Consider the following 54,855-nt stretch of genomic DNA (forward strand, 5'->3'; position numbering starts at 1 on the left):
TCGCCGGAGGAGGCGCCGGCCAGGCCGTCGCTGCGGGAGACGTGGACGGCCAGCAGCTCGCCGCCGGCGGCGACGGCGATCCGGGCGGCCCGTCTGATCAGGGTCTCGCCCTCGGGGCCGCCGGTGAGGGCGACGACGACGCGCTCGCGGGTCTCCCAGACCCGGTCGATCTTGTGGCTGGCCCGGTAGTCGCGCAGGCCCTCGTCCACCCGCCCGGCCACCCAGAGCAGGGCGAGTTCGCGCAGGGCGGTGAGGTTGCCGACCCGGAAGTAGTTGGAGAGCGCGGCGTCCACCTTCTCCGCCTTGTAGACGTTGCCATGGGCCATGCGCCGGCGCAGCGCCTGCGGCGCCATGTCGACGAGTTCGAGCTGGTCGGCCCGACGGACCACCTCGTCCGGGACGGTCTCGCGCTGGGGGATGCCGGTGATCTTCTGGACGACGTCGTTCAGCGATTCCAGGTGCTGGATGTTGACGGTGGTGATGACGTCGATCCCGGCGGCGAGCAGCTCCTCGACGTCCTGCCAGCGCTTGGCGTTGCGGCCGCCGGGGATGTTGGTGTGCGCCAGCTCGTCCACCAGGACGACGGCCGGGCGGCGGGCGAGCACCCCGTCGAGGTCCATCTCCTCGAACTCGGCGTCGCGGTAGGAGCGGTGGACGCGGGGCAGGACCTCCAGGCCGTCGGTCATGGCCTCGGTGTGGCGGCGGCCGTGGCACTCGATGTACCCGACCACGACATCGGCCCCGCGCTCCTGTCTGCGCCGGGCCTCGTCCAGCATCCGGTAGGTCTTGCCGACCCCCGGGGCGGAGCCGAGGTACACCCTCAGCCGGCCACTGCGGATGCCGGAGCCGGGGGTGAGGTCGCGGGCCATGGGCACTGCTCTTTCCATCATCGGGAGGTGACAGTCGGGTGGTGCGTGCGCGTGCGGATACGGGGGCGGCCGACCCGGGCGCGGGAGGCATCCTCCCTCGCCCGGGTCGGCCCGGTCATCCGCAGATCTGACGTGGCGTCACTTCTGGGTCACTTCTGCTCACTGATCGCCTTGTTGAGGAGGACGACGTTGACGCCCTCCTGGCCGAGGAAGCCGGCGGACCGGCCCTCGGTGTACGTGTCGACCAGCTTGGCCACCGTCTCGACCGGCAGGTTGCGCTCCTTGGCGACCCGGTTGACCTGCTCCTTGGCGTAGGCCACCGAGATGTGCGGGTCGAGGCCGGAGCCCGAGGCGGTCAGCGCGTCGGCCGGGACGTTCGCCGGGTCGACGCCGTCGAACTCGGCGACGGCGGCGCGGCGGTCGTTGACGGCCTTGAGCAGGTCGTCGCTGTTCGGGCCGAGGTTGCTGGCACCGGAGTTGTCACCGGCGTAGTTGTTGGCGGAGGGCCGGGGCTGGAACCACTTCGGGTCCGGCACCGGCTGCTCCTTCGGGTCGTCCGGGTTCTTCTTCGGCAGGTTGAAGTTCTGGCCGATCAGGCTGGAACCGATCTCCTTGCCGTCGGACTTCACGATGGAGCCGTTGGCCTTGTCGCCGAACGCGACCTGGCTGATCCCGGTGACCAGCAGCGGGTAGGCGATTCCGAGGATCACGGTCAGCACCAGCAGCACGCGCAGTGCGGTGAAGTGGGTGCGGACGGTCGTCGGCAGGGGCTTGGACATGGTGTGCTCTCCTTCCCCGCGTCAGCTCAGGCCGGGGATGAACTGGACGATCAGGTCGATCAGCTTGATGCCGATGAACGGCACGATCAGGCCGCCGATGCCGTAGACCCCGATGTTCCGGGCCAGCAGGCTGCTGGCGTCGGCGGGACGGTAGCGGACGCCGCGCAGGGCGAGCGGGATCAGGCCGATGATGACCAGGGCATTGAAGATGATCGCCGAGGTGATCGCGGACTGGGGGCTGTGCAGGCCCATGATGTTGAGGTGCTTCAGGCCCGGGTAGACCCCGGCGAACATCGCGGGGATGATCGCGAAGTACTTGGCCACGTCGTTGGCGATCGAGAAGGTGGTCAGCGCACCGCGGGTGATCAGCAGCTGCTTGCCGATCTCCACGATCTCGATCAGCTTGGTCGGGTTGGAGTCCAGGTCGACCATGTTGCCGGCCTCCTTGGCCGCCATGGTCCCGGTGTTCATCGCGACGCCGACGTCGGCCTGGGCGAGCGCGGGGGCGTCGTTGGTGCCGTCGCCGGTCATCGCGACCAGCTTGCCGCCCTCCTGCTCCTTCTTGATCAGGGCCATCTTGTCCTCGGGCGTGGCCTCGGCGAGGAAGTCGTCCACGCCGGCCTCCTCCGCGATCGCCTTGGCGGTCAGCGGGTTGTCGCCCGTGATCATGATGGTCTTGATGCCCATCCGGCGGAGCTCGTCGAAGCGCTCCCGCATGCCCTCCTTGACCACGTCCTTGAGGTGGATGACACCGAGAACCCTGGCCGGAACCGAGCCGATCTTCGTCGCCACCACCAGCGGGGTGCCACCGGCGGCGGAGATGCCGTCGACCAGGGTGGAGACCTCGTCGCCGACCGAACCGCCGTTCTCGGTCACCCAGTTGGCGACGGCGCCGGCGGCGCCCTTGCGGACCTGGTGGACACCGTCGGACTCGTCCAGGTCCACACCCGACATACGGGTCTGGGCGGTGAACGGGACCCAGGTGGCGTGGGTCAGCTCGCCCTGGGCGCGGGCCCGCAGACCGTACTCGGTCTTCGCCAGGACCACGATCGAGCGGCCTTCCGGCGTCTCGTCCGCGAGGGAGGAGAGCTGGGCGGCGCTGGCCAGTTCGTCGGTGCCCACGCCCGGGGCGGGCAGGAACTCGGCGGCCTGGCGGTTGCCCAGGGTGATGGTGCCGGTCTTGTCGAGCAGCAGGGTGTTGACGTCGCCGGCGGCCTCGACGGCGCGGCCGGACATCGCCAGCACGTTGCGCTGGACCAGGCGGTCCATACCCGCGATGCCGATCGCGGACAGCAGCGCGCCGATGGTGGTCGGGATGAGCGCCACGATCAGGGCGACCAGGACGATCATCGACTGCGGGGCACCCGCGAACGTCGCCATCGGCTGCAGGGTCACCACCGCGACCAGGAAGACGATGGTCAGCGAGGCGAGCAGGATGTTGAGCGCGATCTCGTTCGGCGTCTTCTGCCGGGCGGCGCCCTCGACGAGGGCGATCATCCGGTCGATGAACGACTTGCCGGGCTCCGAGGCGATCTTGACCACGATCCGGTCGGACAGCACCTTGGTGCCGCCGGTGACGGCGCTGCGGTCGCCGCCGGACTCGCGGATGACCGGCGCGGACTCACCGGTGATCGCCGACTCGTCCACGGACGCGACACCCTCGACGACGTCGCCGTCACCGGGGATGACCTGCCCGGCCTCGACCACCACGTGGTCGCCGAGCCGGAGGGCGGTCCCGGGGACCTCCTCCTCGTCCTGGGTGGCGGGCCAGTCGGTGAGCCGGCGGGCGACGCTCTCGGTCTTGGTCTTGCGCAGGGTGTCGGCCTGGGCCTTGCCACGGCCCTCGGCGACGGCCTCCGCCAGGTTGGCGAAGATCGTGGTCAGCCAGAGCCACACGGTGATGGCCCAGGCGAACACGGACGGGCTGGCGATCGCGGAGACGGTGGTGACCACCGAGCCCACCTCGACCACGAACATCACCGGGTTCTTGACCATCACCCGGGGGTCGAGCTTCTTCACCGCGTCCGGCAGGGACGCGACGATCAGCTTCGGGTCGAGGAGGCCGCTCGCCACTCTGTGCGGCGCGGCGGGCTCGGCCTTGTCGGCCGGTGCGGGGTTGAGCATGGGGGTGGACATCAGGAGAGACCTTCCGCGAGCGGCCCGAGGGCCAGGGCCGGGAAGTAGGTGAGGCCGACGACGATCAGGACGACGCCCGACAGCAGGCCCACGAACAGTGGCTTGTGGGTGGGCAGGGTGCCCGGAGTGGCCGGAACCGGCTGCTGCTGGGCGAGCGAACCCGCCAGCGCCAGGACGAAGACGATCGGCAGGAAGCGGCCGAACACCATGCACAGGCCGAGCGCCGTGTCGTACCAGTCGGTGTTGACGGTGATGCCGGCGAACGCCGAGCCGTTGTTGTTGGCGGCCGAGGTGAAGGCGTACAGCACCTCGGAGAAGCCGTGGGCGCCCGAGTTGAGCATCCCGGCCCGCTCACCCGGCAGGGCCATCGCCACACCGGTGCCGACCAGCACGATGGTCGGGGTGGTGAGGATGTACAGCGAGGCGAACTTCATCTCGCGGCCGCCGAGCTTCTTGCCCAGGTACTCGGGGGTGCGGCCGACCATCAGGCCCGCGACGAACACCGCGACGATCGCCAGGATCAGCATGCCGTACAGACCGGAGCCGGTACCGCCGGGCGCGATCTCGCCCAGCATCATGTTGAAGATCGTCAACCCGCCGCCGAACGGCGTGAACGAGTCGTGGAAGGAGTTCACCGCACCCGTCGACGTCAGCGTGGTCGAGGCGGCGAACAAGGTCGATCCGGCGATGCCGAACCGCTGCTCCTTGCCCTCCATCGCGGCGCCGGCCGCCTGCAGGGCGGTGCCGTGGTGCTGCGACTCGGCGAAGGTCAGCAGAGCGACCGAGGCGACCCAGAACAGGCCCATCACGGCGACGATCGCGTAGCCCTGGCGGTTGTCGCCGACCATCTTGCCGAAGGTGCGCGGCAGCGCGAACGGGATCACCAGCAGCAGGAAGATCTCCAGCCAGTTGGTGAAGCCGGTCGGGTTCTCGAAGGGGTGCGCCGAGTTGGCGTTGAAGAAGCCGCCGCCGTTGGTGCCCAGCTCCTTGATGACCTCCTGGGAGGCCACCGGGCCGCCCGGGATCTTCTGCACGTCGCCGGCCAGGTTGGCGACCTCGTGGAAGCCGTGGAAGTTCTGGATCACGCCGTTGGCGGCCAGGACCAGCGCGAACACGAACGCGAGCGGCAGCAGCAGGCGCAGGTTGATCCGGACCAGGTCCACCCAGAAGTTGCCGACCCGGTCGGTCCTGTTCCGGTTGAAGCCCCGGATCAGCGCGGCGACGACGGCGATGCCGACGGCCGCGGAGACGAAGTTCTGCACCGCCAGGCCCGCCATCTGCACCAGGTGGCCCATCGCGGACTCGCCGCTGTAGGACTGCCAGTTGGTGTTGGTGACGAACGAGATCGCGGTGTTCCAGGCCTGGTGGCCCTCCATCTGCGGAACGCCCAGGTTCAGCAGCAGGAAGTTCTGGAGGCGGATCAGGCCGTACAGGAAGAGCACCGAGACGGCCGAGAAGGCCAGCACCGAGCGCAGGTACACCGGCCAACGCTGATCGGCGTCACCGTCGACGCCGATCAGCTTGTAGATGCCGCGCTCGACTCTGAGGTGCTTGGCGGTGGTGAGGAGCTTGGCCATGTAGTCGCCAAGGGGGCGGTAGCACAGGGCCAGCGCGCCGACGAGGGCGAGGGCCTGCATCCAGCCCGCGAGAGTGGATCCCATGTCAGAACTTCTCCGGGAAGATCAGCGCCACGACGAGGTAGCCGACGAGCGCGACGGCCACGACCAGACCAGCGATGTTCTCAGCGCTCACAGCTTCTCCACCCCCCGCGCGATCAGGGCGATGACGGCGAACACGGCGACCGTGACACCGACGTAGATGAGATCGGACATGGGCTCCACCAGCGTGGTTCGGGAGATGCCGCAAGCGGGCCGGAGGCCTCGCACGGCACCGGCGGACGACCGGCAGATGCAGCAAACCAGCCGTCTAGGGCGCGTTAGAGGGCCCTGACGCCCTCCATACGGGTGAAAGCTGGTCGTTGACGCGACCTTGACGCTCGCTTCACCGGTCCGAGACCGTCGTAATCGGGCCGAGACCGTCGCGATCCGGCCGGGAGCGGACACGCGTCGGGCCCCGGCGCGAAACGCAGTCGCACCGGGGCCCGTTCCTTGCACGTACCAGGGCAGTCGGGTCACATCCGCATCCGCAGCCGGCAGACCACCGCGTCGGTGTGCCGGCGCAGGGCTCGGTCGATCACGGCGCCGCGCCGGTTCTGCAGCGCCCGCTGCCACCAGTGGGCGGGCTCGACCTCGGGGATCAGCACGGTGAGCCGATCGTAGGCGTGCTCCTCGCCGAGCCTGTTGACGAACTCGGCGATCGGCAGGCCGAGGCGCCGGTGGTCCTCCGGTATCTCCACCAGGGGCACGCCCGGCTGCCACAGCTCCCAGTCCCGGCGCAGCGCCTCGGCGTCGGCCGGCTCGTGCACCACGGTGACCGCGAGCACCTCGTCGCCCAGCGACAGCGCCGCCGACAGGCCGTCCCGGGTGAGCCGGGTGATCGCCGTCACCGGGACCACCACCAGGCTGCGCTGGCGGGTCACCGCGTCCGGCACCCGGCCGAGCTCCAGGCGCTCGCCGATCCGCTCGTAGCTGCGGTGGATCGCCTCGAACAGCATCACCAGCAGCGGCAGGGCCACCACGATGCCCCAGGCTCCCTCGGTGAACTTGGTGCCGGTCACCACGAGGGTGGCGACGCCCGTCAGCAGCGCGCCGAAGCCGTTCAGCGCGGCCTTCCACCGCCACCCGGCCGGGCGGTTCAGGAGCCAGTGCCGGACCATGCCGACCTGGCAGATGGTGAAGCCGACGAAGACGCCGATCGAGAACAGCGGCACCAGGCTGTTGACGTCACCCCCGGAGCCGACCAGCAGCGCGGCCGACACCGCGGCCAGGAACAGCACGCCGTACCGGTACACCTGGCGGTCGGCGCGCAGCGCGAACACGTGCGGGAGGTGGTTGTCCCGGGCCAGCAGGTCCATCAGCACCGGCAGGCCGCCGAAGGAGGTGTTGGCGGCCAGGCCGAGCAGGACCACGGTGGCGAACTGGACGACGTAGAAGCCGGCGCCGTGGCCGAGCGAGGCGTCGGCGAGCTGGGCGAGCACGGTGACGCCCTCGACCGGCTGGAGGTGGAAGCGGCCGATCAGCACGGCCAGGCCGATCAGCATCACGCCGAGCAGGGCGCCGAGCGCGACCTCGGTGTGCTGCGCCCGCTTCACCCGCGGGGTGCGGAAGGAGGGGACGGCGTTCGCCACCGCCTCGACGCCGGTCAGCGCCGAGCAGCCGGCCGCGAAGGCCTTGAGCAGCAGCAGCGCGCCGACCGCGGTGGCGTTCTCGGCGAGCACGGAGGCGTGGCCCGCGGCGGCCTCGGTGCTGGCCGGGGCGTCCCGGAACAGGCCGGCCACGATGATCGCCATGATGGCGAGGACGAAGACGGCGGTCGGGACCATGAACCAGCGCGCCGACTCGGCGATGCCGCGCAGGTTCACGGCGGTGACCAGGGCGAGCACGCCCAGGCAGAGCCAGACCCGGTCCTCGTACAGGCCGGGGACGGCGGAGGTGAGCGCGGCGACGCCGGCGGTCACCGAGACCGCGACGTTCAGGATGTAGTCGATCACCAGCGAGGCGGCCGCGGTCAGCGCCGTCCGGCGGCCCAGGTGCGCCTTGGCCACCGCGTAGGAGCCGCCGCCGTCCGGGAAGGCCGCGATCACCTGCCGGTAGGAGGCGACCAGCACCGCGAGCAGCACGGCGATCGCCACCGTGACCGGCAGGGTGAAGCCCAGCCCGTACGAACCGGCGGCGGCCAGCACCAGCACGATCGCTTCAGGGCCGTACGCGACCGAGGCCATGGCGTCCAGCGAGAGTGCCGCCAGTCCGCCGAGCGCGCTGAGCCGGTGGCGCTCGTCGCCGGCGCCGGTATCGGGCGGTTCGTCGGCCGTCACGGCCGGGGTGGAGATGGCGCTGGACATCGGACGGGACCTCCGCAGTCGGTAGTTGATCCGAATCCTGCGGTCCGCGCGCCCGGCGCTCCCCCAGCCCCTACGCGTTCCTGACGCCGCCACGAGCGCCTTTGACGCGCTCTTGACGCGGTTGCCGTCGCGGCGGGAGGGGCGGTTGGCGGGGGTGGGCGAGCCGTTGTCCCGGCGGGCGCCGGTTGGGAAGACGATCAGCTCAGTCGAAGGACTCCCACCCCCAGCCTCCCACTCTGCTGCCTGGCCACCGTAATTGCAAGCAATGCGCAATAACTGCCACCGCTCGGCGTCCGGGTAAACGAAACAGCCCCTGATCTGCGTTTCCGCAGATCAGGGGCTGTTCTCTATCCTGTGGCTGGTGCAGGGTTCGAACCTGCGTAGCTTGCGCGACAGATTTACAGGCCGCTGACCAGGCGGGCGCTGACCAGGCAACTCCCGATCCTAGGCCGGATCTGGTCCGCACCTGGTCCGGATCATGGTCTCGACGCCCCCTGCCAACCCACCTCCGCAAGCACCCGAAGGGCCGTATCGGGCAGCGATCTCCGCTGCCCGATGCGGCCCTTCCGTGTTTCAGCTCACGCCCCGCCGGCCGGACCGCCGACGCCGAGGTCCAGCCGGGCCTGCGCGTGATAGGCCTTGAGCAACTCGACCAGGACGGGGGTGGTCGACACCGCAGTGTGCTCGCGGGCGGCATTCTCGGACTCCCAGAGCACGATGTTCACCGCCTTCGCCGCCTCCACGGCGGCCGGACTCGCGAGCAGCACGAGCGTCTCGAAGAGCGCCGATCGCTGGATCTCCGCCCGCTCCATCGTCGCCAGGAACTCCGCCCGCACCGTCGAGCCCGCCTCGGCCTGTCTGGCCCGCTTGGCGACCGCGTCGATCTCCTTCACGCAGGTCGCGTACTGCACGTAGGTGTCGAGCTTCCGCTCGTCCCACCGCGCCGCCATCACCCGCCGATGCTTGGTCCGCTCCGCCCACCCGGTGGCCACGAACGAGGTGAGCGCGCCCAGCAGGACGCCCACCAGCGTGACGATCTGAGTAATCACCGCCCAGAACCTACCGACGCCACGCGCCCCACAAAAGACCGAAGCCTTTGCGGTGGGCTCGCTGCAGAGCGCCACGGGCCAGCCACCCGCGCTCGACCGACTGCCGACCGAGACCAAGGGGGTGTTCCGCCGGCGGTCAGCGCGGACGCCCTCAGGCCGTCACCTACCGTGTCCACCCGGCCTTGAGCACCCCTACAGACGCGGACGCGACCGCGTAGCCGTCAGGGATGTCAGGACAAAGCCCTGAACAGCGAAAACGCCACCAGGCGGCCTGTCAGGGAACGTCAGGGCTTTCAGGGCTAACCGAGATTCCCTGGCAGCCCCGACAAGCCCTGACGCCCCAACAGGGGCCGTATCTGCAGGTCAGCGAGTTCCCCTGACATCCCTGACGCTTTCCGCCCTCCGCATCCGCCCGCGAGAGGGATCGCAACACTCCGCAAGCATCATCCACACCCACAGCAGGAGACTTCGCCATGCCCAAGCGCGAACTGCTCAAGCTCCCCGTCGTGCTCGCCGAACTCGGCATGTCCCGTGCCGCCTTCTACCGGATGCGCGCCCGGGGCAAGGGCCCGCGCCTCATCAAGCTCCCCAACGGTCAGGTCCGCGTCGACCGGGCCGACCTGGACGCGTGGATCGACTCCTGCGAGGTGGCCGCCTGATGCCCACCTCCTACAAGGTCACGTTCTGGGACCACCGCCACCGTCCCGACCGCCGCAAGCCGTGGATGGTCCGGTGGACGGTGAACGGCCGGGAGTTCTCCGAGTCCTACCTCACCAAGACCCAGGCGGACGGCCGGAAGGCCGAACTGCTCATCGCAGCGGCCTCTCACCAGCCCTTCGACACCGAGACGGGCCTCCCGCTCGCGGAGCTTCGCAAGCGCCAGGAAGAGCAGAACTCCGTCACCTGGTACCAGCACGGACGGAACTACGTCGAGGCCCGGTGGGACGGCGCCCCGGCCAAGACCCGGACGACGTGGGCCGACGCCCTGGCCAGCGTCACGTTCGAGCTGGTCAAGACCAAGACCGGGATGCCGGACAAGCTGCTCGTGCGGCGCGCGCTGTACGGCTGGGCCTTCAACGTGAACCGCTGGACCGATGAGCCGCCGACCGACGTCGCCAAGGCCTTGGCCTGGGTGGCGCGGAACTCCGTGGACGTGTCCGAGCTGGCGGACCCGAAGATGGTCCGCCGCCTGCTCGCCGCCATCTCGGTGAAGCTCGACGGCACCAAGGCCGCGGCCTCGACCGTGCTCCGGAAGCGCCGGATCCTGAACCACGTCCTGGGCCGGGCCATCGAGGACGGACTGCTGGCCGCCAACCCGCTGCCGTCGGTGCAGTGGCAGCCGCCCCGGACCGAGGAGGAAGTCGATCCGGAGTACGTCATGAGCCCGGAGCAGGCCGCCGCGATGCTGGAGGCCGTCGGCCGGCAGGGGCGACGCGGTCCGCGGCTGGTCGCGTTTTTCGGGTGCATGTACTACGCGGGCATGCGCCCGGGCGAGGTGGTCCACCTCCGCAAGGACCGGTGCGTCCTGCCGGCGGAGGGCTGGGGGAAGCTCAACCTCAACGGGAACAGCCCCGTGTCGGATCATCCTGGACCGACAGCGGCGCGTCCCACGGTCCCCGCGGCTTGAAGCACCGACCGGAGAAGGCCACGCGACCGGTCCCGATCCCGCCGGAGCCGGTGAAGCTGCTGCGGGAGCACACCGAGCTGTACGGCACGGCGCCCGATGGCCGCCTGTTCCGCACCTTCCGGAACGGCATGGTGCAGGAGAGCGGGTACGGCGTCGTCTGGGCCGCCGCGCGGGCCGCGGTGCTCAGTGGGGAGGAGCAGGCGACCCCGCTCGCCAAGCGCCCGTACGACGCCCGGCACGCGGGCATCTCGCTCTGGCTGGCCTCCGGCGTCCCGGTGGCCGAGTGCGCCCGGCGCGCGGGGCACAGCATCGCTGTCCTGCTCCGGGTCTACGCCAAGTGCATCCACGGTGACGAGGACCACGCCAACCGGCTCATCACCGAGCGGCTCCAGCGGCGGACGACGTCCACGCCAACAACCGAGGACCCCTGAGCCGCACCTGACCCGTGCTGTCAGGGGGCAACAGCCAACGCCGCTCGTAGCGGGTCGCTCAGGGTCATGTCGGAGTCGTGGACGTCGCCGGCCTGGTCGACCTTCCAGCCGGCGCTGTCCTGGACAAGTCGGATCGCGCGCCGATCAGTGCTGCTGGTGCCGCCTGGCTGGGTGACTTGGAAGATCACCATCACACCGGTGCCGGCCGGGTGCTGACTGAGCGCCGGAACCTGTTCGGTCCGCTCGGCGGTTACTGGACTGATCGTCGCGGGTCGGGTGTCGGCTGGGCTCGGGGTGGCCATTGGAGGGACGGTTGAACCGTCCGCGTAGATGCCCGCCGGCAAGGAAGGGCTTGCGCTCGGCTTGCTTGGGCTGGTCGCCTCCGGCGTGCTCTCCACGTGGTCGGCGGTGCAGCGTTGGAGACTGCCGCCCTGGTAGGCGACCGTCCTCAGCTGGCACATGGTGGCCCAGTCCCGGGCATTCACCGCCTGCTGATAGCGCACAGCAGCACTCTGGGCACTATCGGCTGGCTGGGACTTCGCGTCCCCGCCGGTGCTGGCGGTTCCGGACGAGCCACACCCCGCAAGCAGCGCAGTGCCAGCGGCCACGCCCAGGATGGCCAAGCGCCTGTTCCTCACCTTGTTGCCCCCCGTTCACTGATTCCGACCGTAGATCATCATCCCACTGCCATTGGCCAGGCCGGGCGTGATCGCCGGAACGCCAGCAGCTCCGTCTGGTCCGCCAGGCCGACACACGACCGGCCGATGGTCCAACCCGGCGAACCGCACCCTGGTCACCCCTGAGTTTGGTCCGCCCCTGGTCCGGAACCGCTGGTCAGGACTGGGATCCGCGCGAAACGAGGTGAGACAAACCACGCAAAACGACCATCCGGCGTGACCACTGTTCGAGCACAACAAAACAGCCCCTGATCCGCGTTTCCGCAGATCAGGGGCTGTTTTCTATCCTGTGGCTGGTGCAGGGTTCGAACCTGCGTAGCTTGCGCGACAGATTTACAGTCTGCTCCCTTTGGCCGCTCGGGCAACCAGCCAGGATTTTCGCCTCCCAGGGTGATGCCCCGTTCGACTTGGTAAACCATACCTGATCCCGGGGGGTACTCCGCCACTCGATAGATCACTCGACGATCAAGAAGCGTCGCGCCGCTGTCACGGGCGGGGCCGGGGTGGCGCTGGATAGGCTGGGGCGGCGGACGCCCAGTGGGGCGGGCCGTGCCAGTGAAGCCAGAGCATCAAGGAGACCAACACCCATGGCCGACTCCAGTTTCGACATCGTCTCGAAGGTCGAGTGGCAGGAGGTCGACAACGCGATCAACCAGACCTCCCGTGAGATCGCCACCCGTTTCGACTTCAAGGGCGTGGGCGGCGAGATCAGCCGCTCCGGCGAGAAGATCGAGATGAAGGCCAACGGCGAGGAGCGCGTTCGGGCCATCCTCGACGTGCTGCAGACGAAGTTCGTCAAGCGCGGCCTGTCGCTGAAGGCCCTGGACGCCGCCGAGCCGCAGCTGTCCGGCAAGGAGTACAAGATCTTCGCGGACGTGAAGGAGGGCATCACCACGGAGGATGCCAAGAAGGTCGCGAAGATCATCCGGGACGAGGGCCCCAAGGGCGTCAAGGCCCAGGTCCAGGGCGACGAGCTGCGCGTCAGCTCCAAGAGCCGCGACGACCTCCAGACCGTCCAGGCCCTGCTCAAGGGCAAGGACCTGGACTTCGCGATCCAGTTCGTGAACTACCGCTGACGTCGGTCCGATCGGGCCACGGCACGGCCCCGCTCCCGGGTTCGGGGGCGGGGCCGTTCGCGTCGGCGGGTGGGGTCAGCCGGCGGCGCGGACGTCTGGAACGGCAGGCAGGACCGGGTCGGCGACCGGGAGGGCGCTCGGCGACGCCGGGGCCGCGACCGGGAAGTGCCGTCCGGTGGCGCGCCCTCAGGCCGCCGCCCAGCCGGCGGTGCTGCGGTGCGCGGCCAGCCCGACCGCGTCGAACTCGTCCGCCCGCCCCGGGGTGACGGACGCGCCGAGCCGGCGCAGCGCCCGGGAGATCGGGGTGCCTTCGGCGGCCGGCTCGAACTCCCCACTGGCGAGCGGCCCCAGGACCACCCGCCCGTCCTCCCAGACGGCGGCGCGCTGGGTGCCGCTGCCGCCGAAGTACTCGGCCTCGACGCAGGCGATCGGCCCGGCCTTGGACCAGGCGGCGAGCCGCAGTTCGAAGCCGTCCGAGTGCCACCCGAAACCGGCTCCGCCACCGACCTTCGGCACCGCGCCATCGCCTTGCAGCGCCGCCAGCACGGCGGAGGTGACCGGGATCAGGGCCAACCCCTGGGCCAGCGGCACCACCCGGGCCGCCGGGACCTCCGCCGCTGCCAGCGTCAGCAGCTCCAACGTTCCCATCAGCGCCTGGAGTTCATAGGACATGCCGGACATGGTGTCCCACCGCACTGACAGTCGGCCCGAAATTTATGATTCCGTGCCCGCTCGGAGACCGTAGAGCAGGGTGAACAGGGTCACGTCCACCGCGTCCTCGGACGTACTCGGCCCTTCCTCGCTCAGCTCGTCGAGGATTTCGCCCAGTTGGGAGCGCAGGCGGGCCAGCCTGTCCGGGTCGAGCCGCAGGGTGAAGTTCGCGAACAGGCCGGACGAGCCGGGCGAACCGTCGTTCGCGGCGCTGAAGCCGCCGCCACCGGTTCCGCTCCGGCGCAACCTGCGGTTCCAGGCCCTGTGGGTGGGCCAGTCCTGCGCGACCCTCGGCATGAGGATCGGCGACACCGCCTTCCCGCTGCTGGTCCTCGCGCTCACCGGTTCCTCCACCGCCGCCGGGGCCTTCGGCGCCGTGGAGATGGCCACCGCCCTGCTGCTCGGCGTCCACGGCGCCGAGCAGGGTTGAGCGCGGGCCCGACCGCGGCCGACCGGGCATCACTCGCACGGGCGTACGCCGCATGCGGAGGCCTCGGCAACCGGGTGAACTGGCCGGGTACGGCCCGCCCCGGGCCCCTTCCCGGCGGCCACCCCGCGCACCCGACCGGGGCCGTACCGGAGGAGAACCGATGAGGTCCACGGACGCGCCCTCACCCGGCCGGGAGAGCCTGGACGGCCCGGCCGCCGGCTCCGCCACCCGGGAGCGGACCGGGTCGGGGGCCGGCCGGGTGGCGAGTACCCCGCGGATCTCCTGGCTCACACCCGCGCTGATGACCACCGGTTCGGTGGCCGGCCCGCGCTCCGCGCCGACCGTCCGCAGGTAGCCGCGGCACCGCCCGCAAGCCTCCAGGAGCGCCGAATGACCGACGAACTCGCCCTTCGAATAACCGAGTTGATGCCCCGCGCGCAGGCCGATCTGGCCGAGCTGGTGGCCATCCCGTCCGTCGCCGACCCCCGGCAGTACCCGCCGGAGAAGTGCCGGGAGGCCGCCGAGTGGGTCGCCGCCGCCTTCACCGAGGTGGGCCTGCGCGACGTCCACCTGGAGGAGACCCCGGACGGCAGCCACGCCGTGATCGGCCACCGCCCGCCCCCGCCGGGCGCCCCGACCGTGCTGCTCTACTGCCACTACGACGTCCAGCCCCCGCTCGACGAGGCCGCCTGGACCTCCCCGCCGTTCGAGCTCACCGACCGCGACGGCCGCTGGTTCGGGCGCGGCGCCGCCGACTGCAAGGGCAACATCGTCATGCACCTCACCGCGCTGCGGGCGCTCGGCGACGACGTCCCGGTCGGCCTCAAGCTGGTGGTCGAGGGCTCCGAGGAGCAGGGCACCGGCGGCCTGGGGGAGTACGTGCCCCCGCACGCCGGGGAGCTGCACGCGGACGCGCTGCTGATCTGCGACACCGGCAACGCCGCCGTCGGCGTCCCCACCGTCACCACCTCGCTGCGCGGGGTCGTCACCGTGGTGGTCACCGTCCGGGCACTCAAGGGCGACATGCACTCCGGCATGTTCGGCGGCCCCGCCCCGGACGCCCTGGCCGCGCTGATCCGGATGCTCGACTCGCTGCGCGACGCCGACGGCGGCACCCGGATCGACGGCCTGGACTGCGCCGGCACCTGGAGCGGGGTCGGGTACGACGAGGCGCGGTTCCGCTCCGACGCCGGGGTGCTGGACGGCGTCCGGCTGACCGGCTCCGGCACCGTCGCCGACCGGCTCTGGGCCCGCCCGGCCGTCACCGTGCTCGGCATCGACTGCCCGCCCGTGGTCGGCTCGGCCGCCGCCGTCCCGGCCGTCGCCCGGGCCCGGGTGAGCCTGCGGGTGCCACCCGGCACCGACGCCCGTGCCGCCCAGGACGCACTGGTCGCGCACCTGGAGGCGGCCGCGCCCTGGGGCGTGCGGACGGAGGTCGAGCGGGAGAGCGCCGGCTCGCCGTTCCGCGCCGACACCGGCGGGCCCGCGTACGCCGCGCTGGACAGGGCGATGCGGGAGGTCTACGGCAAGCCGATGTCCTTGCTCGGCCAGGGCGGCTCGATCCCGCTCTGCAACGTCCTCGCCACCGCCTTCCCCGAGGCGGAGCTGATCCTGATGGGCGTCGAGGAGCCGCGCTGTCTGATCCACGCGCCGAACGAGAGCGTCGACCCGGGAGAGCTCCGGGACATGGCCCACGTGGAGGCGCTGTTCCTCCGACACTTCGCCAACACGCGCTGAACGTGCTGGAGTCGGAGGACGTCCGCCCGGACCCCGAGGAGGAAGAACCGTGCCCCGTCCGTTCACCACCGAGGACTACACCGCCCGGATGGCCCGGGCCACCGCCGACGCGACCGCCGCCGGGCTGGCCGGTCTGGTGGTCGCCCCCGGCCCCGACCTGACCTACCTGTGCGGCTACCAGCCCACCGCGATCACCGAGCGGCTGACCGCCCTCGTCCTCACCGCCGGGCGCGAACCCGCCCTGGTCGTCCCCAAGCTGGAGCGCCCGGACGCCGAGAAGGCGCCCGGCGCCCCGGCCGTCGAACTGTCCGACTGGTCCGACGGCGAGGACCCGTACGCCGCCGCCCACCCGCTGTTCGACCCGGCCGGGCGGTACGGCGTCTCCGACAACACCTGGGCGATGCACCTGCTCGGCTTCCAGGCCGCGCTGCCCGGCGTCGCCTTCACCCCGCTCACCGAGACCCTGCCGATGCTGCGCGCGGTCAAGGGCCCCGAGGAGCTGGAGCGCCTCGCCGCGGCCGGCGGGGCCGCGGACGCCGCTTACCGGGGCATCCTGGAGGTCGCCTTCGCCGGCCGCCGGGAGACCGACGTGGCCGCCGACCTCGGCGCGCTGCTCATCCAGTACGGGCACAGCCAGGTCGACTTCACCGTGGTCGGCTCCGGCCCCAACGGCGCCAACCCGCACCACGAGGCCGGGGAGCGGATCATCCGGCCCGGCGACACCGTGGTGCTGGACTTCGGCGGCCTCAAGGACGGCTACGGCTCCGACACCACCCGCACGGTGCACGTCGGCGCGGCCGTCCCGGCCGAGGTGCGGGAGGTGCACGAGCTGGTCCGGCTGGCCCAGCAGACCGCGTTCGAGGCGGTCCGGCCCGGGGTGAGCTGCCAGGAGATCGACCGGATCGCCCGCCGGGTGATCACCGAGGCCGGCTACGGCGAGTACTTCATCCACCGCACCGGCCACGGCATCGGCATCACCACCCACGAGCCGCCGTACCTGGTCGAGGGCGAGGAACGGCCGCTGATACCCGGGATGTGCTTCTCGATCGAGCCCGGGATCTACCTGCCCGGGAGGTTCGGGGTGCGGATCGAGGACATCGTCACCGTCACCGCGACCGGCGGCCGCCGTTTCAACAACACCCCGCACGAGCTCGGCATCGTGGCCTGACCCCTCGACCCCCTCGACCCCCTCGACCCCGTCGGCCCGGGCGGCCCGGGCGGCCCGGTCAGCCGGCGTTCGGGGCCTTCGACCGGTGAGATTTGACCCAACCGTGTGATTTTCTTACGAGCCGGTCATGGTTCACCCAGAGTGTTCCAAGCTTGCGTTGCTAGTTTCCGTGGGCATGACGAAGCTGCTCAGTCCGGCCCCATCGTCCCCGGTGCGGGCCGGACGACTGCGTCCCGTGGCCGCCCACAACCGCCGGACCGGCCTGTCGAGACTGCGGCTGCTGGCCTGGCCGGCCTACCTGACCGCCTTCGTCTGGTTCCTGAGCACCCAGGGCATGGCCTTCGCCAACGACGTGGTGTTCCTCTGGCTGATCGGTGCCCTGCTGACCGCCGCCGTGCACAGCGGGCACGGCCCGCGCGGCTTCCTGCTGGTGCTGCGCGACTGGGTCCCGGTGATGGCCGTGGTCTGGGTGTACTCGCTGCTGCGCGGCTACGGCGCCCACACCCCGTGGGCCCCGCACTGGCTGCCGCAGCTGCGCGCCGACGAGGTGCTCGGCCTCGGCGAGACCTGGACCGTACGGATCCAGCACGCGCTCTACACCCCCAGCTCGCCGCACTGGTACGACTACGCGGCGACGGCCGTCTACCTCTCGCACTTCCTCGTGGTCTTCGTGCTGCTCGCGGTGCTCTGGCGGCGCGCCCGCCACCACTTCCGGCGGCTGCTCGCCTGCTACTTCACGCTGACCTTCGCCGGCTTCGCGACCTACCTGCTCTACCCGGCCGACCCGCCGTGGCTGGTCGCCCAGCAGGGCAACCTGCCGCCGCTGCACCGGGTGGTCTGGGAGACGATCTCCACCATGGGGCTGCCCCAGGCCGACTCCCTGCTGGAGAACGGCAGCCAGTTCGCCAACGACGTCGCCGCGATGCCCTCGCTGCACTCCGCCTACCCGGCGATGCTGCTGTTCCTCTTCTGGCCGATCGCCGGGCCACGGCTGCGCGCACTGCTGGTCGCCTATCCGCTCGCGATGGCCTTCACCCTGGTCTACGGCGCCGAGCACTTCATCGTGGACATCTTCGCCGGCTGGACGTACGCGGCCGCGGTGGTCTTCGGGCTGCGGTGGCTCGGCAGCCGCCGTACGGCCCGGTCGGTGGCCAGGGCAGACTTGGCCGCGTGAACCCGCAGCCCGTCAGGACCCCGGCGCCGGTGCAGCCGACGAAGCCGTCACCGATGAGGCCCACGCCCGAGCAACTCCGGGCCGCCCAGGACACCACCATCCCGGACGTCACCGGGCCCGGGCTCCGGGTGCTCTTCTGCGGCATCAACCCGGGCCTGTGGTCCGGCGCCACCGGGCACCACTTCGCCCGCCCCGGCAACCGCTTCTGGCCCGCCCTGCACCGCTCCGGCTTCACCGCGCGCCAGTTCCGCCCGGACGAGCAGGGCGAGCTGCCCGCACTCGGCCTCGGCATCACCAACGTCGCCCCGCGCACCACCGCCAAGGCGGACGAGCTCACCGCCGAGGAACTGCGCGCGGGCGGCGCGGCGCTCACCGAGCGGGTGCTGCGGCTGCGCCCGAAGGTCCTGGCGGTGCTCGGCATCGGCGCCTACCGGACGGCCTTCGGGCGGCGGCAGGCCGTGATCGGGCGCCAGCCGGAGGGCATCGGCGGCACCGAGGTGTGGGTGCTGCCCAACCCGAGCGGGCTCAACGCCCACTACACCCTGGACGCGCTGGCGGCGGAGTTCCGCAGGCTCCGGGAGAGCCTTGAGTCCTTCGACGATTAGGCGGCGGGCCGCCCGGCCGGGAGCGGCAGCCCGCGCGGCACCGACACCGGCAAGATGATCGTCCGGATCGGCGGCTGAGGACCCCGCGCCACAGCCGGCCGACCACAGCCGGGTGACTACAGCGGGGTCACGGCCTTCAGCACCACCAGCAGGGCCACCGCGGCGTTCAGCGCGCACAGCGCCGAGGCCGCCGTACCGACCGCGGCCACCATCGCCGCCAGGCCCGCCGGCGTCTTGGCCGGCGGCCAGTTGCGGGCCGTCGGCACCGGGCCGAGCAGGGCGGCCACCCGGCGCGGCACCGGGCCGGGCGTGGCGGCCGGGGCGGCGAAGGCCGCGAAACCGGGCGCCGGAGCGGCGTGCGAGACCAGGGCCGCCCGGGCCACCGCCCGGGCGGTGATCCGCCGGTCCCCCACCGCCTGGGCCGACTCCTCGTCCGCCCAGCGTTCGGCGCTGAACGCCACCGCGTCCTGCAACGGCCGCAGGAAGGGACTGACGCAGGCGGCGAGCTGGGTGGTCAGCAGGTAGCGGTGGTGCCGGTGGCGCAGGTGCGCCCGCTCGTGCGCGAGCAGCGCCCCGCGCTCGTCCTCGGCCAGCCCGTCCAGCATCCCGGTGGAGACCACCACCCTCCCGGGCGAGCCGGGCAGCGCGTAGGCGTACGGGCTGCGGTCCGGCAGCACCGCGAGGTCGCCGGCCTCGGCCGGCCCCTCGGGCAGCCCGGCCAGCGCCCGCCGGGCCCGGGCGCGGACCCGCAGGTGCCGCACGACCGTCCGGATACAGGCGAAGCCGACCAGCACCAGCAGCCACATCGCGGCCGTGCCGACCGTCTCGTGGTACGGCAGCGCGCGGCGCACCTCCGGGTCGGACCAGCTGTCCGGCAGCGGGTTGCCGGGGATCTGCGCGGTGCCCACCACGCCGATCAGCCCGAGGCAGAGCACGCTGCACACCGCCATCACCGCGCTGATCGCGGTCATCAGCCGGGCCGCGCCGCGCGGGTGCAGGTGCTGCTCGGTCAGGCGCGCGATCGGCACCGCGGTCAGCGGCAGGATGAGCGGGAGGAAGACGAAGAAGCCCACGGATCAGCTCTCACGGTCGGCCGCTGCCGGCTCCGCGGACGCGGCGTCCAACAGCGCCCGCAGCAGCTCCTCGTCGTGCGGCAGCAGCGCGCTGACGAAACTGGCCAGGACGGCGTCCCGGTCCGCCTCGCCGTCGAGCATCCGGCGCATCCGCAGCGCGGCCAGCCCGGCGGCGTCGGCGGAGGCCTGCCACAGGTAGGAGCGGCCGGAGCGGCTCCGGGAGACGGCGTTCTTGGCGTGCAGCCGGGACAGGATGGTCATCACCGTGGTGTACGCCAGGTCGCCCTCCAGGCGTTCCTGGACCCACCCCGCGCTGGCCGGGCCGGGCGCCTGCTGGAGCACCGCCAGCACCTGCGCCTCCAGCTCGCCCTGACCGCGTCGTCGGGTCGGCGCGTCCCCGGACGCCGGGGCGTGCCTCTCGTCTGCCATGACGGCCCACTCCCTCCGGATGCCGCGCCCGGACCGACGGGGCGCGGGATCATCCTAACGAGCGGGAGGCTGCTCCGGACGGCTCCGGACGAGGGTTCGGGGACGGAGGAGCTGGCTGCGCGCGGGCCCGCAGATGGCTACGCGCGGGCCCGTTGGGTCACCGCGATGCAGACCAGCACCACCACCGCCGTCACTGGTGCGGCCGCCGGCAGGTGCTCGCCCAGCAGCAGCACCGACCACACCAGGGTCAGCAGCGGCTGCGCGAGCTGTAGCTGGCTGGCCCTCGGCACCCCGATCCCGGCCATCCCCCGGTACCAGAGCACGAACCCGCCGAACTGCGAGACCGCGGCGATGTACGCCAGTCCGGCCAGTGGCTTCGCCCCCAGCCGCACCGGCTCGGTGGCCAGTCCGGACGCGGCGGTCAGCACCATCACGGGCAGCGCGGCCACCACCGCCCAGGCGATCACCTGGGCGCCCGGCATGTCCCGGGACAGCCGCCCGCCCTCGGCGTAGCCGGCCGCGCAGATCACCACGCCGACGAAGAGGTAGAGGTCGGCGAGGGTCGGCCGGCCGTGACTCTGCAACAGGGTGAAGGCGAGCACGGCGGCCGCCCCGGCCAGCGCCGCCGCCCAGAACGCCCGGGACGGCCGGCGGCCGGTGCGCAGCGCCGCGACCACCGCGGTGGCCAGCGGCAGGACGCCGATGACCACCGCCGAGTGGGCCGTCGAGGAGGTCCGCAGGGCGAGCGTGGTCAGCAGCGGGAAGCCCAGGACACAGCCGGCGGAGACCGCCAGCAGGCCGGGCCACTGCCAGCGCTTCGGCAGCGGGGCGGCGGCGGCCAGCAGGTAGAGCGCGGCCAGCACCCCGGCCAGGGCGCCGCGCAGCCCGGTCGAGCTCCACGGGCCGAACCCGGTCAGGGACCACGCGGTGGCGGGGAAGCTGAGCGAGAAGGAGGCCACCCCGAGGGCGGCGAGGGCGGTGCCGGAGGCGGGGCTGTGCTGAGGCGCTACCGCCTCGGGCAGGATAGCGCTATCTTGTGCCGTCATGAACGAGCGTAGCAGCGTGGCCGAACTCGCCGACAGTCTGCGGCGGGAGGTCGAGCGCTACCCGGAGGGGCGAAAGCTCCCCTCCAGCCGGGCGCTGATGGAACGCCACCAGGTCAGCCCGGTGACGGTCTCCCGGGCCATCGCGGTACTGGTGGCCGAGGGGCTGGTGGTCTCCCGGCCCGGCGCGGGTGTGTTCCGGGCGGCGGCCTTCGCCGCGGCACCGGCCTCCCCGGCCGCACCGGCCGCCCGGCCCGGCGACCTCTCCTGGCAGGAGATCGCGCTCAGCGCCGATCACGGCCCGCGCGACCTGCTGGCGGCCCCGGTCTTCGCCACCCTCCGGGTGCCGCCGCCGAACGTCATCGACCTCAACAGCGGCTACCCGCACGCCTCACTGCTGCCCGAGCGCCTGCTCGGCGGCGCCCTCGCCCGGGCCGGGCGCCGCCCGGGCGCCTGGGACCGCCCGCCCACCGACGGCCTCACCGAGCTGCGCGGCTGGTTCGCCCGCGACATCGGCGGCCACGCCGGGCCGATCGGCGCCGGGGACGTCCTGATCACCTCCGGCGGGCAGGGCGGGCTGACGGTCGCGATGCGGTCGCTGGCCGCGCCGGGCTCGCCGGTGCTGGTCGAGTCGCCGACGTACTCGGGCATCCTCTCGGTCGTCCGGGCGGCCGGGCTGCGGCCGGTGCCCGTCCCGATCGACGCGGACGGCGTCCGGACGGACCTGCTGGCCGAGGCCTTCGAGGCCACCCGGGCGCGGGTGTTCGTCTGTCAGCCGCTGTTCCAGAACCCCACCGGCGCCGTGCTGTCGCCCACCCGGCGGGCGGAGGTGCTGCGGATCGCCCGGGCGGCCGGCGCCTTCGTGGTCGAGGACGACTTCGCCCGGCTGCTGGTCCACGCGGACGCCCCGGCGCTGCCGCGCCCGCTCGCCGCCGACGATCAGGACGGGGTCGTGGTGCACCTGCGCTCACTGACCAAGGCCGCCTCCCCCAACCTGCGGGTCGGCGCCCTCACCGCACGCGGCCCGGCGCTCGCCCGGCTGCGGGCCACCCAGGTGGTGGACAGCTTCTTCGTGCCCCGGCCGCTCCAGGAGGCGACCCTCGAACTGGTCTCCGACCCCGCCTGGGCCCGCCACCTGCGCACCCTCGGCGCCGAACTGCGCGACCGTCGCACCGCCGCCGTCGCCGCCCTGCACCGCGAGCTCCCCGGCGTCCTCGACGCCTACCGCCCCGGCGGCTACCACCTCTGGCTTCGCTTCCCGGACGGCATCGACGACACCGCCCTCGCCGCCGCCGCCGTGCGCACCGGCGTCCAGGTCACCCCGGGCCGCCCCTACCACCCCGCCGAACCCCCGGCCCCGCACCTGCGCCTCAGCTACGCCGCCGCGGACAGCCCTGCGGCGGTGGTGGAGGGGATCCACCGGCTGCGGATGGCGTACGAGGAGCTGGCGGACTGAGGGAGGGGAAGTCCTCGCGGCCGCTACTGCCGGTGCCCGGCCATCCGCTCCAGGCGGGCGATCCGCTCGGCCATCGGCGGGTGGGTCGAGAACAGCCGGGCGCCCACCTCGCCGGGGCGGAAGGGGCTGGCGATCATCATGTGGCTGGCGGTCTGCAGCTGGGGCTCCGGCGGGAGAGGGAGCTGACGGGTGCCGGCGTCGAGCTTGCGCAGGGCGCCGGCGAGGGCGAGCGGGTCGCCGGTGATCCGGGCGCCGTCGGCGTCGGCCTGGTACTCGCGGGAGCGACTGACCGCCATCTGGATCAGTCCGGCGGCGATCGGGCCGAGGATCATGATCGCGAGCATCCCGAACAGGCCCGGGCCGTCGTCGTCCTCGTCCCGGCCGAACGGGATCAGCCAGGCGAAGTTCACCAGGAACATCACCACCGAGGCCAGCGCCCCGGCGACCGAGGAGATCAGGATGTCCCGGTTGTACACGTGGCTCAGCTCGTGCCCGAGCACGCCCCGCAGCTCGCGCTCGTCCAGGATCTGCAGGATGCCCTCGGTGCAGCAGACCGCCGCGTTGCGCGGGTTGCGGCCGGTGGCGAAGGCGTTCGGGGCCGGGGTCGGGGAGATGTAGAGGCGGGGCATCGGCTGGCGGGCCGAGGTGGAGAGCTCGCGCACGATCCGGTACAGGCCGGGTGCCTCGAACTCGCTGACCGGCCGGGCCCGCATGGCCCGCAGCGCGATCTTGTCGCTGTTCCAGTAGGCGTAGGCGTTCGTCCCGAGCGCGACCAGCAGGGCGATCACGAAGCCGGTCCGGCCGAAGAAACTGCCGATGACCAGGATCAGCGCCGAGAGGCCCCCGATCAGAACGGCGGTCCTCAGTCCGTTGTGCCGGCTGTGCACGTCAGGCCCTCCAGTGGTGCGGTGGGGAAGCCCTTTCTGCCTCGTCCCTCTTGCCCGGTCAACGGGTGGGGCCGGGGGCCTTGTTCCCTTGTGACCGACGCGACACCCGCCCGGGCGTCGCCCGCACCCCGGCCGGGCCCGCGCCCCCACCCCGCCCGACGGCTCAGAACAGGCTGCCGCCCGCCACCTGGAGGACCAGCTGCGGCGCGACCGAGAGCACCACCGCCGCGGTGGCGGTCAGGCCCAGCGTGGCGGTCAGGCTGACCGGCAGCCGCCGCTCGCCGCCGCCCTCGACCGCCGCCTCGGCGTCCGCCGGGGCGAACAGCCGGGCCGTCCAGAGCAGGTAGTAGTACAGGGCGATGACCACGTTGACCGCCATCACCACGGCCAGCCAGCCCAGCCCGGCGTCCACCGCGGCGCGGAACACCACCACCTTGCCGAACAGGCCGACCACGCCCGGCGGCAGCCCGGCCAGGCAGAGCAGGAAGAAGGCCAGTGCCAGCGCCGTCCAGCGGTTGCGGGCGAACAGGCCGCGGAAGTCGTCCACGCTGGTCCCGGCCCGGCGGCCGACGGCGGCGACCACCCCGAAGGCGCCGAGGTTCACCACGCCGTAGATCAGCGCGTAGGCGGCGGTCGCGCCGAGCGGGTCGACCCCGGTGGGCGCGTAGCCGGCCGCGGCCAGCGGCACCAGCAGGTACCCGGCCTGGCCGACCGAGGACCAGGCGAGCAGCCGCACCGCGCTGTACCGGGTGTCGAAGCGCTGCCGCAGCGCGCCGACGTTGCCGACCGTCATGGTGAGGGCGGCCAGGATGGCGAGCGCCAGGCCCCAGGTGTGGGCGTACGGGCGGAAGGCGATGGTGGTGGCGAGCGCGAGGCCGGACAGGCCGGCCGCCTTGCCGACCACCGAGAGGTAGCCGGCCACCGGCAGCGGGGCGCCGGTGTAGGTGTCGGGCACCCAGAAGTGGAACGGGACGGCGGCGACCTTGAAGGCGAAGCCGACCAGGGTCAGCACGGCCCCCGCCTCGGCCAGCGGCTTGAGCTGGCCGGGTGCGTGCTCCAGGCCCTGGGCGACGGCACCGAGGTGCAGGCTGCCGCTGGCCGCGTAGACGAAGCCGATGCCGAGCAGCATCACGGCGGTCGCCGTCACCGAGGAGACGAAGAACTTGAGCGCGGCCTCCGCGCCCCGCCCGTCCCGGCGCAGCGCGACCAGGGCGAAGGCGGGCAGCGAGGCGACCTCCAGGGCGATCACCATGGTGGCGAGGTCGCGGGAGGCGGGCAGCAGGGCGGCGCCGGTGGCGCTGGAGAGCAGCAGGAACCAGTACTCGCCGCGCGGCAGCTTTTCCTGGTCCACCGTGTGCACCGACAGCAGCGCGGCGATCAGCGCGCCGCCGAGGGTGAGCAGCTGGAACACCAGGGCGAAGTGGTCGGCGACGTACGAGCAGCCGCCCGCGGCAGAGCCGCTGATCGATGGAGTGTCAGTGGCCCCTGCTACGTTCTGCACGCAGAAGGTCGCTCGGGGTGACCCGCCGATGAGGGGAAGGAGTGCGATGAGGGCGAGGGCGAGTCCGGCCGCGGTGAGGCGGCCGAGCCACTTCTTGTGTCGCTCGGGCAGGAACAGGTCGGTGACCAGGACGGCAAGGGCGGCCACCGCGGCGATCAGCGGGGGCGCGATCGCCACCCAGTCCACGGACTGGATCAGGCTGCCCGGGTTGGCTACGGCGAGGGAGGTCACAGTGTGCTGCCCCGTGAAGTGAGGTCCGAGTGCGGCGGTGTGGGCTGCGAGCACGGTCAGCCACCCCCGAGGAGGTGCTTGACGGCGGGGTCGGAGAGGCCGAGCAGGAGCGCGGGCCAGAGGCCGGCGACCAGGGTGAGCGCGGCCAGCGGCGTCCAGCTGACGGCCTCGTACGGGCGCAGGTCGGCCAGCTCGGCCACCGGCGCGGGCTGCTCGGGGTCGCCCGTGCAGACGCGCCTGACCACGATCAGCAGGTAACCGGCGGTGAGGAGGGTGCCGAGGCCGGCCAGGACCATGTAGGTGACGAAGGCGGGGCGCGACAGGCCGTCGGCCGGGTGGAAGGCGCCGAACATGGCGAGCACCTCGCCCCAGAAGCCGGCCAGGCCGGGCAGGCCGAGGCTGGCGACGGCGGCGAAGGCGAGCAGCGCGCCGATCCGGGGCGCCCGGCCGTACAGGGCGGCGCCGGTGGCACCGGAGAGGGTGTCGAGGTCCGCCGTGCCGTAGCGGTCCTTGATGGCACCGACCAGGAAGAACAGCAGGCCGGTGATCAGACCGTGGGCGATGTTGGCGAAGAGGGCGCCGTTGACGCCCACCGGGGTGAGGGAGGCGATGCCGAGCAGCACGAAGCCCATGTGGCCGACGGAGGAGTACGCGATCAGGCGCTTGAGGTCGCCCTTGGATCCGGGGCGGGCGAGCGCCAGGCAGGCCAGCGAGCCGTAGACGATGCCGACGGCGGCGAACGCGCCCAGGTAGGGGGCGAGCGTCGCGGTGCCGTCCGGCACGATCGGCAGCAGGACGCGGACCAGACCGTACGTCCCCATCTTCAGCAGCACGCCGGCGAGCAGCACCGAGCCCACCGTCGGAGCGGCGGTGTGCGCGTCGGGGAGCCAGCTGTGCAGCGGCCAGGCGGGGGCCTTGACCGCGAGCCCGACCATGATCGCCAGCGCGGCGATCACCTGGGTGGTGTGGCTCAGGCCGTTGCCGTGCCCGGCGGCCAGCGCCTGCATGTCGAAGGTGCCGGCCTTGCTGCCGACCAGCAGGAAGCCGAGCAGCATCACGGCCGAGCCGAGCAGCGTGTAGAGGATGAACCGGTTGGCGGCCGGGGCCTTCGCGCCGCTCCCCCAGCGGGCGATCAGGAAGTACATCGGGATCAGCACGATCTCGAAGGCCACGAAGAAGAGCAGGAGGTCCAGCACCGCGAAGGTGGCGAGCATGCCGACTTCGAGGAGGAGGAACAGCCCGACGAAGGCCTGCGCCGACGGGACGCCCTCCCCGTCCGGCAGGCGCTTCTCCGAGTAGAGCGCGCAGAGGAAGGTGAGCAGCGCGGTCAGCACGATCAGCGGCAGCGAGACGCCGTCCACGCCGAGGTGGAAGCGCACGTGCAGGGCCGGGATCCAGGACACGTCGGTGGTGGCCTGCATCCGGGCGGGGTGGTCGTGGTCGAAGCCGGCCGCCAGGGCGACGGTGAGCAGGAACACCGCGCCGGTGACGACGGAGTTCAGCCGCAGGGCCCGCCGGTCGGCGGCGGCCCGGTCCGGCCCGAACACCGGCGCCAGGGTGAGCGCGGCGCCGAGCAGTGGCAGCACCAGGAGGGCGATGAGGACTGCGTTCATCGGGGGCTCCTAGGGGCGGCGGTGGCGAGGACGGGGATGGAGGAGAACAGCACCGGCTACACCGCCACCAGGACGGCCAGCAGGACGACCGTGGCGAGCAGGGCGCTGAGGTAGGTCTGCGCGTTGCCGGTCTGCGCGAGCCGGACGGCCCGGCCGAGCAGGTTGGCGCCGATCCCGCTGCCCTGGACGTAACCCTCGACGACCTCGCGGTCGAAGAAGCGGACCAGCTGGGCGGCGGCGGCCACCGGCCGGACGAACAGCGCGTGGTACAGCCGGTCCACGCCGAAGCCGTGCCGGGCCGGGCCGAACAGCGGGCCGAGCAGGGTGCGCCCGGGGTCGGCGACGATCACCTCGGCGGCCGGGGCACCGGCCTGCTCGGGCACCCGGCCAACAGCAGCCGGGGCCGGACGTCCGGTGGCCACCCGCGCGGTCGCCGAGCGCCAGGCGCCGTAAGCGGCGAGCACACCGACCACGGCGAGCCCGGTGCCGGTCACGGCGGTGACGCCGGTGGGGCGCAGCGAGCCGCCGTCCAGCAGCGCGGGCAGCCAGTCCGAGCGCAGCCCGGCGATGCCGAAGGCCATGGTCGGGACGGCCAGCACCCAGAGCGGCCAGCGCATCGCGGGCGGCTCGGCGGTGGCCGGGTCAGCCTCGTCCAGCTCGGGCGAGTACGGCGCGTCGGCCTCGTGGTCGGCCGCCGCGGTGGCCCGGTCGGCGGCGGGCAGCACCTCGGGTGCCACCGCCGCGGCCCCGGCCGGGCTGTGGAAGGCGAGCAGGAACAGCCGGGTCGCGTAGGCGCCGGTGAGCAGCGCGGTGAGGGCCGCCGAGATCAGCACGATCCACCCGGCCGCCTGCGGCACCGCCGAGGCCGGTCCGAGCCCGTTGGTCAGCGCCTCGCCATTGGCGGCGTGCTCGGCGGCGGTCAGCACCGCCTCCTTGCTGAAGAAGCCGGAGAACGGCGGCAGGCCGGCCAGGGCGAACAGGGCGATGCCCATCGTCCAGTACGCGTCCGGCACCCGTCGGCGCAGCCCCGGGATCCGGGACATCGCGGAGAGCGAGTTGGTGTGCGCGGCGTGGATCACCACACCGGCGGCCAGGAACAGCAGCGCCTTGAACGCGCCGTGGCTGACCAGGTGGAAGACGGACGCCTCGCGGTCACCGCTGGCCAGCGCGCCGGCCATGTAGCCGAGCTGGCCGACGGTGGAGTAGGCGAGCACCCGTTTCAGGTCGTCCTGGGCGAGCGCGCAGAGCGCCGATCCGATCATCGTCACGGCGGCCATCACCGCGAGCACGACCAGCGCCGCACCCGACAGCAGGAACACCGGCAGCAGCCGGGCGACCAGGTAGATGCCCGCCGCGACCATGGTGGCCGCGTGGATCAGCGCGGAGACCGGCGTCGGGCCGGCCATCGCGTCCGGGAGCCAGGTGTGCAGCGGGAACTGCGCGCTCTTGCCGGCCACGCCGGCGAGCAGCAGCAGGGCGGTCAGCGTCGGGTGGCCGAGCTTGCCCTCACCCGCGGCCGCCAGCACGTCCGGGATCCGGAAGCTGCCGGCGTCCGCGCCGAGCAGGAAGATCCCGAACAGGAACGGCACGTCGCCGAGCTTGGTGACCAGGAAGGCCTTGAGCGAGGCCGAGCGGGCGTCCGCGGTCTCCCAGTGGTGGCCGATCAGGAAGTACGAGCAGACGCCCATGACCTCCCAGCCGACCAGCAGCACGATCAGGTCGCCCGAGTAGACCACCAGGAACATCGCGGCGGTGAACAGCGAGACCAGCGCCGCGTACGAGGGGTAGCGGGGGTCGGACTTCAGGTACGCGGTCGAGTAGACCTGGACGCAGGTGGCGACCACACCGACCAGCACGGAGATCAGCGAGCTGAAGCCGTCCAGGTGGATGGCGAGCGCGATGTCCGGGCCGCCGGTCGGGGTGAGCCGGGTGGCGGCGTCCAGGGCCTGGCCGGTGCCGAGCTGGAGGGCGACCACCAGGGCGAGCACGGTCGAGACGGCGACCGGGACGATCGCCAGCGGCCGGGCCAGCCCGGGCGCCTTCTTGCCGACGGCGAGGGTCGCGGCGGCGCCGAGCGCAGGCAGCGCGGGGACGAGGGCGGGCAGGGCGAGGTTCATGCGGCGGCCTGGCCCTTCAGCGCCTCGGCTCCGTTCGGCGCCTCCTCGACGGGGAGCGTCTCGGCCGGGTCGCCGAGCGCGGTGGCCCGGTCGATGTCCGCGGTGCCCCGGGCCCGGAACAGCAGCAGGACGATGGCGAGCCCCAGCCCGATCTCGGCGGCGGCGACGGTGATGGTGAACAGGGTGAGCGCCTGCCCGGCGTGCAGCGAGTCGCGCAGCCAGGCGTCGAAGGCGACCAGGTTGAGGTTGACGGCGTTGAGCATCAGCTCGACGGACATCAGCACCAGGACGGCGTTGCGCCGGGCGAGCACGCCGTACACGCCGACGCTGAACAGCAGCGCGGCGAGGACGACGGGGTAGGCGAGGTGCATCAGCTCTCCTCCGACGCGGACGACGCGGACGACGCGGGCGCGGAGGGCGCGGGCGCGGAGGGCTTGGGCGCGGTCGCGGCGACCGTCCCGTTGGACCCGACCGGCCGCCCGGCGCGCAGCTTGCCCGCCCGGGGCGCCGGCACCCGCCGCTCGGAGCCGCGCGACAGCACGATCGCGCCGACCAGCGCCGCCAGCAGCAGCACGGACAGCGCCTCGAAGGGCAGCACCCAGTGCCGGAACAGGCTGGCCCCGGTGACGGAGGCCGAGCCGCCGCCCGCGCCGAGGTCGATCCAGGAGCTCCGGAAGGCGTCGACCACCAGCGTCACGAGCGTCCCGGCCGAGGCCAGCGCCACGGCCAGGGCGACCCAGCGGTTCTTGGAGTCGGCGTCCGGCGAGCGCCCGATCGGCGCCTTGGTGAGCATCAGTCCGAACAGCACCAGGACGATCACCGAGCCCAGGTAGATCAGCACCTGCACCCAGGCGATGAACTCGGCCGTGAGCAGCAGGAACTCCACCGCCAGCCCGCCGAGCGCGACCACCAGCCAGAGCGCGGCGTGCACCAGCTGCTTGGTGGTCACGGCGACGATCGCCGAGCCGAGCACCGCGATGCCGACCAGCAGGAAGACGATCTCCTGGCCGGTCGGGGACAGGAACGAACGGGCGGCCGGCTCCAACGAACCGGTCGCCGCGAGAAGCGTGGCAGCGGCGGTCATGCGTCGTCACCCTTCTCCTCAAGAGCGGCCGCGGCCGCCAGCTTGTCCGCCGCCTTGCGCGCGGTGGCGATCTCCTTGGGCTCCTCGGCCGCCGGGTCCAGGGCCGGCGGCGCCGGGACGGTCCACATCCACTCCCGGAGCTTCTCCCGCTCATGGGTCAGCTCGTGGATGTCCGTCTCCGCGTACTCGAACTCCGGCGACCAGAACAGCGCGTCGAAGGGGCACACCTCGATGCAGATCCCGCAGTACATGCAGAGCGAGAAGTCGATGGCGAAGCGGTCCAGCACATTGCGGGTGCGGGCCCGCGCGTTCGGCTCGGCGGCCGGCAGCGTCTCCTTGTGGGAGTCGATGTAGATGCACCAGTCCGGGCACTCGCGCGCGCAGAGCATGCACACCGTGCAGTTCTCCTCCAGCAGCGCGATGACGCCGCGCGAACGCGGCGGCAGCACCGGCTGCACGTCGGGGTACTGCGCGGTGACGCTCTTCTTCGTCATCGTCCGCAGCGTCACGGCCAGCCCCTTGGCAAGGCCGATACCCGGAAAACTCATGAGATCGCCACCTTGATGATGCCGGTGAGGGCCAGCTGGACGAGCGCGAGCGGAATCAGCACCACCCACGCGAAGCGCATCAGCTGGTCCTCGCGCAGCCGCGGGTAGGTGACCCGCAGCCAGATGACCACGAAGGCCAGCGCGAAGGTCTTGAGGAGCATCCAGAGCCAACCGAGCTGGTCCGACATCGGCCCGTGCCAGCCGCCCAGGTAGAGCACCGCCGTCAGCGCGGACACCACCAGGATGCCCACGTACTCGGACAGCAGGAACAGCGCGAAGCGCAGGCCGGTGTACTCGGTGTACGCGCCGAAGATGATCTCCGAGTCGGCGACCGGCATGTCGAACGGCGGCCGCTGGAGCTCGGCCAGACCGGCCGTGAAGAAGACGAAGGCGCCGATGATCTGCCAGGGCAGCCAGTACCACTGCCAGGCGTCCAGGATCCCGGGCAGCGACAGCGTGCCGGCGGCCATCGCCACCGAAGCCGCCGCCAGCACCATCGGCAGCTCGTACGACATCAGCTGCGCGGCCGTGCGCAGACCGCCGAGCAGCGAGAACTTGTTCGCCGAGGCCCATCCGGCCATCAGCTTGCCGATCACACCGACGCCCATCACGGCCAGCACGAAGAACAGGCCGGCGTCGATCGCCTGGCCGACGAAGCCGTTCGGGCCGATCGGGATGGCCAGCAGCACGAACAGGTACGGCAGCAGCGAGACGGCGGGGGCCAGCTGGAAGATCCGGCGGTCCGCCCCGGCCGGGACGATGTCCTCCTTCTGTGCGAACTTCACGCCGTCCGCGACGAGCTGCGCCCAGCCGTGGAAGCCGCCCGCGTACATCGGGCCGAGCCGACCCTGCATGTGCGCCATGACCTTGTGCTCGGTCTGGCCGATGACCAGCGGGAAGAGCAGGAAGACCACGAGGGTGGCGACGCAGCGGAGCACCGTGTCGAGCAGGTTCACGCGCCGTCTCCGTCCTGGTCGGCCGCGCCGGCCGGGTTCTCGTCCTGCTGCCCGCCCGGCTCGCCCTGCTGCTCACCCGACGGCTTCTCGTCGTGGGCGGGCACCGGGTTGTGCCAGGGCGCGTCGGAGGACCGGGGCCGGGCGGGGGCCTTGGGCTCGGCGGCCGGTTCGTCGGCCGTCTGGCTGACCGACCCCTCGGACACCACGGGGGTCCCCCCGGCCGAAGGCTGGGGGAGGGTCCGCCGCGGCCGGTCCGCCCGCACGGGCGGGGCGCCCTCGGCCGGAGCGGCGGGAGCGGCGGGAGCGGCGGGAGCGGCCGCAGTGGCCGTAGCCTCGGCGGCCGCCGGAGCCTCGGCACCCGTCTGGCTCGCCGAGCCCTCCGACACCGACCGGGTCCGCCGCGGCCGGTCCGCCCGCACCGCGGGCGCGCCCTCGGCACCGGCGGCACCGGCGGCGGCACCGGCCGCAGCCGCCCGGGGCGTCCGCCCCGCCGCGCCCGCCGCCCGCGCACCGCGCGCGGGCCGCTCGGCCACCGGCGGCAGGGTGCCCTTGAGCGGCCCCCACTCGTTCGGGTCCGGCACACCGGCCGGCTGCATCTTGCGACGGGCCGGCCCGTCGCCGTGGTCCGACTCGCCCGGCTCCTTGGCGCCCGGCCAGGCCTTGGCGACCCGCGCCGCGAGCACGAACTCCTTGCGCAGCGGGTGCCCCTCGAAGCCCTCCGGCAGCAGCAGGGTGGCCAGGTAGGGGTGCCCGGGGAAGTCGATGCCGAACATCTCGTGGGTCTCGCGCTCGTGCCAGGCGGCACCCGCGTACACCGCGACGGCGCTCGGCAGCGCGGCCTCGCCGCGCGGCACCCGGGTGCGCAGCGCGAGGTGGCGCACGCCCGGCGCCTCGACGGCGGCCAGGTGCGCGACCACGGAGAAGCCCTCGGCGAGCTCGTCGACCGCGCTCAGCCAGTCGAAGAACGCCAGGCCCAGCACGTCCCGGGCGTTGGTGAGCGCCTCGATCCAGCGCTCGGCCGGGACGTCGACGGTGATCAGTCCGTACGCCTCGGCGCCGGTCGCCCACTCCCCGACCGACGCCGCACACTGCTCAGGCGTGGTCACGAGACCCCTCCCTCAGACGAACCGGCCGACGAACCGGCCGACGAACCGACGGAAGGCCCCGCCACCAGCGGACGGCGCAGCGCCGCCGCGGGCGCGGTGTAGCGGCCGGGCAGGGACTCGGCGGCGATCTTCTCCTGCAGCTTGAGGATGCCCTGGAGCAGCGCCTCGGGCCGGGGCGGGCAGCCGGGCACGTAGACGTCGACCGGGATGATCTGGTCCACGCCCTTGGTCACCGAGTAGGAGTCCCAGTACGGGCCGCCGGAGTTGGAACAGGCGCCGAAGGAGATGACGTACTTCGGCTCGGGCATCTGCTCGTAGAGCCGCTTGACGGCGGGCGCCATCTTGTCGGTGACCGTGCCGGAGACGATCATCAGGTCCGCCTGACGGGGCCCGGGCGCGAAGGGGATGACACCCATCCGGATGAAGTCGTGCTTGGCCATGGACGCGGCGATGAACTCGATCGCGCAGCAGGCCAGGCCGAAGTTGAAGCACCAGAGGCTGTAGCGACGGCCCCAGTTGAGCACGACCTTGACCGGGTCGGGCGCGAGCCGCGCGAGCGGGCCGATGCCGCGGCGCTCGACGGCGCCGGGGCCGGACGGGTCCGGCAGGCCGAGCGGGACGGGACCGCCCTGCGCGCCGTGCGAGTGGGTGTGCGTCACGTCCATTCCAGAACGCCCTTCTTCCAGGCGTAGAGCAGCCCGACCGCGAGGAAGCCGATGAAGAGGAACATCTCGATCAGCGTTCCGGCCCCGTACCCGGGGCTGGCGAAGACGGTCGCCCACGGGAACAGGTAGATCGCGTCGACCGCGAAGATCACGTACAGGAACGCGTACACGTAGTAGCGGATCTGGGTGTGCGCCCAGTCCTCGCCCACCGGGTCCACGCCGCACTCGTAGGTGAGGAGCTTCTCGGGCGAGTAGACCACCGGCCGCAGCAGGCGGTTGGCGGTGAACGCCACGGCGAGGAAGAGCACCCCGACGACGGCCAGCAGGCCCATCGCGGCGTACGCGTCGAAGTAGCCGCTGCCGACCGCCGGGCCGGCCGCGACGGCAGCCGCCTGCTGCCCCTTCATGCTTCGCCTCCACCTCGGCCGTGAATCCGTCCCTCAAGACAGTTCTACGACGTTTCCTCGCACGCTCTTAACGATGGCCAATGCGTGAGTCTAAGGGGACGGCTCCGCTCCACCCGAACCGTGCCCGATCGGCAAGACGACTCGTGGACGGCCGGGCACGTGCCCGGGTGCCGGAGCGGGGGGGGTGCGGGGCAGGGGTGGGGATAACCCCCGGCCGGGAAGACGCATCACCCCCATGGCACCTCCCGTCCCCGGTTCGGGAAGCTTGGTCCACCAGTCCACCAGCCCGACCGACAGGAACGGATGATCCGATGAAGCCGCTGCACCGCCGAGCCGTGGACGCCGTCAAGGAGCAGGACGCTCGGATGGAGCGCCCGCCGCTGTACGGCGCACGGATGTGGCGGCAGGTCGGTCAGCTGATGCTCAACCTGCCGCTCGGCATCGCCGGCTTCGTCCTGGCGGTCACCACGCTCTCGGTCGGCCTGGGCCTGTCGATCACGGTGATCGGTCTGCCGCTGCTGGCCGGCGGGCTGGCCGTCTCCCGCTCCCTGGGCGGGCTGGGTCGGCGCCGGGCGCGCTCGGCGTACGGCTCCGCGATCGACGACCCGGAGCCGGTCCGGCCGCGCCGCCCGGGGCTGGTCGGCTACACCATCGCCCACCTCACCGACCTGCTGAACTGGCGGTCGGCGCTCTACAACGTGCTGATGCTGCCCTGGGGCATCCTCAGCTTCACGCTGTCCCTGGTCTCGGTCGTGGTGCTGTGGCCGGTGCTGCCCTGGGTGGTGCGCGCGATGGCGGCGATCGACCGGATCCTGATCGAGTCGCTGCTCTTCCCGGGCGCCCTGGCCGAGCGGGTGCGCGAGCTGGAGGACGACCGCGGCACCGTGGTCGACACCGCCGCCGCCGACCTGCGCCGGATCGAGCGCGACCTGCACGACGGCGCCCAGGCCCGGCTGGTCGCGCTGGCGATGGACCTCGGCATGGCCAAGGAGCGGCTGCGCGAGGTGGAGTCCGAGGAGGACATGGCGGCCGCCACCCGGATGGTCGACAACGCGCACGGCGAGGTGAAGCTGGCCCTGCAGGAGCTGCGCGACCTGGCCCGCGGCATCCACCCTGCGGTGCTCACCGACCGCGGCCTGGACGCGGCGCTGTCCGCGGTCGCGGCCCGTTGCACCGTCCCGGGCGGGGTGAAGGTGAACGTGGACCTGGCCGGGTCGGACGGCGAGCCCGAGCGCCCGGACTCGGCGGTCGAGGGCATCGCCTACTTCACCGTCAGCGAGCTGCTGACCAATGTCTCCAAGCACGCGGGCGCCCGCACTGCCTCGGTCGAGGTCTGGCGCTCGGACGACCAGCTGATGCTGCTGGTCCAGGACGACGGCAAGGGCGGGGCGGCCCCGTACCCGGGCAGCGGCCTGGCCGGGCTGGCCGAGCGGATCCGGGCGGTGGACGGGGTGTTCCTGGTGGCCAGCCCGGCGGGCGGCCCGACCACGGTCACCGTCGAGCTGCCCTGGCACACCCACACCGCCCGCCGCTGAGCGCCCGGAGGCGGCGAAAGGCGCCGGGACCCGGTCGAGGAAGTGGACGGGGTCCCGGCACCCGGTCCGGTGCGCGGTGCCCGGCCCGCGGAACCCTTGCGCGGCGTGCGGGCCGACGGCGCACCGGAGCTCAGGGCACGCCTACGAGCCGGTCGCCAGCGTGCCGAGCGTGACCTCGGCGGTCTGGCTCTTGCCGTCCCGGGTGTAGGTGACGGTGACCTTGCTGCCCGGCGTGAGCGAGGCGAGCGCGGTGGTGAGCGCGTTCAGCGAGTCGACCGGGGTGTCGTCGATCTTGGTGATGACGTCGCCGGGCTGCAGCCCCGCCGCGGCGGCCGCGCCGTCCGTGCCGACCGCGACGATGACCGCGCCGGCCGGCTGGAACTGCTGGTTGAAGCTGGTCCGGGCGGTGATGCCGAGAGCGGCCCGGCCCGAGTTGGTGACCTTGCCCTGCTTGATCAGCTGGTCGGTGATGCTGGTGATGGTGGACGCCGGGATGGCGAAGCCGATGCCGGGGGCGGACACGCCGTTGGTCTGCGGCTCGGTCGCGGCGAGGGTGTTGATGCCGATCACCCTGCTGTCCAGGTTGACCAGCGCGCCGCCGCTGTTGCCCGGGTTGATCGCGGCCGAGGTCTGCACCATGTTGCCGATGGTGGCGCCCGGCGAGCCGACGCCCCGGGGTTCGGTGACGGTCCGCCCGGTGGCCGAGACGATGCCCTGGGTGACGCTGCTGGAGAGCCCGAGCGGGCTGCCCATGGCGAGGGTGATCTGGCCGAGCTCGACCTTGCTCGAATCGCCGAAGACGGCCGGTTTGAGGCCGCTCGGCGGACTGCTGAGCTTGATCACCGCGAGGTCGGAGTCGGGGTAGCTGGCGACCAGGGTGGCGTCCAGCGACTTGGTGGTGTTGGCGAGGGTGACGGTGAAGGCGGTCGCGGTGCCGACCACGTGGGCGTTGGTGACGATGTCGCCCTTGTCGTCGTAGACGATCCCGGAGCCGAGGCTCTCCCCGGTGGTGATCTGGACCACCGAGGGCAGTACGTCGGCGATCACCTTCTGGTAGGCGTCCTGGAGCTGGTTGCCGCTGCCCGGCTGGTTGGTCGGGGTGGAGGTGGCCTGCTTGGTGGCGCCGGACGGGGAGGCGGTCGACGCCGGGGAGGAGGCGGAGGACGAAGAGGAGGACGAAGAGGAGGACGAGCCGCTGCAGCCGGCCAGCGCCAGCGCCGTCAGCGCCGCGACCGCGCCCGGGGCGAACAGGCGACGGTGGGCCGCCCTGTGCCCGGTCGGCCCGGGGCCGGCCGGCCGCGGACGGTTGTGTTCCTTCTTGCGGCTCACCTGGCTGCCTCCGATTCGTCACCACGCCGAAGGGCGCGGGTGTGAGAGCACGGAAATCCTTGTCATGATTTCACCGATTTGTCCGAATTGCTGGCTGGACTCGCCCGCCCGGGGTGACCCGCATGCGAACGCCTAGGATTGCCGCATGACTTGGTTGATCACCGGCGGTGCCGGATACATCGGCGGGCACGTCGTCCGTCAGCTGCTCGACGCCGGCGAGCGCGTCGCCGTCCTGGACGACCTCAGCACCGGCGACGCCTCCCGGGTGCCGGCCGGCGTCCCGCTGATCCAGGGCTCCACCCTGGACCGCGCCGCCCTGGACGCCGCGATCCGCGAGCACGGCGTCGAGGGCATCCTGCACTTCGCCGCCAAGAAGCAGGTCGGCGAGTCGGTCGAGCAGCCGTTCCTCTACTACCGCGAGAACATGATCGGTCTGCAGACGGTCCTGGAGGCCGCGGCCGAGGGCGGCGTCAAGCGCTTCCTGTTCTCCTCCTCCGCCGCCGTCTACGGCATGCCGGACGTCGACCTGGTCACCGAGTCCACCCCGTGCGCCCCGATGAGCCCGTACGGCGAGACCAAGCTGGCCGGCGAGTGGCTGGTCGCCGCCGCGGGCAAGGCCCACGGGATGTCCACCGTGGCCCTGCGCTACTTCAACGTGGCCGGCGCCGCCTCGCCCGAGCTCTCCGACGCGGGTGTGTTCAACCTGATCCCGATGGTCTTCGAGCGGCTCACCGCCGGCAAGGCGCCGCTGGTCTTCGGCGACGACTACCAGACCCCGGACGGCACCTGCGTCCGCGACTTCATCCACGTCTCCGACATCGCCTCGGCCCACGTGGCGGCCGCCAAGCGGCTGGCCGCCGACCCGGCCGACGCGACCTCGCTGGTGCTCAACATCGGCCGCGGCGAGGGCGTCAGCGTCAAGGAGATGATCGAGGCGATCGGCAAGGTCACCGGTTACGACACCACTCCCGAGATGGCCCCGCGCCGCCCCGGCGACCCGGCCCGGGTGGTGGCCTCCGCCGACCTGATCCAGCGCGAGCTGGGCTGGAGCGCGAGCCACGACGTGGCGGAGATGGTCTCCTCCGCGTGGGAGGGCTGGTGCAGCCGCCACCCCGAGGCCCGCAAGGCCTGAGGCCTGAGACCTGAGACCTGAGGCCTGAGACCTGACCGCCCGGGCCCTGGCCCTCGGCCACCACCGGACCGGCGGTGTCCGCCCCGCTCAGCGGGCGGGCACCGCCGTGCCGTAGTAGGCGTCCAGCGCGTACACGCAGCGGTCCTTGGAGCCGACGAAGACCCGCCCGCCGACCGCCACCGGGGAGCCGGTGAGCTCGCCCTTGGTGCCGAGCTCCCAGCGCAGCTGACCGGTCGCCAGGTCCAGCGTGTGCAGCGAGTGGTCCCGGCTGCCCAGGTGCACCAGGCCATCGGCCACCGCCGGGGAGCCGACGATCTCGCCGCGCGCGGTGTAGCGCCAGCGCTCCCGGCCGGTCGCCGCCTCGAAGGCGTACAGCACCTCGCCGCTGCCCACCAGCACCATGCCGTCCCCGACCACCACCGGCTCGGCGCCCTGGCGGCTGCCGGTGACCCCGCGCCAGCGGTCCAGGCCGGTGGCCGCGTCCAGCGCGTAGACCGTGCCCAGGTAGTCGGCCACGTAGACCGCGTCGGCGTCCAGGGCGGGCGGGGTGAACAGCACCACCGGGGCCTCGAAACGCCAGCGCTCGACCCCGCTGGCCGCGTCCAGCGCGTACACCCGGGTGCCGGCCGTCACGTACAGCACGCCGCCGCGCTCGACCGGGTGCGAGGGCACGTCCTCACCGACCGGGAAGGACCAGCGCAGGCCCGCGCCGCGCGGGTCCACGCAGCGCAGCCGCCCGGCGCCGTAGTAGTAGGCGGCGCCGGCCACCAGGACCGGGCCGGACTGCGGGTTCTCGTAGTCCTGCTGGGCGTCGTCCGCGCGCCACAACTCGGCGCCGGTGGCGGCCGCGCGCAGCTGGACACCGCCGCCGCGGACGCCGCAGCAGAGCACCCCGTCGGCGGCGGAGAGCGAGTAGACCCAGCCGTCCAGCGAGGTGCGCCAGCGCTCGGTGCCGTCCGCGACGTCCACGGTGTACAGGTGCGGGCCGTCCGCGGCGTGCACCCGGCCGGCGTCCACCGCGAGCGCCCAGGCGACGTCCCGGGTCTTGTAGCGGCGCTCGCCGGAGGCGATGTCCAGCGCGTGCACCTCGAAGCTGGAGACGAAGAGCGTGCCGTCGGCGACCACCGGGGTGCCCCAGACGTCGTTGGACATCCGGAACCGCCAGGGGCGCCAGCGGGCGGCCGGGGCGGGGGTCGGGGCCGGCGCCGGGGGTGCCGGCGGGGTCGGGGTCGGCGCCGTCCGGCGGACCCAGTCGGTCTCGGCCGGGGCGGTGGTCGGTCCGGGCTGCTCGTGCTCGGCCCGCGGCCCCGGGCCTATCCGCACCGAGGCGCCGGACAGCTGCACCTCGACACTGACCCCGCCGGTGGGCGCGCGGTGCTTGTTCTTGGAGGGGATCTTCGCGGTCGGGATCTCGGCCTCCGAGCCCGGCCCGGGGCGCGGCACGCTGTGCACCGGCCCGGCCGGCGGCGGCGCGTGCCGGGCGCCCGGATGGGTGCGCGGGTCGTCCAGGCCGGGGTGCTGCGGCGGGATCTGCGGCTGTGGGGCCGGCAGGTGCGACGGCTGCGGGTGCGACGGCTGCGGCTCGACAGGGCCGGCGTACGGGCGGGGCGGCGGCGCGCTCGGGCGGCGCCCGCGCTTGCGCTCGATCAGCTCCAGCGCGTTGGCGGGCAGCCAGTCGCCGGCCTCGCCGGAGGCGTCGTCCCGGGAGAACAGGTGCGGCGCCAGCTCGGCCTGGATCTGCGCCGGGGTCGGCCGGTGCTCGGCCGCCTGCTGCATGCAGGCCCGGACCAGGTCCATCAGCTCGGGCGGCATGCCGGACAGGTCCGGCTCCTCGCGCAGCAGCTGGAACACCGTCTCGACCGGGTTGGAGCCGCGGTACGGCGGGTGCCCGGTGGCGCAGAAGACCATCAGCGAGCCGAGCGAGAAGACGTCGCTGGCGCCCCGGACGGTCCGGCTGTCCCGGGCCTGCTCGGGCGACATGTAGGCCGGGGTGCCGACCGCGACGTTGGTCATGGTGAGCCGGGTGCTGGAGACCCCGGACGCGATGCCGAAGTCGATCACCTTGGGGCCGTCCTCGACCACCAGGACGTTGGAGGGCTTGAGGTCGCGGTGGATCAGACCGGCCCCGTGGATGGACTGCAGCGCCTCGGCGATGCCCGCGACCAGCCAGCGGGTGGCCTCCACCGGCAGCGGGCCGCACTCCTCGACCAGGTCCTCCAGCGAGGGCGCCGGGATGTACGCGGTGGCCAGCCAGGGCACCCTGGCGTCCGCGTCGGCGTCCACCACGGCCGCGGTGTAGAAGCCGCCGACCGTCTTGGCGGCCGCGATCTCCCGCGCGAAGCGGACCCGGAACAGCTCGTCCTCGGCCAGTTCCCCCCGGACGGTCTTGATGGCCACCCGGCGCCCGGCCGCGGAGCGCGCCAGGTAGACCAGCCCCATCCCACCCGCGCCGAGTCGCCCCAGCACCTCGAAGGGCCCGATCCGCCTCGGATCGTGCGCCGTCAGCTGGTCCACTCCGCTGCCACCTCCCCGTTTCCGCACCCGCCGCGTGGTGCCGGTCCCGATTCTCCAATGCCGCCCGGCGCATCTCCAACCTCCCCTGCCCGGAGGGGCCCGCCGGACAGTGGCCTGGTCAGCGATGACGGAACGGCCGGATTATGACGCCCGCTCCGGCTGCGGCTTGCGTCAGCCGACCCGGACCGTCGGTTTCCACCCCCAGGGGCGGTCACGCTCTGTCACCAGACCACCCCTCAGCGGACTCGCCGTCACGCTATGGGGTCAAAAGCACACGGGGGGGCTTCAACAGCCCCTTCAGAGCCCGGTGAATATCCGTCCGAAGTGGTTCATGCCGCTATACCAGCCCCCGTGCGGAGTAATAGTCGCATCACCGAATCGCGCCAAGATCGTGCCACGGTAAGCTGACGGCATGACAGGACAAGTTCGCACCGTCGACGGTCGCGTCGCCGGGCGACGCGGACAGGAGACGCGGCAGAAGCTGCTCGACTGCCTCCGCGAGATGCTCAGCACGTCGCCCTATCGGGACGTCAAGGTCATCGACGTCGCCCGTATGGCGGGTACCTCCCCCGCGACCTTCTATCAGTACTTCCCAGATGTCGAGGGCGCAGTCCTCGAAATCGCCGAGGAAATGGCCAAGGACGCCGACACCCTCAAAGAGCTGGTGGCCGGAAAGTCCTGGGCAGGGAAGTCCGGTCCGACCACTTCGGAAGAACTGGTCGACGGATTCCTTGCCTTCTGGCGCAAGAACGACGCCATTCTGCGAGTGGTCACGCTCGGTGCCGCGGAAGGGGACAAGCGGTTCTTCAAGATCCGCATGACCGTCCTCAACTCGGTCGCCAAGCCGCTCGCGGAGGCCGTCAAGGAACTCCAGGCGAAGGGTCAGGCCGACAAGTCGCTCGACCCGAACGCCGTCTCCGGCGCTCTGGTCTCGCTGCTCGCATCGGTGGCCGAGCACCAGAAGGCCTTCACCTCCTGGGGCGTCAAGGTCAAGGACCTCAAGCCCAACCTCGCTCCCCTGGTGTACCTGGGTGTCACCGGGAAGAAGGCGCCCAAGTAAGACCATCCGTTCGATCCATCATCCGCTCCGCGCGCAGCCCCGGCCTCCTGTCCGGGGTAAGACGGACGGCGGCCGTGTCCTCGGGGGAGGTCCGCCGACGTACCGCAGGCGCGCCAGACATGCCGGTGGGCGAGCACCCCTCACACAGGGTGCCCGCCCACCGGCATGCTGCTATTCGCCCGCTCGCCTCCGGGGCGGATGGGCCGTCGCGAGCGGGTGAATCACGGGCAGCGGACGACCTGGCCGGCGTAGGCGAGGCCGCCGCCGAAGCCGAAGAGCAGCACCGGATCGCCCGGGGAGAGCTCGCCGCGTTCGACCAGCTTGGAGAAGGCGAGCGGGATCGAGGCGGCCGAGGTGTTGCCGGAGTCGACCACGTCCCGGGCCACCACGGCGTCGCCGAGGCCCAGCTTCCTGGCGATCGCGTCGATGATCCGCAGGTTGGCCTGGTGCGGGACGAATCCCTTGAGCTCCGAGGGGTCGATCCCGGCCCGCTCACAGGCTTCGCGGGCGAGCGGGGCGAGCTGGGTGGTGGCCCAGCGGAACACCGACTGGCCCTGCTGGCTGATCACCGGGTCCCAGCCCGTGATCACCACAGCGTCGCCCTTCTCCGGCTCGGAGCCCCAGACCACCGGCCCGATGCCGGGCTCGGCGCCCTCCTCCTGGGCCTCGACCACCGCGGCGCCCGCGCCGTCGCCGAAGATCACGCAGGTGGAGCGGTCGGTCCAGTCGAGGGTGTCGGACATCCGCTCGGCGCCGATCACCAGCGCGCGGCGGGCCGCGCCGGCCCGGATCGCGTGGTCGGCGGTGGCCAGTGCGTAGGAGAAACCGGAGCAGACCGTGTTGATGTCGTACGCGGCGGGCGAGCGCACGCCCAGCCGGGCGGCCACGGCGGCTGCGGTGTTGGGGCTGCGCTCGATGGCAGTGCAGGTGGCGACCACGACCAGGTCGATGTCCTCGGGCGTCCGGCCGCTGTTGGCCAGCGCCTTCTGCGCGGCCTCGGTGGCGAGGTCGACCAGGGTCTCGCCCTCGGCGATGTGCCGGGTGCGGATGCCCACCCGGGTGCGGATCCACTCGTCATCGGTGTCGACGAGCGCCGCCAGGTCGTCGTTGCTGAGGACCTTGGGGGGCTGGTAGTGGCCGAGTGCCACAATGCGCGAACCGCTCATGGTGCCATGGAACCGGGTTACTCGCTGGTCAGCAGGGCATGACCGGCTACAGGATCCGAACCTGTGATCTGTAGGAGATCGACAAGGCCTGTTGGGGCGCCTGGCTTGGGCGTATGCCGAGGTCAGGCCGCCAACGTGGTGGCGTCGCCCATCACGATGACGGGGTGGGCGCTCGGGTCCAGGGCGCGGATCAGCTGGGCCATCTTGTCCTCGGGGATCGACACGCAGCCGTGGGTGGGCCCGTCGTGGTCCACGTGGAGCCAGATGCCTCCGCCCTTCTTGGCGCCCATCGGGCGGCGCGTGTCGAGCGGGGAGTTGCCGGGGACCCGGTTGTAGTTGATCGCGACCACGTAGTCGAAGGAGCCGGCCAGTTGGTCGCCGAAGAAGCCGGTGCCGGAGACCACGAAGCTCGGGTCCTTGTCGTACGGGAGCTTGCTGCCCGGGTCGGCGTTGCGGCCGCCCGCGTCGGTGAGCGAGAAGACGCCGATCGGGCTGCGCAGGTCGCCCTCGTTGTGGTCGGCGGTCCAGCCGTTCTTGCCGTTGTGGCCGTTCCACGTCTCGCCGGCCAGCCAGCGGCCCTCGGGGGTGCGGGTCCAGAGGACGACGGTGTTCTTGTCGGTGTTCTTGTCGGCGCCGGAGGCGACCACGACCTGGGTGGTCTCGGCGGGGATCTTCGCGGTGAAGGTGGCGCCGAGGCCGGGTATCGCGGCCAGCGAGCCGTCCGGGCGGGTCTCGCTGCGACCGGCGGCCGGGGGCGCGGACTGCCGGTCGGTGGCGGCCTGAACGGCGGCGGAGGCGGGCGCGGGCTGGTCGGGCTTGCTGACGCCCTCGGGGCCGGGGCCGTCGGCGGCGGTGATGCCGGGCTTGGCGTCGTCCTGGCCGACGGTGTACCAGCCGGCGGCGGCCGCGACCAGCAGGGCGGTGCCGGCCATCACGGCCTTGCCGTGACGTTTCTGCTTCGCCTTGCGCCGTCGGCCCCGGGCGGCGGCCCTGCCACCCGGTACGGCGGCCGCGGCGGGGACGACCGGGGCGAGGGGCTCGACCGGGGCGGGCTCCTCGTGGACCGGCTGCTCGTACACCGGCTGCTCGTACACCGGCTGGCCGTACACCGGCTCCGGCTCCGCCGGGTACGGCTGGAACGGCTGCTCGTACGCCTCGAAGTACCCGTCAGCGGCCTGCGGGGCCTCCTGGGTCTCGCCGTAGTAGTAGTCCTGCCGCACCGGCTGCCGGTACGGCTCGTACGCGTCGTACGGCGCCTCGTGCGGCTGCTGCGGCACCCCGTACACCGGCTCCTGCGTCGGCTCGTACGGCGGGTACTCGGTGGCGCGATGAGAACCGGACATGCCGTCGATCCTGCCAAACGCCGCACCCGTTGGTAAACCCGGGTCGCGTGCGGGAGCCGTGAAGACGCCGCCGTCCGGGCCCGAGTACGGCCCGGACGGCAGGAAGTTCGCAGGTCAGAGGCGCATCGCCTGCGGGGCCTCGCGACGCATCGGGTCCGGGCCCTCGTACTCGCGGATGACCTCGTAGCGGGTGTTGCGCTCGACCGGGCGGAAGCCGGCGTCGCGGATCAGACCGAGCAGGTCCTCGCGGCCGAGCTTGTTCGGCGTGCCGAAGTTGTCCGCGTCGTGGGTGATCTTGTACTCGACCACCGAGCCGTCCATGTCGTCCGCGCCGTGGCTGAGCGCCAGCTGCGCGGTGGCGACGCCGTGCATCACCCAGAAGACCTTGACGTGCGGGACGTTGTCGAACAGCAGCCGGGAGACGGCGAAGGTCTTCAGCGCCTCGGCGCCGGTGGCCATCTCGGTACGGGCCATCAGCTTGTTGCGCACGACGCCGTCCTTGGAGTCGTGGAAGTCGTGCTGGTAGCGCAGCGGGATGAAGACCTGGAAGCCGCCGGTCTCGTCCTGCAGCTCGCGCAGCCGCAGCACGTGGTCCACCCGGTGGCGGGGCTCCTCGATGTGGCCGTACAGCATGGTGCACGGCGTCTTGAGGCCCTTGCTGTGCGCGAGGCGGTGGATCCGCGACCAGTCCTCCCAGTGGGTGTCGTGGTCGACGATGTGCTGGCGGACCTCCCAGTCGAAGATCTCGGCGCCGCCGCCGGTCAGCGACTCCAGGCCGGCGTCGATCAGCTCGTCCAGGATCTCGTCGGCGGACAGGCCGCTGATCTTCTCGAACCAGTGGATCTCGGTCGCGGTGAAGGCCTTCAGCGAGACGTTCGGCAGGGCCGCCTTCAGCTCCCGCAGCGAGCGCGGGTAGTAGCGCCACGGCAGGGTCGGGTGCAGGCCGTTGACGATGTGCAGCTCGGTGAGGGACTCGCTCTCCATCGCCTTGGCGAGGCGGACGGCCTCCTCGATGCGCATCGTGTACGCGTCCTTCTCGCCCGGCTTGCGCTGGAACGAGCAGTACGCGCAGGACGCGTTGCACACGTTGGTCATGTTGAGGTGGCGGTTGACGTTGAAGTGGACGACGTCGCCGTTCTTCCGCGTCCGCACGTGGTGGGCCAGCCCGCCCAGCCAGGCCAGGTCGTCGCTCTCGTAGAGCGCGATCCCGTCCTCGCGGGTCAGCCGCTCACCCGCGTAGACCTTCGCCTCCAGCTCGCGCTTGAGCCCTGCGTCCATGCGGTGCCCCGCCTCCTCCGACATTCGATTCCTTGCCGGACTGAGCGTACGCCTATGCGCAGAGCAGCTCCGCGAGCAGGACCGGGTCGATGTTCCCACCGCTGACCACGGCCGCGACCGTCTGGCCCCCGGTCTCGGCGGCGCGGTGGAAGTACGCGGCCGGGGCGACGGCACCGGAGGGCTCGGCGACCAGCCGGCCGCGGCGGGCCAGCAGGGCGACGGTGGCGCGAATCTCGTCCTCGGTGACGGTGACGATGTCGTCCACGTAGGTGGTGATGTGCTCGTACGGCAACACTCCGACCGAGGGGGTGCGCAGCCCGTCCGCGATGGTCCGGTAGGTGTCGGCGACCGGCCACTCCACCCGGCGCCCGGAGCGCAGGCTGGCCTGCGCGTCGGCGGCCAGCTCCGGTTCCACGCCGATCACCCGGATGCCCGGGCGGGTGAGCTTGAGCGCGGCCGCCGTCCCGCCGATCAGGCCGCCGCCGCTGACCGGCACCAGGACGGTGTCCAGCTCGGCCGGGGCGTCCTCGGCGATCTCCAGCCCGACCGTGCCCTGGCCCGCGATGATGAACGGGTCGTCGTACGGGGGCACCCAGACGTAGCCGTGCCTTTCGGCCAGCTCGCCGGGCAGAGCGTCCCGCTCCCCCGGCGGTACCAGGATCACCTCGGCGCCGTACGAGCGGGTGGCCTCCACCTTCACCGCGGGCGAGGTGTCCGGCATCACGATCACGGCCTTGATGCCGAGCAACTGCGCCGCGTACGCCACCGCCTGCGCGTGGTTGCCGCTGGACTGGGCGACCACGCCGCGGGAACGCTCCTCCGCGGTGAGCGCGGCCAACCGGTTGTAGGCGCCGCGGGTCTTGAAGGCCCCGGTCGGCTGGAGGTTCTCGGGCTTGAGCCAGAGCCGCCGCTCCCCCTCGGCCGCCCAGGGGGCGGGAACCAGCGGGGTGCGCACAGCGACCCCCGCGATCCGCTGCCGAGCGGCGCGCAGTTCCTCCAGACCGACCAATGCCATAAGTCACTCTCCTACAGGAGGAAGCTCACTCACCCGGTTCTCCCACTTCGTGGAGAGTACGACAGTGGTGCGGGTCCGGGCCACGCCCTTTGTGCCCGAGATCCGCTTCACCACCGACTCCAGGCCGGCCACGTCGGCCACCCGGACCTTGAGCATGTAGGAGTCGTCACCCGCGATGAACCAGCAGTCCTCGACCTCGTTGAGGTCCTTCAGCCGGAACGCGACGTCCTCGTGGTCGGCCGCGTCGGTGAGCTGAAGGCCGATCAGGGCCGTGACGCCGAAGCCGAGCGAGGCCGGGTTGACCGTCGCGCGGTAGCCGGTGATGACCCCGGCCTGCTCCAGGCGGTTGATGCGGTCCGTGACGCTCGGGCCGGAGAGTCCGACCAGCCGGCCCAGCTCGGCGTAGGACGCGCGGCCGTTCTCCCGGAGCGCCTGGATGAGCTGTCTGTCCACCGTGTCCATATACCGTCCGCGTCCTTCCGAACCTCACCAGACCCACAGATCATTATCCGGATTCAAAGGCGCCGTGCGCTGACCGACCCGGATATCGCAGAGAAGATACTCTCCCGCCCTCGCTCTCCTTACTCCCCCTCAGCCGAAGCGCCCCCGCCGCTCCCGCTCTGGCGGGCCGCCGCGCCCAACTCCCCTTCCCAGCGCAGGTACAGGGAATGCGGCACGCCCACGGCGTCCAGCACCCGGCCGGCCACGAAATCCACGAGTTCGCGCACGGTGGAGCCGCCGGCGTAGAAGCCGGGCGACGCGGGCAGGACCACCGCGCCCTGCGCGTCGAGTTCCACCAGGTGCTTCAACGTCACCCCGTTGAGTGGCGTCTCGCGCACGCAGACGACGAGTGGTCGACGCTCCTTCAGGGTGACACTGGCGACCCGCTGCAGCAGGTCCTTGCTCAGACCGAGCGCGATCCCGGCCACCGCGCCGGTGGTCGCGGGCACCACCAGCATGCCCTTGGCGGGGTACGAGCCGCTGGACGGGCCGGCCGCGAAGTCCCCCGCGGACCAGTAGCGGACGTCCTCCAGGCCCTGGTCGGTCCCCAGCCAGGCGGCGAGGTCGGTGCGCCAGTGGGCGTCCCGGAAGGAGATGCCGGTCTCGTCCAGGATGGTGAGCCGGGCGGCCCGGCTGACGATCAGGTCCACCGCCTCACCGGCGGCCAGCAGCGCCCGGATCACCGAAGCCGCGTACGGCGTCCCCGACGCTCCCGAGACCCCGACCACCCACGGCTGACGCTTCGCGATTCCCATGGGGCATTTCTATCCCGGCTTCACCCGGGGCTTCGGCCGGGGCATCCCCCGGAGGCCGCCGCCCGGCCGGGCGGAACGGGTCCGGGAGCGCGCGTCCCCTGGGAGGATGGGGGGCATGGCAGCGACCCTCGTCGACCTCACCCATCAGGTGACCACCGCGATGCCGGTCTACCCCGGCGATCCGACCGTGCTGTTGGAGCCCGCGCTCACCACCGCGACGGCCGGGGTGAACGTGCTCGCCCTGCACCTCGGCTCGCAGTCCGGGACCCATGTGGACGCGCCGTACCACGTGGACGTCACCTGGCCGACGCTGGACGGGCTGCCGCTGGAGCGGTTCACCGGGCCCGCCGTGGTGGCCGACCTGCGGGGGCTGGAGCCCCGGGCGGCCGTCACCCCCGCGCTGCTGGCGCCCGCGCTGGAGCGCTGCGGGGAGGGTTCCGTCCTGCTGCTGGCCACCGGCTGGGCCCGGCACTGGGGCACCGACGCCTACCTCGCCCACCCCGGCCTGACCGCCGAGGCGGCCGAGGCGATCGTCGCCGCCGGAGTGCGCACGGTTGGGGTGGACGCGCTGAGCGTCGACCCCACCCCCGACCCGGGCCCGGGCGACCCGGCGGTGGCCGCGCTGCTCGCCGACCTCACCGACGAGCACGACCAGCCCGCCGAGGAGCCGACGCTGGCCGCCCACCGGGTGCTGCTGGGGGCGAGCGGCGGTGGGGTGATCGCCGAGAACCTGACCGACCTGCGGGCGCTGCTGGAGGCGCAGGAGGCCGGTCGGCCGGTGGAGGTCTCGCTGTTCCCGCTGCGGCTGGTGGCGGCGGACGGCGCCCCGGTCCGGGCGGTGGCCCGGCTGGGCTGAGCCCGCCGGCCCGCCCCGGCCCGGGGCTTGGTCTAGACCATCCCCCGGTGGCGCCAGTACGCTGTCAGGCCATGGCTGAGATCATCGGAGTGATCGAGCGACTCTGGCGCTACCCCGTGAAATCCACCGGCGGCGAGCGGCTCGACTCCGTCGAGGTGGACGTGCGCGGCCTGGCCGGCGACCGCCTCTACGCCGTCCGCGACTCCTCCGGCAGGCTCGGCTCGGGCAAGACCACCCGCCGCTTCCGCCGGATGGACGGCCTGCTGCGGCTCTCCGCCCGCCTCGGTCACCGGCTCGACGGCCCCGAGCTGTTCGACCCGCTCGGCCGCCCGGTCGACCACCCCACCGCGTTCCTGCGCGCCTACCTCCAGCGCGAGGACGTCGCACTCGCCCGCGAGGACGCCGTCCCGCACTTCGACCGGCTACCGGTCAGCGTGCTCACCACCGCCACCCTGGAATGGGTCCGCGAGGCCGTCCCCTTCGCCGTGGTGGACGAGCGCCGGTTCCGCCCCAACATCGTGCTGCGCACCCCGCCCGGCACCCCGCCGTTCGTCGAGGACGACTGGTTCGGCCGCCAGGCCCGCGGCGAGGCCCCGGACAGCGCCCGGCTCGCCTTCGTCACCTCCAGCGAGCGCTGCGCGATGACCGCGGCCCCGCAGCCCGGGCTGCCGCATGCCCCCGAGATCCTCAAGGCGATCGTGCACGCCCACGACGGCCGCCTCGACGCGCTCGCCGAGGTGGCCGCCCCGGGGTGGCTGCGGCTGGGCGACCGGCTGGTGCTGGGCTGAGCGGGGGGCCGCCTCCGCAAGCCGTTCAGCCGCGGATCAGGCAGAAGGGGTGACCGGCCGGGTCCGCGTAGATCCGCCACCGGCCGACGTCGCGCAGGCGGACGGCGCCGAGGGCGAGCACCCGGGGTTCGGCGGCGTCCAGGTCCGGGACGTCGATGTCCAGGTGCGCCTGCTGCGGGTGCCCGGGATCGGGCCAGCGGGGCGGGCGATGGTCGGCGACCGCCTGGAAACAGAGCACCGTGCCGTCGTCGAGGTGCAGGGTGGACCAGCCGGCGCCGAGCGACCAGCGCGGGTCCGGTCGGTCGACCTCACCGCCGAGCAGGGCGGCGTAGAAGCGGGCGAGTACGGCCGGGTCCGGGCAGTCGAGCACCAGGCACTGCAGTTTGCCGATCACGGTTCTCCTCAGGGTACTTCCATGTCCGATCCGGACGGGGCGACCGCCCGGAGGTAGGCGTCGGCGAAGAGCTCGAAGGACTCGTCCAGCGAGGGCAGCCCGTCGCCGAGGACGGGTTCGAGCACCGGCCGCACCAGGACGTGACTGAGCAGCGGGCCGATCAGCAGTTGCACCAGCACCGGGAGCGGCAGGGGCCGGATCCGCCCGGCCTCGACGTGCGGCAGCAGCAGGCGGCCGAGGCCGTCGATGATCTGCGGCATGTGGGCGGCCATCATCCGGGCGGCGGGCCCGTCCGGACGGCCGAACAGGTCGGCGAAGACCGCCGGGATGATCCGCGGCTCGTTGGACAGGGAGGCGAGGAAGGTGCGGTGGAGCGCCCGGACGGTGTCCTCCAGACGCTCGGGCGGGTCGGCAGCCAGCGCCTGGAGGTCCGGCAGCGGGCCGTACTGCAGGAAGACAGCGGCGAGCAGGCCGTCCCGCCCCTCGAAGACGGTGTGCAGGCTGGGCAGCGAACACTCGGCCCGGTCCGCGACCGCGTCCAGGGTGACCCCGCCGAGGCCGCGTTCGGCCACCAGGTGGGCCGCCGCCGAGATCGCGCGCTCCCGTACCGGCGGCCGTCCGCCCGGGTCGACGCCGGTCTGCCGGACCGCCTCGTCCAGGGGCGCCCGGGAGCCGCCGAGCCGGCGCAGCAGGGTGCTGCGCGAGACGCCGGCCGCCGCCGCGATCGCCGTCAGCGGGACGTCCGCGACGTCCTGGCCCCGTTCCTTCGCCGCCGTGAGCGCGGCCGACACCAGATCCTTCATGTGGAGCATCGTACTACTTGACACCTGAGACGGTTCCAGAGAGTCTGTATATGCAAGTTCCACACAGGGACCGCAAGGGGACCAGGGATTCACGGATCGAGGGGAGAGAGCCATGAGCGTCGTCATCTCCGGGGGCGGGCCCGCCGGAATGGTGCTGGGCCTGGTGCTGGCCCGGGCCGGCGTCGAAGTGACCGTGCTGGAGAAGCACGGCGACTTCCTGCGCGACTTCCGCGGCGACACCGTCCACGCCTCCACCGTGCGGCTGATGGACGAACTCGGCCTGGGCCGGGAGTTCGCCGCACTGCCGCAGAGCCGGCTCGGCAACCTGGTGGTGCCGGTGCCCGGCGTCGGGCAGGTCGCGCTGAGCGCCTTCGACAAGCTGCCCGCGCCGTACAACTACATCGCGATGATCCCGCAGTGGGACCTGCTCAACTTCCTGGTGGCACAGGCCGAACGGGAACCCACCTTCACCGTCCGGATGAACACCGAGGCGACCGGGCTGATCCGGGAGGGCGGCCGGGTGGCCGGCGTGCGCTACCGCACCCGGGACGGCGAGGAGGGCGAGATCCGGGCCGAACTCACCGTCGCCGCCGACGGTCGGCACTCCACCCTGCGCCGGGAGGCCGGGCTGGTGCCCGAGGAGTACCCGGTGCCCTTCGACGTCTGGTGGTTCCGGCTGCCCCGGCACGCCCACGAGCAGGCCGCGCCGCCCAACCTCGCCCCCGGCTTCGGACAGGGCGAGATGGCGCTCAGCCTGACCCGCGACGACTACTTCCAGATCGCCTACTTCCTGCCCAAGGGGGCCGACGCGCAGCGCCGCGCCGAGGGCATCGAGCGCTTCCGCGACCGGATCGCCCGGCTGATGCCCCAGTACGCCGACCGGGTCGACCAGTTGGCGAGCCTGGACGACGTCCACCTGCTCGACGTCAAGCTCAACCGGCTGGACCGCTGGTACACCGACGGACTGCTGCTGATCGGCGACGCCGCCCACGCGATGTCCCCGGCCGGCGGGGTGGGCATCAACCTCGCCATCCAGGACGCCGTCGCCGCCGCCACCCTGCTCGCCGAGCCGCTGCGGCGCGGCCGACCGACCGTCGCGGCGCTGGCCCGGGTGCAGCGGCGGCGCCAACGCCCGACCGTGATCATGCAGCGGATGCAGCGGATGCTGCACGGCCTGATGTTCACCCCGGTGCTCAGCGGGCGCCGGGTCGGCCCGCCCCTCCAGTTCGCCCTGCTCGCCCGCTACGTCCCGGCCGTGCGGATGGGCGTCTCACGGCTGATCGCGCTCGGGCCACGGCCGGAGCACGCGCCGGACTTCGCCCGGCGGCCGGCCGCCTGAGGAACGGGCCGCCTGAGGAACGGCCGAACTGCTGCGGCCACCTCGCCCAGATCGAGCACGGCCTCGACGACCCCAAGCACGTCGCCATCGTCAAGATGACCTGGGCCGCCGGGAATTGGGACCCGGACGACCCCCGGATCGAGGAACTCGCCACCGAGGTCGCCGAGCACTTCATCGCCGACCCCTCCCTGATCCCCACCCTCTCCGGCCTCCGGAACCGCGAGGACGGCGACACCCGCAAGGAACTGCTCACCCACCACGGCGAGGACCAGCGGCCCGGCTGGACCCGGCTGACCACGCTCATAGAGCAGAAGGTCCGGGCGGCGGGCGTCGACATCCCCTGAGCCGGTCCGACGACCGCGAGCAAGCTCGGACGAGACGACAGGAGCGCCCCGCGAGTACGCCACGGGGGTCGCCGCGATCTACCGGGCCGCCGCCGAACCCGTCCGGGCAGCCGAGGCGCTCTACCCGTCCGTCGGGTCGAGAGTCGTCGCCATGGGCGCCACTCCCCTTCAACGAGACCGTTGTCGGGATCGACGATAGGCCCGTGGCGACGGAGTCGACGCAAGCAGTGACCTTGTGGGAATCAGATTCCGAGCCCGCGAAGGAGCAGGTCCACCAGCGCGAAGAAGAACAGCGAGATGCCGACGAAGCTGTTCGTCTGGAAGAACGCGCGGTTGAGCTTCGACAGGTCGTTCGGCTTCACGATGGTGTGCTCGTACACGAAAGCGCCCGCAACGATCACGAGGCCGGTCCAGAACGCCACACCGGCGTCGGTGAGCACCGCGAACCAGCCCAGCAGAAGCGTCGTCAGGACGTGGCACACCCGCGCGCCCCAGATCGCCGCCGGCACGCCGAAGCGGGCCGGCGGCGAGCCGACGCCGTTCTCGCGGTCGGACTCGACGTCCTGGCAGGCGTAGATGAGGTCGAAGCCGCCGATCCAGATGCCGACCGCCACGCCCAGGACCACGGCCTCCCAGGACCAGCTGCCCGTCACCGCGAGCCAGGCGCCCACCGGGCCCATCGCCTGGGCGACACCCAGGATCGCCTGCGGGAAGTTGGTGAACCGCTTGCCGTACGGGTAGACCACCATCGGCACCACGGCGACCGGCGCCAGCGCCAGGCACAGCGGGTTCAGCATCGCCGCCGCGCCGAGGAACACCACCAGCGCCACGGCCGAGCCGACGTACGCCGTCTTCAACGACACGGCCCCGGTGACGAGTTCGCGCCCCGCCGTACGCGGGTTCCGGGCGTCGAGCTCGCGGTCGATGATCCGGTTGGCCGCCATGGCGAAGGTGCGCAGGCCGACCATGCACACCGTGACGACGAACAGCTCGCCCCAGTGCACCCGCTGGTCGGCGAGGAACATGGCCGTCAGCGCGGCGATGTAGGCGAAGGGCAGGGCGAAGACCGAGTGCTCGATCATCACCAGGCGAAGGAACGCCTTCGTGCGCCCCGGGGTCTCGACTGCGGCCGTGCTCACAGCCCGTACTCCTTCCAGCGGCGCGAAACCAGCGCGGCCGTCGCCGGGTCCGAGGAGACCATCTCCGGCCAGCCGCCGTCCCGGGTGTAGCCCTCCTCGGGCAGCTTGCGGGTTGCGTCGATGCCCGCCTTGCCGCCCCAGAACTGCTGGTAGGAGGCATGGTCGAGGTGGTCGACCGGGCCCTCGACGACGGTGAGGTCCCGGCTGTAGTCGACGTTGCCGAAGGCCCGCCAGGCGACTTCCTGGTAGTCGTGCACGTCGCAGTCGGCGTCCACCACGATGATCAGCTTGGTCAGCGACATCATGTGGGCGCCCCAGATGGCGTGCATCGTCTTCTGGGCGTGCTTGGGGTACTTCTTGTCGATCGAGACGATCACACAGTTGTGGAAGCCACCGGCCTCGGGCAGGTCGTAGTCGACGATGTCCGGGATGATGATCTTCAGCAGTGGCAGGAAGAAGCGCTCGGTGAACTTGCCGAGCGGACCGTCCTCCGTCGGCGGCCGGCCGACCACGATCGACTGCAGGATCGGACGGCGGCGCATCGTCACACAGTCGATCTTGAGCGCCGGGAAGGGCTCCTGCGGGGTGTAGAAGCCGGTGTGGTCGCCGAACGGGCCCTCGGGGAGCATCTCCCCGGGCTCCAGCCAGCCCTCCAGCACCACTTCGGCGTCGGCCGGGACCTGGAGCGGGACGGTCTTGCAGTCGACCATCCGCACCCGCTCGCCCGCGACGAAGCCGGCGAAGAGGTACTCGTCGATGTCCCCGGGCAGCGGGGCGGTGGCCGCGTAGGTGACGGCGGGCGGGCAGCCGAAGGCGATCGCGACCGGGAGGCGCTCACCGCGCTTGGCCGCCACGGCGGCGTGGTTGCGGCTGTCCTTGTGGATCTGCCAGTGCATCCCGATGGTCCGGCGGTCGTGCCGCTGGAGCCGGTAGAGGCCGAGGTTGCGGATGCCGGAGTCCGGGTCCTTGGTGTGGGTGAGGCCCAGGTTGAAGAAGGAGCCGCCGTCCAGCGGCCAGGTGAAGAGGGCGGGCAGCTCGTCCAGGTTGACGTCGTCGCCGGTGAGCACGACCTCCTGGACCGGGGCGTCACCGGACTTCACGTGCCGGGGCGGGACGTGCGCCATCGAGGCGAGCTTGCCGAAGGCGTCCCGGAAGCCGGTGAAGCCCTGCGGCAGCTCGGGCTTGAGCAGGCCGGCGATCTTCTCGGAGATGTCGTCCGGGCCCTTGAGGCCGAGCGCCTTCGCCAGTCGGCGTTCGGTACCGAAGACGTTCATCGCCAGCGGCATCGACGAGCCCTTGACGTTCTCGAACAACAGCGCCGGACCCTTGGCCTTCTGCACGCGATCGACGATCTCGCCGATCTCCAGGTGGGGGTCCACCTCCGCCTTGATGCGCTTGAGGTCGCCCTCGCGGTCGAGGGCCCGGAGGAACGAGCGGAGATCGTCGTATGCCATGCCTGTCAGTATCCGCCACCCGATAGCCTGGCTTGCGTCAAGGGCCCCGGGAAGGCGCCCACCACTACCGCCGTCGCCGGGGGGAGATCGCAGCCGTGCTGAGGATTCTTCTGACCATCGTCCTTCCGCTCGCTCTGTGGGTGTGGGCGTTCATCGACTGCCTGGTCACGCCCGAGGGCGAGGTGAAGCACCTGCCGAAGCCGATCTGGCTGATCATCGTGCTGCTCTTCCCGCCGCTGGGCCCGATCGCCTGGCTGGTGGCCGGCAAGCAGCGCGGGTTCCTGCGGACCGGCGCGCCCGGCGGCTACCCGGGGCAGCCGTCCGGCGCCGCGCGTCGCGGGCGTCCGCCGGCACCGGACGACGACCCCGAGTTCCTCGCCTCCCTGAAGGGCGACCCGGGCGACTCCACAAGGATCGACTCCCCGAAGAGCGACTCCTCGAAGGGCGACTCCTTGAAGGGGAGCGACAAGGAGCACGAGGACATGCTCAAGCAGTGGGAGGCCGATCTGCGCCGCCGCGAGGAGGAGCTGCGCGGCAAGGACGAGCCGGAGGACGGCCGAAAGA

At 72.4% G+C, this 54,855-nt stretch carries 55 protein-coding genes and 1 tRNA gene (2 of these 56 running past the window's edge); 19 read left to right on the top strand and 37 right to left on the bottom strand.

The genetic code is table 11. From position 1 onward, the window contains the following. From ACIRYZ_RS09370 to ACIRYZ_RS09400, 7 genes are all read right to left on the bottom strand, one after another. Window positions 1-869 carry the start of an ATP-binding protein gene (locus tag ACIRYZ_RS09370; RefSeq protein WP_402941658.1) on the bottom strand. 1,717 nt of this gene lie to the left of the window's left edge, so only the first 869 of its 2,586 coding nucleotides appear in the window; it begins with the start codon at window positions 867-869; its stop codon lies off the left edge, out of view. Between the two features lie 149 nt (window positions 870-1,018). Continuing rightward, window positions 1,019-1,648: a K(+)-transporting ATPase subunit C gene (kdpC, locus tag ACIRYZ_RS09375; protein ID WP_402941660.1), complete on the bottom strand. Its 630-nt coding sequence runs from the start codon at window positions 1,646-1,648 to the stop codon at window positions 1,019-1,021. A 21-nt stretch (window positions 1,649-1,669) separates the two neighbouring features. Next, the gene (gene kdpB / locus ACIRYZ_RS09380) at window positions 1,670-3,784 is read right to left on the bottom strand and encodes a potassium-transporting ATPase subunit KdpB (protein ID WP_402941661.1); all 2,115 of its coding nucleotides are present in this window, start codon (window positions 3,782-3,784) and stop codon (window positions 1,670-1,672) included. Beyond that, a complete protein-coding gene (gene kdpA / locus ACIRYZ_RS09385; protein ID WP_402941663.1) occupies window positions 3,784-5,445 on the bottom strand; it encodes a potassium-transporting ATPase subunit KdpA in 1,662 nt (553 codons plus the stop codon). Before kdpA ends, kdpB begins: the two co-directional genes overlap by 1 nt. Window position 5,446: 1 nt before the next feature. Further along, window positions 5,447-5,536, bottom strand: a complete 90-nt coding sequence (gene kdpF, locus ACIRYZ_RS09390; RefSeq protein ID WP_045693083.1) for a K(+)-transporting ATPase subunit F — start codon at window positions 5,534-5,536, stop codon at window positions 5,447-5,449. Window positions 5,537-5,915: 379 nt separating this feature from the next. Next, window positions 5,916-7,745, bottom strand: coding sequence for an APC family permease (locus ACIRYZ_RS09395; protein ID WP_402941665.1), 1,830 nt, complete (start codon window positions 7,743-7,745; stop codon window positions 5,916-5,918). 578 nt (window positions 7,746-8,323) lie between these two features. Next, the gene (locus ACIRYZ_RS09400; RefSeq protein ID WP_402941667.1) at window positions 8,324-8,794 is read right to left on the bottom strand and encodes a hypothetical protein; all 471 of its coding nucleotides are present in this window, start codon (window positions 8,792-8,794) and stop codon (window positions 8,324-8,326) included. A gap of 473 nt (window positions 8,795-9,267) precedes the next feature. On the opposite strand from ACIRYZ_RS09400, the gene ACIRYZ_RS09405 reads away from it, so the two are divergent. From ACIRYZ_RS09405 to ACIRYZ_RS09415, 3 genes are read left to right on the top strand one after another with little or no spacing between them, the layout of a single operon-like run. Continuing rightward, window positions 9,268-9,453 carry a helix-turn-helix domain-containing protein gene (locus tag ACIRYZ_RS09405; protein ID WP_355204034.1) on the top strand — a complete coding sequence of 62 codons (186 nt, stop codon included), beginning with the start codon at window positions 9,268-9,270 and terminating at the stop codon, window positions 9,451-9,453. Next, window positions 9,453-10,421: a hypothetical protein gene (locus ACIRYZ_RS09410; RefSeq protein ID WP_402941670.1), complete on the top strand. Its 969-nt coding sequence runs from the start codon at window positions 9,453-9,455 to the stop codon at window positions 10,419-10,421. Before ACIRYZ_RS09405 ends, ACIRYZ_RS09410 begins: the two co-directional genes overlap by 1 nt. Then, entirely contained in the window at window positions 10,418-10,852 is a 435-nt protein-coding gene (locus ACIRYZ_RS09415) for a hypothetical protein (RefSeq protein ID WP_402941671.1), read from the top strand. Before ACIRYZ_RS09410 ends, ACIRYZ_RS09415 begins: the two co-directional genes overlap by 4 nt. Window positions 10,853-10,872: 20 nt before the next feature. Here ACIRYZ_RS09415 and ACIRYZ_RS09420 read toward each other — a convergent pair whose 3' ends face one another. Both ACIRYZ_RS09420 and ACIRYZ_RS09425 read right to left on the bottom strand, forming a co-directional pair. Next, entirely contained in the window at window positions 10,873-11,355 is a 483-nt protein-coding gene (locus ACIRYZ_RS09420) for a hypothetical protein (protein WP_402941672.1), read from the bottom strand. Window positions 11,356-11,819: 464 nt separating this feature from the next. After that, window positions 11,820-11,900, bottom strand: a tRNA-Tyr gene (locus tag ACIRYZ_RS09425). A gap of 216 nt (window positions 11,901-12,116) precedes the next feature. Here ACIRYZ_RS09425 and ACIRYZ_RS09430 point away from each other — a divergent pair. Then, window positions 12,117-12,605 carry a YajQ family cyclic di-GMP-binding protein gene (locus ACIRYZ_RS09430; RefSeq protein WP_402941673.1) on the top strand — a complete coding sequence of 163 codons (489 nt, stop codon included), beginning with the start codon at window positions 12,117-12,119 and terminating at the stop codon, window positions 12,603-12,605. Window positions 12,606-12,791: 186 nt separating this feature from the next. On the opposite strand, the gene ACIRYZ_RS09435 is transcribed toward ACIRYZ_RS09430, so the two are convergent. Both ACIRYZ_RS09435 and ACIRYZ_RS09440 read right to left on the bottom strand, forming a co-directional pair. After that, on the bottom strand, window positions 12,792-13,277 hold the full coding sequence (locus ACIRYZ_RS09435) for a hypothetical protein (protein ID WP_402941675.1): 486 nt from the start codon (window positions 13,275-13,277) through the stop codon (window positions 12,792-12,794). 42 nt (window positions 13,278-13,319) lie between these two features. Next, entirely contained in the window at window positions 13,320-13,562 is a 243-nt protein-coding gene (locus ACIRYZ_RS09440) for a hypothetical protein (protein ID WP_402941677.1), read from the bottom strand. Window positions 13,563-13,611: 49 nt separating this feature from the next. On the opposite strand from ACIRYZ_RS09440, the gene ACIRYZ_RS09445 reads away from it, so the two are divergent. The 6 genes from ACIRYZ_RS09445 to mug all read left to right on the top strand — a co-directional run bounded on the left by ACIRYZ_RS09445 (window position 13,612) and on the right by mug (window position 18,430). Continuing rightward, window positions 13,612-13,746 (top strand): hypothetical protein, encoded by a 135-nt coding sequence (locus ACIRYZ_RS09445; RefSeq protein WP_402941678.1) that lies wholly within the window; start codon window positions 13,612-13,614, stop codon window positions 13,744-13,746. Window positions 13,747-13,906: 160 nt separating this feature from the next. After that, window positions 13,907-14,101 (top strand): hypothetical protein, encoded by a 195-nt coding sequence (locus ACIRYZ_RS09450; RefSeq protein WP_402941680.1) that lies wholly within the window; start codon window positions 13,907-13,909, stop codon window positions 14,099-14,101. Between the two features lie 35 nt (window positions 14,102-14,136). After that, on the top strand, window positions 14,137-15,483 hold the full coding sequence (locus tag ACIRYZ_RS09455; protein WP_393033165.1) for a dipeptidase: 1,347 nt from the start codon (window positions 14,137-14,139) through the stop codon (window positions 15,481-15,483). A gap of 88 nt (window positions 15,484-15,571) precedes the next feature. Beyond that, complete coding sequence (locus tag ACIRYZ_RS09460; protein WP_402942080.1) at window positions 15,572-16,651, top strand: M24 family metallopeptidase; 1,080 nt, start codon at window positions 15,572-15,574, stop codon at window positions 16,649-16,651. 175 nt (window positions 16,652-16,826) lie between these two features. Beyond that, the gene (locus tag ACIRYZ_RS09465; RefSeq protein WP_402941681.1) at window positions 16,827-17,825 is read left to right on the top strand and encodes a phosphatase PAP2 family protein; all 999 of its coding nucleotides are present in this window, start codon (window positions 16,827-16,829) and stop codon (window positions 17,823-17,825) included. 53 nt (window positions 17,826-17,878) lie between these two features. After that, the gene (gene mug, locus ACIRYZ_RS09470; protein ID WP_402941683.1) at window positions 17,879-18,430 is read left to right on the top strand and encodes a G/U mismatch-specific DNA glycosylase; all 552 of its coding nucleotides are present in this window, start codon (window positions 17,879-17,881) and stop codon (window positions 18,428-18,430) included. A gap of 116 nt (window positions 18,431-18,546) precedes the next feature. Here mug and ACIRYZ_RS09475 read toward each other — a convergent pair whose 3' ends face one another. From ACIRYZ_RS09475 to ACIRYZ_RS09485, 3 genes are all read right to left on the bottom strand, one after another. Next, window positions 18,547-19,503, bottom strand: a complete 957-nt coding sequence (locus tag ACIRYZ_RS09475) for a M48 family metalloprotease (RefSeq protein WP_402941685.1) — start codon at window positions 19,501-19,503, stop codon at window positions 18,547-18,549. Between the two features lie 3 nt (window positions 19,504-19,506). Beyond that, the gene (locus ACIRYZ_RS09480) at window positions 19,507-19,932 is read right to left on the bottom strand and encodes a BlaI/MecI/CopY family transcriptional regulator (protein WP_387617068.1); all 426 of its coding nucleotides are present in this window, start codon (window positions 19,930-19,932) and stop codon (window positions 19,507-19,509) included. A 137-nt stretch (window positions 19,933-20,069) separates the two neighbouring features. Next, the gene (locus tag ACIRYZ_RS09485; protein ID WP_402941686.1) at window positions 20,070-20,978 is read right to left on the bottom strand and encodes a DMT family transporter; all 909 of its coding nucleotides are present in this window, start codon (window positions 20,976-20,978) and stop codon (window positions 20,070-20,072) included. On the opposite strand from ACIRYZ_RS09485, the gene ACIRYZ_RS09490 reads away from it, so the two are divergent. Further along, a complete protein-coding gene (locus tag ACIRYZ_RS09490) occupies window positions 20,977-22,431 on the top strand; it encodes a PLP-dependent aminotransferase family protein (protein ID WP_402941688.1) in 1,455 nt (484 codons plus the stop codon). The two genes, ACIRYZ_RS09485 and ACIRYZ_RS09490, sit on opposite strands and share 2 nt — an antisense overlap. Before the next feature lie 23 nt (window positions 22,432-22,454). Here the strand turns inward: ACIRYZ_RS09490 and htpX are convergent, their stop codons facing one another. The 11 genes from htpX to ACIRYZ_RS09545 all read right to left on the bottom strand — a co-directional run bounded on the left by htpX (window position 22,455) and on the right by ACIRYZ_RS09545 (window position 33,546). Beyond that, the gene (htpX, locus tag ACIRYZ_RS09495; RefSeq protein ID WP_402941689.1) at window positions 22,455-23,318 is read right to left on the bottom strand and encodes a zinc metalloprotease HtpX; all 864 of its coding nucleotides are present in this window, start codon (window positions 23,316-23,318) and stop codon (window positions 22,455-22,457) included. Between the two features lie 163 nt (window positions 23,319-23,481). Next, entirely contained in the window at window positions 23,482-25,050 is a 1,569-nt protein-coding gene (locus tag ACIRYZ_RS09500; RefSeq protein WP_402941691.1) for an NADH-quinone oxidoreductase subunit N, read from the bottom strand. Window positions 25,051-25,106: 56 nt separating this feature from the next. Further along, on the bottom strand, window positions 25,107-26,663 hold the full coding sequence (locus tag ACIRYZ_RS09505) for a NuoM family protein (protein WP_402941693.1): 1,557 nt from the start codon (window positions 26,661-26,663) through the stop codon (window positions 25,107-25,109). 56 nt (window positions 26,664-26,719) lie between these two features. Beyond that, on the bottom strand, window positions 26,720-28,780 hold the full coding sequence (locus tag ACIRYZ_RS09510; protein ID WP_402941694.1) for an NADH-quinone oxidoreductase subunit L: 2,061 nt from the start codon (window positions 28,778-28,780) through the stop codon (window positions 26,720-26,722). Further along, window positions 28,777-29,151, bottom strand: a complete 375-nt coding sequence (nuoK, locus tag ACIRYZ_RS09515) for an NADH-quinone oxidoreductase subunit NuoK (protein WP_387617082.1) — start codon at window positions 29,149-29,151, stop codon at window positions 28,777-28,779. Before nuoK ends, ACIRYZ_RS09510 begins: the two co-directional genes overlap by 4 nt. Then, window positions 29,151-29,864, bottom strand: coding sequence for an NADH-quinone oxidoreductase subunit J (locus ACIRYZ_RS09520; protein WP_402941696.1), 714 nt, complete (start codon window positions 29,862-29,864; stop codon window positions 29,151-29,153). The genes nuoK and ACIRYZ_RS09520 overlap by 1 nt, the downstream gene beginning before the upstream one ends. Then, window positions 29,861-30,412 (bottom strand): NuoI/complex I 23 kDa subunit family protein, encoded by a 552-nt coding sequence (locus tag ACIRYZ_RS09525; protein ID WP_387617086.1) that lies wholly within the window; start codon window positions 30,410-30,412, stop codon window positions 29,861-29,863. Before ACIRYZ_RS09525 ends, ACIRYZ_RS09520 begins: the two co-directional genes overlap by 4 nt. Then, window positions 30,409-31,368, bottom strand: coding sequence for an NADH-quinone oxidoreductase subunit NuoH (gene nuoH / locus ACIRYZ_RS09530; RefSeq protein ID WP_402941698.1), 960 nt, complete (start codon window positions 31,366-31,368; stop codon window positions 30,409-30,411). Before nuoH ends, ACIRYZ_RS09525 begins: the two co-directional genes overlap by 4 nt. Then, window positions 31,365-32,474 (bottom strand): NADH-quinone oxidoreductase subunit C, encoded by a 1,110-nt coding sequence (locus tag ACIRYZ_RS09535; protein ID WP_402941700.1) that lies wholly within the window; start codon window positions 32,472-32,474, stop codon window positions 31,365-31,367. Before ACIRYZ_RS09535 ends, nuoH begins: the two co-directional genes overlap by 4 nt. Further along, window positions 32,471-33,139, bottom strand: coding sequence for an NADH-quinone oxidoreductase subunit B (locus tag ACIRYZ_RS09540; RefSeq protein WP_402941702.1), 669 nt, complete (start codon window positions 33,137-33,139; stop codon window positions 32,471-32,473). The genes ACIRYZ_RS09535 and ACIRYZ_RS09540 overlap by 4 nt, the downstream gene beginning before the upstream one ends. Next, entirely contained in the window at window positions 33,130-33,546 is a 417-nt protein-coding gene (locus tag ACIRYZ_RS09545) for an NADH-quinone oxidoreductase subunit A (protein WP_402941704.1), read from the bottom strand. The genes ACIRYZ_RS09540 and ACIRYZ_RS09545 overlap by 10 nt, the downstream gene beginning before the upstream one ends. 311 nt (window positions 33,547-33,857) lie before the next feature. Here ACIRYZ_RS09545 and ACIRYZ_RS09550 point away from each other — a divergent pair, with 311 nt between their 5' ends. Next, window positions 33,858-35,081 (top strand): sensor histidine kinase, encoded by a 1,224-nt coding sequence (locus ACIRYZ_RS09550; protein ID WP_402941706.1) that lies wholly within the window; start codon window positions 33,858-33,860, stop codon window positions 35,079-35,081. A gap of 141 nt (window positions 35,082-35,222) precedes the next feature. Here the strand turns inward: ACIRYZ_RS09550 and ACIRYZ_RS09555 are convergent, their stop codons facing one another. Further along, window positions 35,223-36,410, bottom strand: a complete 1,188-nt coding sequence (locus ACIRYZ_RS09555; RefSeq protein WP_402941708.1) for a S1C family serine protease — start codon at window positions 36,408-36,410, stop codon at window positions 35,223-35,225. A 145-nt stretch (window positions 36,411-36,555) separates the two neighbouring features. Between ACIRYZ_RS09555 and galE the strand changes: the two genes are divergently transcribed. Beyond that, window positions 36,556-37,542 carry a UDP-glucose 4-epimerase GalE gene (gene galE, locus ACIRYZ_RS09560; RefSeq protein ID WP_402941710.1) on the top strand — a complete coding sequence of 329 codons (987 nt, stop codon included), beginning with the start codon at window positions 36,556-36,558 and terminating at the stop codon, window positions 37,540-37,542. An 87-nt stretch (window positions 37,543-37,629) separates the two neighbouring features. Here galE and ACIRYZ_RS09565 read toward each other — a convergent pair whose 3' ends face one another. Beyond that, window positions 37,630-40,056, bottom strand: coding sequence for a PQQ-binding-like beta-propeller repeat protein (locus ACIRYZ_RS09565; RefSeq protein ID WP_402941712.1), 2,427 nt, complete (start codon window positions 40,054-40,056; stop codon window positions 37,630-37,632). Window positions 40,057-40,468: 412 nt separating this feature from the next. Between ACIRYZ_RS09565 and ACIRYZ_RS09570 the strand changes: the two genes are divergently transcribed. Further along, window positions 40,469-41,116 (top strand): TetR family transcriptional regulator, encoded by a 648-nt coding sequence (locus ACIRYZ_RS09570; RefSeq protein ID WP_402941714.1) that lies wholly within the window; start codon window positions 40,469-40,471, stop codon window positions 41,114-41,116. A gap of 221 nt (window positions 41,117-41,337) precedes the next feature. On the opposite strand, the gene ACIRYZ_RS09575 is transcribed toward ACIRYZ_RS09570, so the two are convergent. The 6 genes from ACIRYZ_RS09575 to ACIRYZ_RS09600 all read right to left on the bottom strand — a co-directional run bounded on the left by ACIRYZ_RS09575 (window position 41,338) and on the right by ACIRYZ_RS09600 (window position 47,174). Beyond that, window positions 41,338-42,282 (bottom strand): beta-ketoacyl-ACP synthase III, encoded by a 945-nt coding sequence (locus ACIRYZ_RS09575; protein ID WP_402941715.1) that lies wholly within the window; start codon window positions 42,280-42,282, stop codon window positions 41,338-41,340. 122 nt (window positions 42,283-42,404) lie between these two features. After that, a complete protein-coding gene (locus ACIRYZ_RS09580; RefSeq protein WP_402941717.1) occupies window positions 42,405-43,625 on the bottom strand; it encodes a L,D-transpeptidase family protein in 1,221 nt (406 codons plus the stop codon). A gap of 114 nt (window positions 43,626-43,739) precedes the next feature. Next, window positions 43,740-44,903 (bottom strand): aminofutalosine synthase MqnE, encoded by a 1,164-nt coding sequence (mqnE, locus tag ACIRYZ_RS09585; protein WP_402941719.1) that lies wholly within the window; start codon window positions 44,901-44,903, stop codon window positions 43,740-43,742. Between the two features lie 52 nt (window positions 44,904-44,955). Beyond that, window positions 44,956-45,918: a threonine/serine dehydratase gene (locus ACIRYZ_RS09590; protein WP_402941720.1), complete on the bottom strand. Its 963-nt coding sequence runs from the start codon at window positions 45,916-45,918 to the stop codon at window positions 44,956-44,958. A 3-nt stretch (window positions 45,919-45,921) separates the two neighbouring features. Then, complete coding sequence (locus tag ACIRYZ_RS09595; RefSeq protein ID WP_030055719.1) at window positions 45,922-46,380, bottom strand: Lrp/AsnC family transcriptional regulator; 459 nt, start codon at window positions 46,378-46,380, stop codon at window positions 45,922-45,924. 119 nt (window positions 46,381-46,499) lie between these two features. After that, a complete protein-coding gene (locus tag ACIRYZ_RS09600; protein ID WP_393033097.1) occupies window positions 46,500-47,174 on the bottom strand; it encodes a UbiX family flavin prenyltransferase in 675 nt (224 codons plus the stop codon). Window positions 47,175-47,289: 115 nt separating this feature from the next. Here ACIRYZ_RS09600 and ACIRYZ_RS09605 point away from each other — a divergent pair, with 115 nt between their 5' ends. Both ACIRYZ_RS09605 and ACIRYZ_RS09610 read left to right on the top strand, forming a co-directional pair. Continuing rightward, window positions 47,290-48,030, top strand: a complete 741-nt coding sequence (locus tag ACIRYZ_RS09605; protein WP_402941722.1) for a cyclase family protein — start codon at window positions 47,290-47,292, stop codon at window positions 48,028-48,030. Window positions 48,031-48,101: 71 nt separating this feature from the next. After that, window positions 48,102-48,818 (top strand): MOSC domain-containing protein, encoded by a 717-nt coding sequence (locus tag ACIRYZ_RS09610; protein WP_402941724.1) that lies wholly within the window; start codon window positions 48,102-48,104, stop codon window positions 48,816-48,818. Between the two features lie 25 nt (window positions 48,819-48,843). Here the strand turns inward: ACIRYZ_RS09610 and ACIRYZ_RS09615 are convergent, their stop codons facing one another. Both ACIRYZ_RS09615 and ACIRYZ_RS09620 read right to left on the bottom strand, forming a co-directional pair. Next, entirely contained in the window at window positions 48,844-49,212 is a 369-nt protein-coding gene (locus tag ACIRYZ_RS09615; protein WP_402941725.1) for a VOC family protein, read from the bottom strand. 8 nt (window positions 49,213-49,220) lie between these two features. Next, complete coding sequence (locus ACIRYZ_RS09620) at window positions 49,221-50,015, bottom strand: TetR/AcrR family transcriptional regulator (RefSeq protein WP_402941727.1); 795 nt, start codon at window positions 50,013-50,015, stop codon at window positions 49,221-49,223. Between the two features lie 112 nt (window positions 50,016-50,127). On the opposite strand from ACIRYZ_RS09620, the gene ACIRYZ_RS09625 reads away from it, so the two are divergent. Continuing rightward, entirely contained in the window at window positions 50,128-51,354 is a 1,227-nt protein-coding gene (locus ACIRYZ_RS09625) for an FAD-dependent oxidoreductase (RefSeq protein WP_402941729.1), read from the top strand. 95 nt (window positions 51,355-51,449) lie between these two features. Next, window positions 51,450-51,698: a hypothetical protein gene (locus ACIRYZ_RS09630; protein ID WP_402941731.1), complete on the top strand. Its 249-nt coding sequence runs from the start codon at window positions 51,450-51,452 to the stop codon at window positions 51,696-51,698. 242 nt (window positions 51,699-51,940) lie between these two features. Here the strand turns inward: ACIRYZ_RS09630 and mqnP are convergent, their stop codons facing one another. Then, complete coding sequence (gene mqnP / locus ACIRYZ_RS09635) at window positions 51,941-52,837, bottom strand: menaquinone biosynthesis prenyltransferase MqnP (RefSeq protein ID WP_402941732.1); 897 nt, start codon at window positions 52,835-52,837, stop codon at window positions 51,941-51,943. Next, a complete protein-coding gene (locus tag ACIRYZ_RS09640; RefSeq protein WP_380608390.1) occupies window positions 52,834-54,291 on the bottom strand; it encodes a menaquinone biosynthesis decarboxylase in 1,458 nt (485 codons plus the stop codon). Before ACIRYZ_RS09640 ends, mqnP begins: the two co-directional genes overlap by 4 nt. Before the next feature lie 95 nt (window positions 54,292-54,386). Between ACIRYZ_RS09640 and ACIRYZ_RS09645 the strand changes: the two genes are divergently transcribed. Then, on the top strand, window positions 54,387-54,855 hold the 5' portion of the coding sequence (locus ACIRYZ_RS09645) for a PLD nuclease N-terminal domain-containing protein (RefSeq protein ID WP_402941734.1). Its footprint extends 5 nt past the window's final position; only the first 469 of its 474 coding nucleotides appear in the window; it begins with the start codon at window positions 54,387-54,389; its stop codon lies off the right edge, out of view.

This window comes from Kitasatospora sp. NPDC101155, assembly GCF_044768305.1.
In the GTDB taxonomy this organism is placed as follows: domain Bacteria; phylum Actinomycetota; class Actinomycetes; order Streptomycetales; family Streptomycetaceae; genus Kitasatospora.

Excerpts from the sequence above, each read along its gene's own strand:
- kdpC (WP_402941660.1), bottom strand. The coding sequence starts at position 1,648 with ATGTCCAAGCCCCTGCCGACGACCGTCCGCACCCACTTCACCGCACTG.
- kdpB (WP_402941661.1), bottom strand. The coding sequence starts at position 3,784 with ATGTCCACCCCCATGCTCAACCCCGCACCGGCCGACAAGGCCGAGCCC.
- kdpA (WP_402941663.1), bottom strand. The coding sequence starts at position 5,445 with ATGGGATCCACTCTCGCGGGCTGGATGCAGGCCCTCGCCCTCGTCGGC.
- ACIRYZ_RS09395 (WP_402941665.1), bottom strand. The coding sequence starts at position 7,745 with ATGTCCAGCGCCATCTCCACCCCGGCCGTGACGGCCGACGAACCGCCC.
- ACIRYZ_RS09405 (WP_355204034.1), top strand. The coding sequence starts at position 9,268 with ATGCCCAAGCGCGAACTGCTCAAGCTCCCCGTCGTGCTCGCCGAACTC.
- ACIRYZ_RS09410 (WP_402941670.1), top strand. The coding sequence starts at position 9,453 with ATGCCCACCTCCTACAAGGTCACGTTCTGGGACCACCGCCACCGTCCC.
- ACIRYZ_RS09430 (WP_402941673.1), top strand. The coding sequence starts at position 12,117 with ATGGCCGACTCCAGTTTCGACATCGTCTCGAAGGTCGAGTGGCAGGAG.
- ACIRYZ_RS09435 (WP_402941675.1), bottom strand. The coding sequence starts at position 13,277 with ATGTCCTATGAACTCCAGGCGCTGATGGGAACGTTGGAGCTGCTGACG.
- ACIRYZ_RS09445 (WP_402941678.1), top strand. The coding sequence starts at position 13,612 with ATGAGGATCGGCGACACCGCCTTCCCGCTGCTGGTCCTCGCGCTCACC.
- ACIRYZ_RS09450 (WP_402941680.1), top strand. The coding sequence starts at position 13,907 with ATGAGGTCCACGGACGCGCCCTCACCCGGCCGGGAGAGCCTGGACGGC.
- ACIRYZ_RS09455 (WP_393033165.1), top strand. The coding sequence starts at position 14,137 with ATGACCGACGAACTCGCCCTTCGAATAACCGAGTTGATGCCCCGCGCG.
- ACIRYZ_RS09460 (WP_402942080.1), top strand. The coding sequence starts at position 15,572 with ATGGCCCGGGCCACCGCCGACGCGACCGCCGCCGGGCTGGCCGGTCTG.
- ACIRYZ_RS09465 (WP_402941681.1), top strand. The coding sequence starts at position 16,827 with ATGACGAAGCTGCTCAGTCCGGCCCCATCGTCCCCGGTGCGGGCCGGA.
- mug (WP_402941683.1), top strand. The coding sequence starts at position 17,879 with ATGAGGCCCACGCCCGAGCAACTCCGGGCCGCCCAGGACACCACCATC.
- ACIRYZ_RS09480 (WP_387617068.1), bottom strand. The coding sequence starts at position 19,932 with ATGGCAGACGAGAGGCACGCCCCGGCGTCCGGGGACGCGCCGACCCGA.
- ACIRYZ_RS09490 (WP_402941688.1), top strand. The coding sequence starts at position 20,977 with ATGAACGAGCGTAGCAGCGTGGCCGAACTCGCCGACAGTCTGCGGCGG.
- ACIRYZ_RS09485 (WP_402941686.1), bottom strand. The coding sequence starts at position 20,978 with ATGACGGCACAAGATAGCGCTATCCTGCCCGAGGCGGTAGCGCCTCAG.
- ACIRYZ_RS09505 (WP_402941693.1), bottom strand. The coding sequence starts at position 26,663 with ATGAACGCAGTCCTCATCGCCCTCCTGGTGCTGCCACTGCTCGGCGCC.
- ACIRYZ_RS09510 (WP_402941694.1), bottom strand. The coding sequence starts at position 28,780 with ATGAACCTCGCCCTGCCCGCCCTCGTCCCCGCGCTGCCTGCGCTCGGC.
- nuoK (WP_387617082.1), bottom strand. The coding sequence starts at position 29,151 with ATGCACCTCGCCTACCCCGTCGTCCTCGCCGCGCTGCTGTTCAGCGTC.
- ACIRYZ_RS09520 (WP_402941696.1), bottom strand. The coding sequence starts at position 29,864 with ATGACCGCCGCTGCCACGCTTCTCGCGGCGACCGGTTCGTTGGAGCCG.
- ACIRYZ_RS09525 (WP_387617086.1), bottom strand. The coding sequence starts at position 30,412 with ATGAGTTTTCCGGGTATCGGCCTTGCCAAGGGGCTGGCCGTGACGCTG.
- ACIRYZ_RS09540 (WP_402941702.1), bottom strand. The coding sequence starts at position 33,139 with ATGGACGTGACGCACACCCACTCGCACGGCGCGCAGGGCGGTCCCGTC.
- ACIRYZ_RS09545 (WP_402941704.1), bottom strand. The coding sequence starts at position 33,546 with ATGAAGGGGCAGCAGGCGGCTGCCGTCGCGGCCGGCCCGGCGGTCGGC.
- ACIRYZ_RS09550 (WP_402941706.1), top strand. The coding sequence starts at position 33,858 with ATGAAGCCGCTGCACCGCCGAGCCGTGGACGCCGTCAAGGAGCAGGAC.
- galE (WP_402941710.1), top strand. The coding sequence starts at position 36,556 with ATGACTTGGTTGATCACCGGCGGTGCCGGATACATCGGCGGGCACGTC.
- ACIRYZ_RS09570 (WP_402941714.1), top strand. The coding sequence starts at position 40,469 with ATGACAGGACAAGTTCGCACCGTCGACGGTCGCGTCGCCGGGCGACGC.
- ACIRYZ_RS09575 (WP_402941715.1), bottom strand. The coding sequence starts at position 42,282 with ATGAGCGGTTCGCGCATTGTGGCACTCGGCCACTACCAGCCCCCCAAG.
- ACIRYZ_RS09580 (WP_402941717.1), bottom strand. The coding sequence starts at position 43,625 with ATGTCCGGTTCTCATCGCGCCACCGAGTACCCGCCGTACGAGCCGACG.
- mqnE (WP_402941719.1), bottom strand. The coding sequence starts at position 44,903 with ATGGACGCAGGGCTCAAGCGCGAGCTGGAGGCGAAGGTCTACGCGGGT.
- ACIRYZ_RS09590 (WP_402941720.1), bottom strand. The coding sequence starts at position 45,918 with ATGGCATTGGTCGGTCTGGAGGAACTGCGCGCCGCTCGGCAGCGGATC.
- ACIRYZ_RS09595 (WP_030055719.1), bottom strand. The coding sequence starts at position 46,380 with ATGGACACGGTGGACAGACAGCTCATCCAGGCGCTCCGGGAGAACGGC.
- ACIRYZ_RS09600 (WP_393033097.1), bottom strand. The coding sequence starts at position 47,174 with ATGGGAATCGCGAAGCGTCAGCCGTGGGTGGTCGGGGTCTCGGGAGCG.
- ACIRYZ_RS09605 (WP_402941722.1), top strand. The coding sequence starts at position 47,290 with ATGGCAGCGACCCTCGTCGACCTCACCCATCAGGTGACCACCGCGATG.
- ACIRYZ_RS09610 (WP_402941724.1), top strand. The coding sequence starts at position 48,102 with ATGGCTGAGATCATCGGAGTGATCGAGCGACTCTGGCGCTACCCCGTG.
- ACIRYZ_RS09620 (WP_402941727.1), bottom strand. The coding sequence starts at position 50,015 with ATGAAGGATCTGGTGTCGGCCGCGCTCACGGCGGCGAAGGAACGGGGC.
- ACIRYZ_RS09625 (WP_402941729.1), top strand. The coding sequence starts at position 50,128 with ATGAGCGTCGTCATCTCCGGGGGCGGGCCCGCCGGAATGGTGCTGGGC.
- ACIRYZ_RS09630 (WP_402941731.1), top strand. The coding sequence starts at position 51,450 with ATGACCTGGGCCGCCGGGAATTGGGACCCGGACGACCCCCGGATCGAG.
- ACIRYZ_RS09640 (WP_380608390.1), bottom strand. The coding sequence starts at position 54,291 with ATGGCATACGACGATCTCCGCTCGTTCCTCCGGGCCCTCGACCGCGAG.